At 60.6% G+C, this 57,157-nt stretch carries 54 protein-coding genes (2 of these 54 cut by a window edge); 27 read left to right on the top strand and 27 right to left on the bottom strand.

What is annotated here, in order from left to right; all coding sequences use genetic code 11:
- The 3 genes from B5V00_RS05020 to B5V00_RS05010 all read right to left on the bottom strand — a co-directional run.
- Positions 1 to 1,229, bottom strand: partial view of a molybdopterin-dependent oxidoreductase gene (locus tag B5V00_RS05020; RefSeq protein WP_085009668.1) — the start only. The gene continues 1,318 nt to the left of window position 1, outside the view; 1,229 of the gene's 2,547 nt are visible here — the first part of the coding sequence; it begins with the start codon at positions 1,227 to 1,229; its stop codon lies beyond the left edge, outside the window.
- 68 nt (positions 1,230 to 1,297) lie between these two features.
- Positions 1,298 to 3,253: an FAD-dependent oxidoreductase gene (locus tag B5V00_RS05015; RefSeq protein WP_085009667.1), complete on the bottom strand. Its 1,956-nt coding sequence runs from the start codon at positions 3,251 to 3,253 to the stop codon at positions 1,298 to 1,300.
- A gap of 185 nt (positions 3,254 to 3,438) precedes the next feature.
- Positions 3,439 to 3,861: a hypothetical protein gene (locus B5V00_RS05010; protein ID WP_085009666.1), complete on the bottom strand. Its 423-nt coding sequence runs from the start codon at positions 3,859 to 3,861 to the stop codon at positions 3,439 to 3,441.
- A 145-nt stretch (positions 3,862 to 4,006) separates the two neighbouring features.
- Between B5V00_RS05010 and grxC the strand changes: the two genes are divergently transcribed.
- Positions 4,007 to 4,273, top strand: a complete 267-nt coding sequence (grxC, locus tag B5V00_RS05005; RefSeq protein WP_085009770.1) for a glutaredoxin 3 — start codon at positions 4,007 to 4,009, stop codon at positions 4,271 to 4,273.
- A gap of 94 nt (positions 4,274 to 4,367) precedes the next feature.
- Here grxC and rpe read toward each other — a convergent pair whose 3' ends face one another.
- The 11 genes from rpe to folK all read right to left on the bottom strand — a co-directional run bounded on the left by rpe (position 4,368) and on the right by folK (position 14,232).
- Entirely contained in the window at positions 4,368 to 5,030 is a 663-nt protein-coding gene (gene rpe / locus B5V00_RS05000) for a ribulose-phosphate 3-epimerase (RefSeq protein ID WP_085009769.1), read from the bottom strand.
- 208 nt (positions 5,031 to 5,238) lie between these two features.
- On the bottom strand, positions 5,239 to 6,603 hold the full coding sequence (rsmB, locus tag B5V00_RS04995; RefSeq protein WP_085009665.1) for a 16S rRNA (cytosine(967)-C(5))-methyltransferase RsmB: 1,365 nt from the start codon (positions 6,601 to 6,603) through the stop codon (positions 5,239 to 5,241).
- An 84-nt stretch (positions 6,604 to 6,687) separates the two neighbouring features.
- Entirely contained in the window at positions 6,688 to 7,521 is an 834-nt protein-coding gene (htpX, locus tag B5V00_RS04990) for a zinc metalloprotease HtpX (protein WP_085009664.1), read from the bottom strand.
- Positions 7,522 to 7,611: 90 nt separating this feature from the next.
- The gene (locus tag B5V00_RS04985; RefSeq protein ID WP_085009663.1) at positions 7,612 to 8,379 is read right to left on the bottom strand and encodes a DUF116 domain-containing protein; all 768 of its coding nucleotides are present in this window, start codon (positions 8,377 to 8,379) and stop codon (positions 7,612 to 7,614) included.
- A gap of 17 nt (positions 8,380 to 8,396) precedes the next feature.
- Positions 8,397 to 9,335, bottom strand: coding sequence for a methionyl-tRNA formyltransferase (gene fmt, locus B5V00_RS04980; RefSeq protein WP_085009662.1), 939 nt, complete (start codon positions 9,333 to 9,335; stop codon positions 8,397 to 8,399).
- Positions 9,335 to 9,850 carry a peptide deformylase gene (gene def, locus B5V00_RS04975; RefSeq protein ID WP_085009661.1) on the bottom strand — a complete coding sequence of 172 codons (516 nt, stop codon included), beginning with the start codon at positions 9,848 to 9,850 and terminating at the stop codon, positions 9,335 to 9,337. The genes fmt and def overlap by 1 nt, the downstream gene beginning before the upstream one ends.
- Before the next feature lie 301 nt (positions 9,851 to 10,151).
- Positions 10,152 to 11,027: a succinate--CoA ligase subunit alpha gene (sucD, locus tag B5V00_RS04970; protein WP_085009660.1), complete on the bottom strand. Its 876-nt coding sequence runs from the start codon at positions 11,025 to 11,027 to the stop codon at positions 10,152 to 10,154.
- A 12-nt stretch (positions 11,028 to 11,039) separates the two neighbouring features.
- The gene (gene sucC / locus B5V00_RS04965) at positions 11,040 to 12,206 is read right to left on the bottom strand and encodes an ADP-forming succinate--CoA ligase subunit beta (RefSeq protein ID WP_085009659.1); all 1,167 of its coding nucleotides are present in this window, start codon (positions 12,204 to 12,206) and stop codon (positions 11,040 to 11,042) included.
- A gap of 598 nt (positions 12,207 to 12,804) precedes the next feature.
- Positions 12,805 to 13,449, bottom strand: a complete 645-nt coding sequence (gene fsa / locus B5V00_RS04960; RefSeq protein ID WP_085009658.1) for a fructose-6-phosphate aldolase — start codon at positions 13,447 to 13,449, stop codon at positions 12,805 to 12,807.
- A 24-nt stretch (positions 13,450 to 13,473) separates the two neighbouring features.
- A complete protein-coding gene (locus B5V00_RS04955; RefSeq protein ID WP_085009657.1) occupies positions 13,474 to 13,737 on the bottom strand; it encodes an eL24 family ribosomal protein in 264 nt (87 codons plus the stop codon).
- Positions 13,738 to 14,232, bottom strand: coding sequence for a 2-amino-4-hydroxy-6-hydroxymethyldihydropteridine diphosphokinase (gene folK, locus B5V00_RS04950; RefSeq protein WP_085009656.1), 495 nt, complete (start codon positions 14,230 to 14,232; stop codon positions 13,738 to 13,740). It abuts the gene before it with no gap.
- Between the two features lie 269 nt (positions 14,233 to 14,501).
- Here folK and B5V00_RS04945 point away from each other — a divergent pair, with 269 nt between their 5' ends.
- The 3 genes from B5V00_RS04945 (at position 14,502) to B5V00_RS04935 (ending at position 16,120) form a co-directional block, all read left to right on the top strand.
- Positions 14,502 to 14,885 (top strand): VOC family protein, encoded by a 384-nt coding sequence (locus tag B5V00_RS04945; RefSeq protein ID WP_085009655.1) that lies wholly within the window; start codon positions 14,502 to 14,504, stop codon positions 14,883 to 14,885.
- 39 nt (positions 14,886 to 14,924) lie between these two features.
- Complete coding sequence (locus B5V00_RS04940; protein WP_085009654.1) at positions 14,925 to 15,665, top strand: methylenetetrahydrofolate reductase; 741 nt, start codon at positions 14,925 to 14,927, stop codon at positions 15,663 to 15,665.
- A 296-nt stretch (positions 15,666 to 15,961) separates the two neighbouring features.
- Positions 15,962 to 16,120, top strand: a complete 159-nt coding sequence (locus B5V00_RS04935) for a rubredoxin (RefSeq protein WP_085009653.1) — start codon at positions 15,962 to 15,964, stop codon at positions 16,118 to 16,120.
- A 12-nt stretch (positions 16,121 to 16,132) separates the two neighbouring features.
- Here the strand turns inward: B5V00_RS04935 and B5V00_RS17280 are convergent, their stop codons facing one another.
- The 3 genes from B5V00_RS17280 to B5V00_RS04920 form a co-directional block, all read right to left on the bottom strand.
- Complete coding sequence (locus B5V00_RS17280; protein ID WP_085009652.1) at positions 16,133 to 16,576, bottom strand: hypothetical protein; 444 nt, start codon at positions 16,574 to 16,576, stop codon at positions 16,133 to 16,135.
- Between the two features lie 587 nt (positions 16,577 to 17,163).
- Positions 17,164 to 19,611, bottom strand: coding sequence for a methionine synthase (locus B5V00_RS04925; RefSeq protein WP_085009651.1), 2,448 nt, complete (start codon positions 19,609 to 19,611; stop codon positions 17,164 to 17,166).
- A complete protein-coding gene (locus B5V00_RS04920) occupies positions 19,611 to 20,531 on the bottom strand; it encodes a homocysteine S-methyltransferase family protein (RefSeq protein ID WP_085009650.1) in 921 nt (306 codons plus the stop codon). The genes B5V00_RS04925 and B5V00_RS04920 overlap by 1 nt, the downstream gene beginning before the upstream one ends.
- Positions 20,532 to 21,106: 575 nt before the next feature.
- Between B5V00_RS04920 and B5V00_RS04915 the strand changes: the two genes are divergently transcribed.
- Entirely contained in the window at positions 21,107 to 21,916 is an 810-nt protein-coding gene (locus B5V00_RS04915; RefSeq protein ID WP_085009649.1) for a DUF547 domain-containing protein, read from the top strand.
- Positions 21,917 to 21,950: 34 nt separating this feature from the next.
- Here the strand turns inward: B5V00_RS04915 and pcnB are convergent, their stop codons facing one another.
- Entirely contained in the window at positions 21,951 to 23,219 is a 1,269-nt protein-coding gene (gene pcnB / locus B5V00_RS04910; protein ID WP_085009648.1) for a polynucleotide adenylyltransferase PcnB, read from the bottom strand.
- A 95-nt stretch (positions 23,220 to 23,314) separates the two neighbouring features.
- Here pcnB and miaA point away from each other — a divergent pair, with 95 nt between their 5' ends.
- From miaA to B5V00_RS04865, 8 genes are all read left to right on the top strand, one after another.
- Complete coding sequence (miaA, locus tag B5V00_RS04905) at positions 23,315 to 24,274, top strand: tRNA (adenosine(37)-N6)-dimethylallyltransferase MiaA (protein WP_085009647.1); 960 nt, start codon at positions 23,315 to 23,317, stop codon at positions 24,272 to 24,274.
- Complete coding sequence (locus tag B5V00_RS04900; protein ID WP_085009646.1) at positions 24,271 to 25,581, top strand: glycosyltransferase family protein; 1,311 nt, start codon at positions 24,271 to 24,273, stop codon at positions 25,579 to 25,581. The genes miaA and B5V00_RS04900 overlap by 4 nt, the downstream gene beginning before the upstream one ends.
- Complete coding sequence (locus tag B5V00_RS04895) at positions 25,578 to 25,949, top strand: PilZ domain-containing protein (RefSeq protein ID WP_085009645.1); 372 nt, start codon at positions 25,578 to 25,580, stop codon at positions 25,947 to 25,949. The genes B5V00_RS04900 and B5V00_RS04895 overlap by 4 nt, the downstream gene beginning before the upstream one ends.
- Positions 25,950 to 26,397: 448 nt before the next feature.
- The gene (locus tag B5V00_RS04885; protein WP_245803909.1) at positions 26,398 to 27,708 is read left to right on the top strand and encodes a M23 family metallopeptidase; all 1,311 of its coding nucleotides are present in this window, start codon (positions 26,398 to 26,400) and stop codon (positions 27,706 to 27,708) included.
- 75 nt (positions 27,709 to 27,783) lie between these two features.
- Positions 27,784 to 28,251: a hypothetical protein gene (locus B5V00_RS04880; RefSeq protein WP_085009643.1), complete on the top strand. Its 468-nt coding sequence runs from the start codon at positions 27,784 to 27,786 to the stop codon at positions 28,249 to 28,251.
- Positions 28,252 to 28,409: 158 nt separating this feature from the next.
- Complete coding sequence (locus B5V00_RS04875; protein WP_085009642.1) at positions 28,410 to 28,901, top strand: hypothetical protein; 492 nt, start codon at positions 28,410 to 28,412, stop codon at positions 28,899 to 28,901.
- A 304-nt stretch (positions 28,902 to 29,205) separates the two neighbouring features.
- Complete coding sequence (gene radC, locus B5V00_RS04870) at positions 29,206 to 29,886, top strand: RadC family protein (protein WP_085009641.1); 681 nt, start codon at positions 29,206 to 29,208, stop codon at positions 29,884 to 29,886.
- 261 nt (positions 29,887 to 30,147) lie between these two features.
- Complete coding sequence (locus tag B5V00_RS04865) at positions 30,148 to 32,535, top strand: U32 family peptidase (RefSeq protein WP_085009640.1); 2,388 nt, start codon at positions 30,148 to 30,150, stop codon at positions 32,533 to 32,535.
- 81 nt (positions 32,536 to 32,616) lie between these two features.
- On the opposite strand, the gene B5V00_RS04860 is transcribed toward B5V00_RS04865, so the two are convergent.
- Positions 32,617 to 33,372 (bottom strand): hypothetical protein, encoded by a 756-nt coding sequence (locus B5V00_RS04860; protein ID WP_085009639.1) that lies wholly within the window; start codon positions 33,370 to 33,372, stop codon positions 32,617 to 32,619.
- Positions 33,373 to 33,946: 574 nt separating this feature from the next.
- Between B5V00_RS04860 and B5V00_RS04855 the strand changes: the two genes are divergently transcribed.
- The 3 genes from B5V00_RS04855 to B5V00_RS04845 all read left to right on the top strand — a co-directional run bounded on the left by B5V00_RS04855 (position 33,947) and on the right by B5V00_RS04845 (position 37,500).
- Positions 33,947 to 34,189 carry a hypothetical protein gene (locus tag B5V00_RS04855; RefSeq protein WP_085009638.1) on the top strand — a complete coding sequence of 81 codons (243 nt, stop codon included), beginning with the start codon at positions 33,947 to 33,949 and terminating at the stop codon, positions 34,187 to 34,189.
- A gap of 191 nt (positions 34,190 to 34,380) precedes the next feature.
- Positions 34,381 to 35,961, top strand: a complete 1,581-nt coding sequence (locus tag B5V00_RS04850; protein ID WP_172399625.1) for a PAS domain-containing sensor histidine kinase — start codon at positions 34,381 to 34,383, stop codon at positions 35,959 to 35,961.
- A gap of 51 nt (positions 35,962 to 36,012) precedes the next feature.
- Complete coding sequence (locus B5V00_RS04845) at positions 36,013 to 37,500, top strand: SDR family oxidoreductase (RefSeq protein WP_085009636.1); 1,488 nt, start codon at positions 36,013 to 36,015, stop codon at positions 37,498 to 37,500.
- Positions 37,501 to 37,677: 177 nt separating this feature from the next.
- Here B5V00_RS04845 and B5V00_RS04840 read toward each other — a convergent pair whose 3' ends face one another.
- Positions 37,678 to 39,831: a thioredoxin domain-containing protein gene (locus B5V00_RS04840; RefSeq protein ID WP_085009635.1), complete on the bottom strand. Its 2,154-nt coding sequence runs from the start codon at positions 39,829 to 39,831 to the stop codon at positions 37,678 to 37,680.
- 133 nt (positions 39,832 to 39,964) lie between these two features.
- Entirely contained in the window at positions 39,965 to 40,780 is an 816-nt protein-coding gene (locus B5V00_RS04835) for a DUF4350 domain-containing protein (protein WP_085009634.1), read from the bottom strand.
- Between the two features lie 72 nt (positions 40,781 to 40,852).
- Here B5V00_RS04835 and B5V00_RS04830 point away from each other — a divergent pair, with 72 nt between their 5' ends.
- On the top strand, positions 40,853 to 41,260 hold the full coding sequence (locus B5V00_RS04830; protein ID WP_085009633.1) for a hypothetical protein: 408 nt from the start codon (positions 40,853 to 40,855) through the stop codon (positions 41,258 to 41,260).
- Positions 41,261 to 41,278: 18 nt separating this feature from the next.
- Here B5V00_RS04830 and B5V00_RS04825 read toward each other — a convergent pair whose 3' ends face one another.
- The 3 genes from B5V00_RS04825 to B5V00_RS04815 all read right to left on the bottom strand — a co-directional run bounded on the left by B5V00_RS04825 (position 41,279) and on the right by B5V00_RS04815 (position 45,312).
- A complete protein-coding gene (locus B5V00_RS04825) occupies positions 41,279 to 41,479 on the bottom strand; it encodes a hypothetical protein (RefSeq protein ID WP_085009632.1) in 201 nt (66 codons plus the stop codon).
- A 54-nt stretch (positions 41,480 to 41,533) separates the two neighbouring features.
- Positions 41,534 to 43,351, bottom strand: coding sequence for a zinc-ribbon domain-containing protein (locus B5V00_RS04820; protein ID WP_085009631.1), 1,818 nt, complete (start codon positions 43,349 to 43,351; stop codon positions 41,534 to 41,536).
- 176 nt (positions 43,352 to 43,527) lie between these two features.
- On the bottom strand, positions 43,528 to 45,312 hold the full coding sequence (locus tag B5V00_RS04815) for a M3 family oligoendopeptidase (RefSeq protein ID WP_085009630.1): 1,785 nt from the start codon (positions 45,310 to 45,312) through the stop codon (positions 43,528 to 43,530).
- Between the two features lie 478 nt (positions 45,313 to 45,790).
- Here B5V00_RS04815 and B5V00_RS04810 point away from each other — a divergent pair, with 478 nt between their 5' ends.
- From B5V00_RS04810 to B5V00_RS04785, 6 genes are all read left to right on the top strand, one after another.
- Positions 45,791 to 46,378 (top strand): RNA polymerase sigma factor, encoded by a 588-nt coding sequence (locus B5V00_RS04810; protein ID WP_085009629.1) that lies wholly within the window; start codon positions 45,791 to 45,793, stop codon positions 46,376 to 46,378.
- Positions 46,375 to 46,833 carry an anti-sigma factor family protein gene (locus B5V00_RS04805; protein ID WP_085009628.1) on the top strand — a complete coding sequence of 153 codons (459 nt, stop codon included), beginning with the start codon at positions 46,375 to 46,377 and terminating at the stop codon, positions 46,831 to 46,833. The genes B5V00_RS04810 and B5V00_RS04805 overlap by 4 nt, the downstream gene beginning before the upstream one ends.
- Positions 46,830 to 47,054 (top strand): hypothetical protein, encoded by a 225-nt coding sequence (locus B5V00_RS04800; protein ID WP_085009627.1) that lies wholly within the window; start codon positions 46,830 to 46,832, stop codon positions 47,052 to 47,054. Before B5V00_RS04805 ends, B5V00_RS04800 begins: the two co-directional genes overlap by 4 nt.
- Positions 47,051 to 47,572, top strand: a complete 522-nt coding sequence (locus tag B5V00_RS04795) for a DUF3106 domain-containing protein (RefSeq protein ID WP_085009626.1) — start codon at positions 47,051 to 47,053, stop codon at positions 47,570 to 47,572. Before B5V00_RS04800 ends, B5V00_RS04795 begins: the two co-directional genes overlap by 4 nt.
- 121 nt (positions 47,573 to 47,693) lie before the next feature.
- A complete protein-coding gene (locus B5V00_RS04790; protein ID WP_085009625.1) occupies positions 47,694 to 48,206 on the top strand; it encodes a GAF domain-containing protein in 513 nt (170 codons plus the stop codon).
- A gap of 297 nt (positions 48,207 to 48,503) precedes the next feature.
- On the top strand, positions 48,504 to 49,388 hold the full coding sequence (locus B5V00_RS04785; RefSeq protein WP_085009624.1) for a tetratricopeptide repeat protein: 885 nt from the start codon (positions 48,504 to 48,506) through the stop codon (positions 49,386 to 49,388).
- Position 49,389: 1 nt separating this feature from the next.
- Here the strand turns inward: B5V00_RS04785 and B5V00_RS04780 are convergent, their stop codons facing one another.
- The 3 genes from B5V00_RS04780 to B5V00_RS17135 form a co-directional block, all read right to left on the bottom strand.
- The gene (locus B5V00_RS04780) at positions 49,390 to 51,063 is read right to left on the bottom strand and encodes an FG-GAP repeat domain-containing protein (RefSeq protein WP_085009623.1); all 1,674 of its coding nucleotides are present in this window, start codon (positions 51,061 to 51,063) and stop codon (positions 49,390 to 49,392) included.
- Positions 51,064 to 51,259: 196 nt separating this feature from the next.
- Positions 51,260 to 52,726 carry a hypothetical protein gene (locus B5V00_RS04775; RefSeq protein WP_085009622.1) on the bottom strand — a complete coding sequence of 489 codons (1,467 nt, stop codon included), beginning with the start codon at positions 52,724 to 52,726 and terminating at the stop codon, positions 51,260 to 51,262.
- 95 nt (positions 52,727 to 52,821) lie between these two features.
- On the bottom strand, positions 52,822 to 52,965 hold the full coding sequence (locus B5V00_RS17135; protein WP_172399624.1) for a hypothetical protein: 144 nt from the start codon (positions 52,963 to 52,965) through the stop codon (positions 52,822 to 52,824).
- A 622-nt stretch (positions 52,966 to 53,587) separates the two neighbouring features.
- Here B5V00_RS17135 and B5V00_RS04770 point away from each other — a divergent pair.
- The 4 genes from B5V00_RS04770 to B5V00_RS04755 all read left to right on the top strand — a co-directional run.
- Entirely contained in the window at positions 53,588 to 55,006 is a 1,419-nt protein-coding gene (locus B5V00_RS04770; RefSeq protein ID WP_085009621.1) for a hypothetical protein, read from the top strand.
- Positions 55,007 to 55,161: 155 nt separating this feature from the next.
- Positions 55,162 to 56,586, top strand: a complete 1,425-nt coding sequence (locus B5V00_RS04765; RefSeq protein WP_085009620.1) for a hypothetical protein — start codon at positions 55,162 to 55,164, stop codon at positions 56,584 to 56,586.
- A gap of 59 nt (positions 56,587 to 56,645) precedes the next feature.
- Positions 56,646 to 56,915, top strand: a complete 270-nt coding sequence (locus B5V00_RS04760) for a hypothetical protein (RefSeq protein WP_085009619.1) — start codon at positions 56,646 to 56,648, stop codon at positions 56,913 to 56,915.
- A 61-nt stretch (positions 56,916 to 56,976) separates the two neighbouring features.
- A protein-coding gene (locus B5V00_RS04755) for a hypothetical protein (protein ID WP_139800656.1) crosses the window boundary here: on the top strand, positions 56,977 to 57,157 show its 5' portion. It continues 44 nt past the right edge of the window; 181 of the gene's 225 nt are visible here — the first part of the coding sequence; it begins with the start codon at positions 56,977 to 56,979; its stop codon lies off the right edge, out of view.

Below are 57,157 nucleotides of genomic sequence, written 5' to 3'. Positions count from 1 at the left end.
TTCACCCGTCGCATGTTGGCCAGCATCAGCTTGCCGTCACCCTGGCGGCAGGCACGCTCAATCTGCCAGTCAACCAGGGGGGCCTCGGCAGTCACGTCGGCACCGAAAACCAGCACCGCCGCCGCCGAGCCGATGCGATCATACCGATTGCTGGCACCGCCGAGCCCGAGCTGGTCACGCAGAGTCATCATCCCGCGCAGGAAACCGAACCGGGCCTCGCTGTCGAGATTGTTGCTGCCCAGTCCAGCCCGGAAAAGTTTCTGGAAGAGATAATTCTCCTCGTTGGTCAGGCGCGGGGAACCCAGTCCGGCACAGGCCGCCCCGCCCGCGGCGCGCCCCTTTTCCACCACCCGGGACAACGCCTCCTCCCAGGAGACCGGCTGCTGATGGATGCCGTCCTGTTTCAGCAGCGGGGCCGTCAGGCGACGGTCGGAAGCAACGTAGCCGTGGCTGAAAAACCCGCCGATGCAGAGGTTGCCGTCGTTGCTGCCGCAGCCGTCTTCGGCGACCACGCGGAAAATCTCATTGCCCTTGGTCTGCACCTCGGTTTCACACTGGCCGCTGCACAGGGTGCAGACGGTCGCGGTCTTGCGCAGTTCCCAGGGCCGGGCGCGGAATTTGAAAGTCTTGGAGATCATCGTCCCGGTCGGACAGACCTGGACGCAGTTGCCGCAGTATTCGCAGAGGTCGAGATGTTTGTCGATAAAGGCCTTGTCTCCCTTGTCGTTGGTGAACAGGGCACTGGCGCCGACCACCTCGTGACAGACCTTGACGCATTTTTCGCAGAGCACGCAACGGTTCGGCACCTGCTGGATCAGCGGCCAGCCATCAATGGTCCCAGGGCTGACATCCTCGGCCTCGAAGGACTGCCGGGTCACATTGAATTCATAGGTGATATTCTGCAGTTCACATTCGCCGCCGGCGTCACAGACCGGGCAATCGAGAGGATGATTGACCAGCAGCAGTTCAATGATCTGCTTGCGGGTGGCGTACAGCTTTTCACTCTGGGTGGTCACCACCATGCCGTCAACAGCCGGCGTGTGACAGGCCGCCATCGGCTTGGCGACTCCTTCGATCTCGACCACGCAGATCCGGCAGGCCCCGGTCGGCGAAACTTTTTTCAGGAAACAGAGGGTCGGAATGCGGATACCGGCCTTCTCGGCGGCGGCCAGAATCGTCGCCCCCTGCTCTATTTCAACTGTCTTTCCGTCGATCTTCAGATTGACCATTGGCTACTTTCACTTTCAATCGATACTGGTATGGACCCGGAAGCGGTCCGTTCAGTCGAACTGCTTTGTTACCCAACCGCCACCATGCCGACCCGGTAGCAGCGCAGGCAACGTTCCGCCTCACGCACCGCCTGGGTTTCCGGCATCGCCAGTTCGATCTCGTCCCACCCCCTGGCCCGCTCGGGACCACTGATCTTCGGCTGATGCTCGCGATGGGTGCCGCCGGCCAGACCGACCGGCTCATCCTTGTCGAACACACCAAGATTGTTCACCAGGTCTTCCATGGCATCGGCCTCGTCGAGGAAGGTCCTGCCGGTTTCGAGATAGCGGGCCATGGCGCGGGCGGCACGGCGCCCCTGGCCGACCGCAGCGACCACGGTCATCGGTCCGATTTCACAGTCACCACCGGCAAAAACGCCCTCGCAGTCGGTCATCAACACCCCGCCGCGGGTCACGATGGTGTTCCAGCGGGTGGTTTCGATGCCGAGATTATCCTCTTCGAGGAAGGAAAGATCCGGGTCCTGGCCGATGGCCGGGATGACCATGTCACAGGGGATCACGTACTCGCTGCCGGGCACCGGCTGCGGACGACGACGACCCGACTCGTCCGGCTCGCCGAGTTCCATCTTGACCACCTCAACCCCGGTGATCCTGCCGTTCTCGTGCACCAGCCGGGTCGGATTGCGCAGGAACTCGAACTGTACGCCCTCCTCCTCGGCATCATCGACCTCATAGGATTCCGCCGGCATCTCCTTGCGGGTTCGCCGATAGACCAGGATCGAGTCCTCGGCGCCCTCGCGCAGGGCGACCCGCACACAGTCGATGGCGGTATTCCCGCCGCCGACCACGATCACCCGTTTGCCGGTCTTGATCGGCTGGCCGAGTGCCACGGCACGCAGGTAGTTGATGCCGCCTTCGGAGAAGCCTTCGTAACCCTGGTCTTCCCCCTCAACCCCCATCGGCTTGGAACGGAAGGCGCCGACACCGATAAAAACGCCGTCGTACTGTTCCTTGACCTGTTTCAGGGAAATATCGCGGCCGAGCTTGGTATTGAACTTGATCTCGACGCCGAGGCCCTGCACGATTTCGTATTCGCGCCGCAGCAGATCACGAGGCATGCGATAGTCGGGAATACCGACCGCGACCGTGCCGCCGGGCTCCGGAAGCATGTCGAGGATGGTGACCTTGTAGCCCTCAAGGGCCAGGTAGTAGGCACAGGAAACGCCGGCGGGGCCGCCGCCGATCACGCAGACGGTTTTTTCCCTGCTGCCGGCAGGCGCCATCGGCGGCTGCTTGTGATGCATCCACTCATGATCGGCCGCCACCCGCTTGAGGACCATGATACTGATCGGTTCATCAACCAGCGCGCGCCGGCAGGCGCTTTCGCAGGGGTGCGGGCAGACCCGGCCGCAGACCGCCGGAATCGGCATGTTGCGGCGGATGACGTCAAGCGATTCGTCGAAACGGCGATTCTTGATCTCTTCGATGTACGACGGGATGTCAATATGCGCCGGACAGCGGTCCATGCAGGGCGCGGTCAACTTGTCGTGATAGGAAGCGGCCGGTTTCGCTTTGCGCCGACCGCGGATGTAAGCGAGGTAGTCGTCACGAAAATACTTGACGGTATCGAAAACCGGGAGCGCCGAGGTCATGCAGAGGGTACACTTGCAGTTGTCGAGCAGTGCCGACAAGCCCTCGATAATCTCCAGATCCCGCTCCTCGCCGTGACCGGAGACGATGCGGGCCAGGGTATCCTGCAGCACCCGGGTCCCTTTCTTGCCGGGAGAACACTTGGCGCAACAGTACTTCTCCTGGACCCGCTTCATATATTCAGCGGCCATGGCGACAATATCGGTTTCCCTGTCGAGTACGATAATGCCGTCCCAACCCATGAAGGCGCCGATAGCACCGTTCTCAAGGTAGCGGTCCGGCAGCTTCAGCTTCAGCGAAGCAAGATCCGTTTCACCGCCCTGGCGGTTATCGACGATCTGCCGACCCCAGCTGGAAAAAATAACCTGAGACAAAGTCTACCTCCAAAAGCAAACCGCACCCCGACCCTGCAGGGAGCGTCAAACTGCCTGAAAAAAGGGAAAGAGCGTCCGATAAAGGCCGTCAACTTCCCCTGATTTTGTATACAGTATGCAGTTAATTACCACAGCAGAGGGGCCTAAATCAAGCCCTTTTTGGCTCCCGGAATGGGGCTGAAAGACTAGGGAATCGGGGGAATATCACTGGTGATCTGCCAACCGACAGGGGTCGGCTGATCGGCATTGAAAAAGGTCCAATGCAGTTCATAGCGCCGGGTCCGCACCCGAGTCGACGGCAGACGGTAGTATTCGATCACGATCGTGCTGTCAACCTCTTCACCATCCTCGGAAAATTCAACCGAATCAAGCCGTACATCGGTGATCTTGAGGTCATCCTGGCCAACAAACAGATCCCGAAACGCCTTGCGCCGGGGCTTGGCGACATGCTGCGCGGCACCGTTGATATCCTTCCAGCGAAGGCGCTGCATAAAATCGACATTATCCGACTCGAACGTCTTGCGAGGGGTCTCGAGAGCCCCTCCGAAGCCTGCGCATCCAACCAGGACCGGGAGCAGGAAAAGGAGCCACAGCAGACGAATCGACATCACAGCCTCCACATCGGGGAATCAGATTGGATCTCCGGCTTTACAGCCCTGAATTCACGTCACCTGCAATCGGGACTTGCATGTCGGCAATGAACAGGTAAAATCGAACTTCTGCCAGATTGCCATGAAAACCGGGAGCATCACCATGAGCAGTATCGAAATCTACACCAGAAACTACTGCCCCTATTGTCGCCGCGCCAAGGAACTGCTGAAAATCAAGGGGGTCGATTTCGTCGAGTATGAGATCAGCGACGACCCCGAGAAAGAGCAGGAAATGGTCCAGCGTTCAGAACGCCGGACAGTACCGCAGATCTTTATCAACGGCAGCGGGATCGGCGGCTGTGACGAACTCTTCACCCTCGACGAGCGGGGCGAACTCGATGCCATATTGAGAGCCGAGACCCTTTCCTGACCCCCCCCTGGATTCGCGACTCCTCAACCGGCAGATCCGGGCAGGGCCCGTCGCTGCAACCTCCACGATCACAACAATCCCCGAATCGCGAACGTCAGGTCTGCGCAACAGCATTGGCCTTGAGCTGATCAATGGTCGCCGTGTAGTCATCACTGCCGAAGACCGCGCTGCCGGCCACCAGCACATCAGCACCGGCCGCGGCAATCCGACCGATGTTGTCGATCTTGACTCCGCCATCCACCTCGATTTCAGTCGCCAGGCCGCGGCTGTCGATCATCTGCCGCAACTGGCTGATCTTGCCCAGCGCGCTGTCGATAAATCCCTGTCCGCCGAACCCCGGATTGACACTCATCACCAGCACCAGGTCGAGATCTTCCAGAATCACGTCGAGACTGGAAACCGGCGTGGCCGGGTTGATCGAAACCCCGGCTTTTTTCCCCAGACTCCTGATCAGCTGCACGGTCCGGTGCAGATGGGCGACCGCCTCCTGGTGAACGGTGATGATGTCGGCACCGGCCTTGGCGAATTCGGGGATGTAAAGATCAGGGTTTTCGATCATCAGGTGGACATCGACCGGCAGCTCCGTCGCCTGACGGGCGGCAACGGTCACCAGCGGCCCGATGGTGATGTTCGGCACGAAATGCCCGTCCATGACATCGACGTGGATATAGTCGGCGCCGGCGGCGGCGACGGCCTGAATCTCTTCGGCAAGACGACCGAAGTCGGCCGAGAGAATCGAGGGGGCTATCTTGACCATGGTCTGCTCCTGGTTGGGAATGTCATCAGGCTGATGAAAAACGTCCATCTGCTGCGTTGTCCTTCCCCCGCGCCAACGACGTACCTTCCGGTGCGCCTTATTCCGCGGGTGTGCGGACGCCTTGCATCTGGACATTTTTGCTCAGCCTGAGGGGACATGCCTTTTTCAATACCCTGCTTTGTATCACGTCCGGCAGCGGAAATGAAGCTCAGATCCTGCGGCGCAGGCGGGCGGCAAAGAAGCCGTCGAGGAACGGATGGCGGGGCCAGGTCGACAGGCAGCCCTGTCTGTCACACAGCTCCGCCCACTGCGGCATGACCTCGCGGAGATCCTCCAGGACAAACTGCGGATGAGCCGCGAGAAAACCCTCCAGCACCTGGCCGGTCTCCTCCTCGGTGACGGTACAGACCGAATAGACCAGGACTCCGCCCGGCTTGAGCAGCTCCGCTGCCCGGCCCAGGATGGCGCCCTGCAGGGCTGACAACTCGCCCAGGGATTCCGGTTTTCGCCGCCAACGGGTTTCCGGGTTGTGGCGCAAGACGCCAAGGCCGCTGCAGGGGGCATCGACCAGAACCCGATCGAAACCGGCCGGAGCGGGAAAATCGGCAGACTGTGTCATGTCCCGGACACACGCCTCAATCCCCGCGCAACCGAGACGCCGCGCCCCGGCACGGATCAATTCGACCCGCTGCGGATGCAGGTCAAGGGCGGTGATCGCCAACCGGTTGTCTCCCAATGCCGCCAGATGGGTGGTTTTGCCCCCCGGGGCGGCACAGCAGTCAAGAATTGTTTCTCCCGACCGCACCCCCAGCAGGGGCGCAACCAGCATACTCGCCTCATCCTGCACCTGGAACCAGTCGGCGGGCAACACCTCCAACCCGCGGCGGTCATCAAGAACCACGCCCTCCGCGGCGAACCGGCAGGCGCGTGCCGCGATTCCCCGTCGTTCAAGGTCGGCAAGCAGTTCCTCCCGACTGACCTTGAGGGTGTTGCAGCGCAGACTCAATGGTGCCGGCTGCAGCTGAGCCACAGCCAGGCGGATGGCGGTTTCGGCACCGTAAACAGCCAGCCAGCGCTTCGCCAGCCAACGCGGCAGCGAGCAGGCATGCTGCAGATGGTCCAGCGGGTTTTTCCGCTCATCCGGCCAGACCAGTTGCGGCAGACCGCGCAACAGTCCGCGCAGGACCCCGTTGATGAACCCGGACGCGCGCTGCAGACCGACCTGCCTGGCCAGGTTGACACTGGTATTGACCGCCGCCGATGGCGGAATACGCTCCAGCTCAAGGACCTGGTAGGCGCCCAGCCGCAGGATCTGCAGAACCTTCGTTTCCAGCTTCCCCAGCGGCTGCCGACAATGTCGGGCCAGAACATAATCGAGCCGCCCGCGCTTTCTCAGCACGCCGTAAACCAGCTTGGTCAGCAGCCCCCGGTCACGTGGATCGGAAACGCCTCGACGACGCAGAACGTCGTCAAGGGCGAGGTCGGCATAGGCGCCCTGTTCGACCCGCTGCAGAATCTCAAAGGCGAGGAGTCGCGGATCTGACAGGTTGCGGGGGCGGGGAGAACGGGGCATAAAACAGGGAACCTTTTGCGGAAAAAGTCAACAGACCCGGCGAAAAACTCCCCGGAAGGAGAAGGGATGACGGAACCGCCGGTTTCAGCCGACAGTCATCGCCTCCAGTCGACGAATGCGTTCCTCCATCGGCGGATGAGTGGAGAAAAGCGCCATCATCCCGCCGCCCTTGAGCGGATTGACGATAAACATATGGGCGGTCGCCTCGTTGACCTTTGCCATCGGCTGACGCCGGTTACCGGCCTCCAGCTTGCGCAGGGCGTTGGCGAGACTGAAGGGACTGCCGCAGAATTTCGCTCCGGTTGCATCGGCCTGGTACTCGCGGGAACGGGAGATCGCCATCTGCACCAGCATCGCCGCGATCGGCGCCAGGATCATCATGCCGATCAGCGCCAACGGGTTGCTGTCCTCGTCATCACGGCCGCCACCGAAGATCAGCGCCCACTGCGCCATGTGCGCCAGCCAGGAAATCGCCCCGGCGAAGGTGGCGGCGATCGAACCGATGAGGATGTCGCGGTTCTGCACGTGCGCCAGCTCGTGGGCCATCACCCCCATCAACTCGTCACGGGAAAGGATCTGCAGAATTCCCTCGGTGGCGGCCACCACCGCGTGCTGCGGGTTGCGGCCGGTGGCAAAGGCATTGGGGGCCTGCTGCGGCAGCATGTAGACCCGCGGCATCGGCAGACCGTTGCGCCGGCAGAGTTCCGTGACCACGTCAAAGAGGGGACCGCTCTGCACTTCCCGGCCGCGGTACATCTTGACCACGATCTTGTCGGAAAACCAGTAGCTGCCGAGGTTCATCACCGCGGCCATCAACAGGGCGAAGGTGGCGCCTCCCTGTCCACCGATGGCGCCACCGGCCGCCACCAGCAGCAGGGTCAGCAGGGTCATCAGGGCTGCAGTTCGAAGAGCATTCATTGTCGAGTCCTCACAGAGTCAGAAAAGGCCACCGGCATTGGTGGCTTTTCCGGCAAGATAAGAATTGTTCCCCCCCGGGTCAAGGGGCATTCACGTAGTTTCGACCACGTGTTCACCCAGGACCTGGCGCACTTCGTCGAGAACGACATGGGTATTGAAGCAGGGGCCGTTGGGGCGATGGTTGAGAACCCCGATAACCGGCAGCGGATAGGAATCGCGAATACCCGAAGTCAGGTCCCGCTCGCAGGCCACGGCAAGGATGAAGCGTGGACGCTTGTCGACGATGATCTTGCGCGCCAGGGTACCGCCGGTGGCAACCGCGATATCGATCCCGCGTTCGACGGCGATTTCGGCCAGGCCGCTGATGTCACAGCGTCCGCAACGCACGCATTTCTGGATATCGCCGGTGATCTTGATATCGCAGTCGAACAGCTGGATGCAGTGCGGCAGCAGGATCAGGGCCTGATCGGGACGGACCCGCAGCTTCTTGGCCCGCACCAGTTGGTTGTTGAGAGCGATGAAGGATTGCTGCAGGGTATCACGGTCGACACCGAGCAACTTGCCGAGGTTGATGATGGCGGGGAAAAGATAGCGAATGACAATCCGCCGCAGCCGCTCGGAGAAGAACAGATCCCGCCCGGTCAGCAGGGTCAGGATCAGCAGGGCAAGACCGCCGACCACAACCAGCGACAGCACCCCCAGCACCAGGCCGAAAATCAACGGCAGGGCCGGATGGATGTTGCCGAGCCCGACCGAGGGCACCCACCAGAGCAGAAAAGCGACGACCAGCACCACACCGCCGGCACCACCGAGCAGGGCGATAAAAAGCCGCTTGCGCGGTTTGAAATCCTGATTCACCTTTAAATCATCCTGTCTCAGCCGAGCCTTGTCCCGGGCGGAAGATCGTGACCACGCAGAAAGTCCGCCGCCGCAAGCTGTTTTTTGCCGGGCAACTGCAGCCGACCGACAAGCAGCGCCTGCTCCCCGCAGGCGACCAGCACTCCGTCGGCGGAGGCCTGCAGCACCATACCCGGCTCTCCCGTCCCGGCAACCACCGAGGTCGCGGCAATCTTCAGGGTCAGGCCATCGAGGGTCGTGTAGGCCGACGGCCAGGGATCAAGACCGCGAACCAGGTTATGAACCTGCCGCGCCGGGCGGTTCCAGTCGATGCGGCCATCCTCCTTCTTCATCATCGAGGCATAGCTGCTTTCCGCGTCATTCTGCGGCACCCGTTCCAGGGTCCCGGCACAGAGCCGCTGCAGGGTCTCCCGCATCGCCTCGGCACCGAGCGGCGCGAGACGATCGTGCAACTCGCCGGCGGTTTCATTCGGACCGATGTCAAGACTCTTCCGGATCAGCATATCTCCGGTATCGAGCCCTTCATCCATGTACATGGTGGTCACCCCGGTGACCGTCTCACCATCGATGATCGCCTTGTTGATCGGCGCCGCGCCGCGATACTTCGGCAACAGCGAGGCATGGACGTTGATGCAGCCGAAGCGGGGCAGCTGCAGCACTTCCCGGGAGAGGATCTGCCCGTAGGCCACCACCACCACCAGATCCGGAGCGAGGCTCCGCAGCTGTTCGACCGCCTCGGGACGCCGCAGCTTCTCCGGCTGAAAAACCGGAATCTGCCGCTGCTCGGCCAGCACCTTGACCGGCGGCGGGGTCAGCTTGCGACCGCGACCGCTCGGCCGGTCGGGCTGGGTGAAAACTCCGACCAGGTTGCAACCGGCATCAATCAGGCCCGCGAGGGACGGGCAGGCGAAGTCGGGGGTCCCCATGAAAACGGTGCGGATATCAGCGGGCTGCATCAGAGCTGCTCCTCCAACTGTTCAAGAATTTTTTTGTACTTTTTGCGGAAGATGCTTTTTTTCAGCGGTGAAAGCCGGTCAACGAAGAGGATGCCGTCGAGATGGTCGATTTCGTGCTGGAAGCAGGTCGACCACAGGCCCTCGACTTCGACCAGATGTTCGACGCCCTCCAGATCCTGGTACTGCACCTGCACCCGGGCCTTGCGTTCAACCTTGGCATAGTAGCTCGGAACCGACAGGCAACCCTCCTCTTCGCAGGACTCCCCTTCGCCGAAAACGATCTTCGGATTGACGGCAACCACCAGCTGCTTTTCATCCTTGGGACTGCAGTCGAGAACAATCAACCGTTTTGAAACCCCGACCTGGGGGGCGGCCAGGCCGACTCCCGGCGCGGCATACATGGTCTCGGCCATGTCTTCGGCCAACCGCCGCAACCCGGCATCAAAATCGGTCACCGGGGCAGCCACCTTTTTCAGCACCGGGTCGGGATGACGAACTATTTTCAGCAGAGCCATCTGCCAGCTCCTCTTTCTCTTCTGCGCCCGCCTCCGCGAGACCGACGGTTCAACCTCTCATCCTACGTGTCCCGGGACACCGAAGTCAACTCCGTGCAACCGGGAACAGCATCGACCACCGTTACAAGGCATTGGATTCAGGATCAAATCAAGGCGTCCCCCGATAAGTGCGGAGACGTAGCGGCAGCGACGTCGCACAAGCGAAGCGGGATGCAACGCAGAGTTGACGACCTCACAAACGCAAAGGCGCCGGGAACCAGTCCCGGCGCCTTTACTTTGTCCAGAATCACGTCAACCCGGTTCAGGGCTTCCAGATCTTGAGCAGCGCCTCGGCCATCTCCGCAGGAGAATCGGCAACACTGATGCCGCACTCGCGCAGGAAGGCTTTCTTGCTCGCCGCGTCGCCCTTGCCGCCGGAAATGATGGCACCGGCATGGCCCATCCGCTTCCCGGGAGGGGCGGTGGCGCCGGCAATGAACGCGGCTACCGGCTTGGTCATGTGGTCACGGACGAACTCGGCAGCCTTCTCTTCGGCGTCGCCGCCGATCTCACCGATCATGATCACCGCCTCGGTGTCGGGATCCTCCTCGAACATCTGCAGCGTGTCAAGGTGGCTGGTGCCGTTGACCGGGTCTCCGCCGATACCGACACAGGTGGTCTGACCGATATCGCGGCTGGTCAGCTGCCAGACCGCTTCATAGGTCAGGGTGCCGGAGCGGGAAACCACCCCGACCGGACCGGGCTTGTGGATGTAACCGGGCATGATGCCGATCTTGCACTGCCCGGGGGTGATGACGCCGGGACAGTTGGGGCCGATCAGGCGGGTCTTCTTGCCCTCCATGTACTTCTTGACCTTGACCATGTCGAGAACCGGCACGCCTTCGGTGATACAGATCACCAGGTCGAGCCCGGCGTCGACCGCCTCCATGATGGCGTCGGCGCTGCCGATCGGCGGTACGTAGATAACCGAAACATTGGCGCCGGTCTTCTCGACCGCTTCTTCGACGGTATCGAAAATCGGAAACCCGTCGATCTCGCCGCCGCCCTTGCCGGGAGTGACCCCGCCGACCATCTGGGTGTTGCAGTAATCGCGGCAGCCCTGGGCATGAAACAGGCCGGTGGCACCGGTAATTCCCTGGGTGATGACTTTGGTGTTTTTATCGATCAGAATACTCATTGTGAACTCTCCTTAGGCGGCCTTGACGGCTTTGACGATCTTCTCGGCGGCATCCGCCATGCCGTCGGCACTGACGATATCGAGACCCGACTCAGCCAGAATCTTTTTGCCGAGATCGACATTGGTTCCCTCAAGGCGCACCACCAACGGCACCTTGACACCGACCTGCTTGGCCGCTTCGACCACTCCGGTGGCGATCACGTCGCATTTCATGATACCGCCGAAGATATTGACCAGGATTCCCTCGACCTTTTCATCGGAGAGAATGATCTTGAAGGCCTCGGTCACACGCTCAATGGTCGCTCCGCCCCCGACATCGAGGAAGTTGGCCGGTGAAGCGCCATAATACTGGATGATATCCATGGTCGCCATCGCCAGGCCGGCACCATTGACCATGCAGCCGATGTTGCCGTCGAGGGCGATGTAGGAGAGATCGTACTGGGAGGCTTCGATCTCCATCATGTCTTCTTCGTCGTAATCGCGAAGATCGCGAATGCGCAGGTGACGGAAGAGGGCATTGTCATCAAAATTGATCTTGGCATCGAGACAGAGGAGCTGCCCGTCGGCGGTCAGCACCAGTGGATTGATTTCCAGCAGCGAACAGTCCGCCTCGACGAAAGCGGTGTAGAGGTTCTTGAGCAGGGGCACCGCCTGCTTGACCTGGGCCGGGGCAAAGCCGAGCTTGAACGCGACCTTGCGGGCCTGGAAAGCGGTCATGCCGACAGTCGGATCGATCGCCTCGAAGAAGATCTTCTCCGGGGTATTGGCGGCGACTTCCTCAATATCCATGCCGCCCTCGGCCGAAGCCATCAGGGTCACCTTGGAAGTGGCACGGTCGACCAGGAAGGAAACGTAGAATTCGTCGGCGATGTTGCAGCCCGCCTCAACCAGCACCCGCTTGACCAGCTTGCCCTCGGGCCCGGTCTGGTGGGTCACCAGGGTCATGCCGATCATGTCGCGGGTAAACTGCTTCACCTCGTCGGGAGTCTTGGCGATCTTGACGCCGCCCCCCTTGCCGCGACCGCCGGCATGAATCTGCGCCTTGACCGCCCAGGGGCCGTCACCGAGACGCTTGGCCCAGTCGCGGGCCGAGTTGCTGTTGTAGACGACATGTCCTTCCGGAACCGGCACGCCGAAATTCCGCAGGATCGCCTTAGCCTGGTACTCGTGAATGTTCATGGGTTCTTCACCTCAAGCTATGGGTTGTGAAAAAGTCTATCCGGTCTTGGGGCCGGCACCTGACAACATCGAACCGGCATACCTGGAACCTGCATGCCGACCTCCGCAGCGGACAATTCTTCCTCCAGGGCCATGCAGCCCGAATCAGCCATTGATCCGGGTTCAGGCCCCGCTCCCCATACTCTCCCAAAAAAAACAGGCAAACTGGTCAGATCATATCACCGAAAAATTCGTTTCCCGGCATCACCAGGCCTGGCAGACGAAACTTAAAACATCATTATAACGGCATCTTAGACGGTATACGCCTGGCAGTTTTAGACCTTTTCGGCGTCTTCGTCAAGAGGCCTGACCAGCATACAGCAAAAAAGGCCCGGCGCCACTTCCTGCAGTCCAGGAGCCTGTTGACTATCCGGGCTGAAGCGAAAATTTGACTGATTGAGGTCAGATTTTAGCTCATTTGAGGGCAATAGCCGTAGCTATTGATCAAAAAGAAGCTGAAATATGGGCCAATCAGGCGGATTTACAGCCAGTCCATGGATAGTCAACAGACTCCTAGCAGAGAAGCGGTGCCGGGCCAGTCCGGCAGGCGGAAAGATGCTTATTTCTGCGCCTTGTTGTGGTCGGCCAGAAACTTCTCGATACCGACATCGGTCAGCGGGTGCCGCGCCAGCTGCTGCATCACCTTGAAGGGGATGGTGGCGATATCGGCACCGAGCAGGGCCGAGGTCTGCACGTGCATCGGGCTGCGCACCGAAGCGACGATGATTTCGGTGGTATAGCCGTAGTTGTCGAAAATGCTGCGAATCTGGTCAATGCCTTCCATCCCCTCGTGACCGATGTCGTCGAGACGACCGACAAAGGGAGAGACATAGCTCGCCCCCGCCTTGGCCGCCAGCAACGCCTGCACCGGGGAGAAGATCAGCGTGACATTGGTGCGGATACCTTCGGCGGCAAACACCCGGGTCGCCTTGAGACCCTCTTCGGTCATCGGCACCTTGATGACGATATTCTTGTGGATTTTGGCCAACTCCCGCCCCTCGGCCAGCATGCCGGGGGCATCGAGGGCAATCACCTCGGCGGAGATCGGTCCGTCGACGATGCCGGTGATTTCGGTGATCACCTCTTTGAAATCGCGCCCGCTCTTGGCGATCAGCGACGGATTGGTGGTGACGCCATCGACCAGGCCCAGCTCACAGGCGGCGCGGATCTCGTCAACTTCGGCGGTATCAATAAAAAATTTCATTCTTCTGCTCCTTGACCGACAGGTTTATTTCGACCGGGAACGGTAGGCGTCCCGGCAGGCTGTACTACAGAAAAATTGCGGGTGCCCGGCTATCGTCTCTTTCAGCGCGTCGCTCCGCGGCAGGTAGGTACCGCACTCCGGATCCTTGACCATCTCCTCCCCGGCGTCGCTCTTCTCGGCCGGGGACGGCGGGTTCAGACCCTGTCCACGACGAAAAATCCGCAGGATGGCCGAAACCATCGCGTAAATCAGAAAGGCGAAAATCGCCAGCAGCAGCAGACGGATCATTTACCAGTCTCCACGGCAGGCGATCCCCGTCCAGGGCTCTCCCCGCCGCCATAAATCGCCGACCGTTCCGCCGCTTCCCGGAATTGGCAGATCAGGCGCCAGATCAAGCAATGGCGCCAGCACAAAACCGCGTCCGGCAAGGCGCGGGTGAGGCAGTTCCAGCTCCGGACTGCGGCTGATCATGGCGTCAACCAGCAGCAGATCAATATCCAGAGTGCGCGGCCCCCACCGGGTTTCACGTTTTCGACCACAGGCGCGCTCCAGGTCCTGGCACCGCTCCAGCAGCTGGTACGGGTCAAGTTCAACCTGAAGCTGTAAAACCGCATTGAAAAAGGCCGGCTGGCCCTCGGGGCCGCCGACCGGTTCGGTTTCATAGAGTCGCGAACTGCCGACCAGCTGGACCTCGGTCATGGCGGCCAGGGCCGTCCGGGCATGACGCAGGTTGGCAAGCCGGTCACCGAGATTGGCACCGAGCCCGATGAAAACAAGAGACATGTCGTCGACTCTTTCGCAACTGCAGGGATCAACCTGAATCAGTGCGTTTATGCCGGATGGAGAGTGCAAGCGCCTGCCCTGAATACGGTTTTCAAATGACAGGTTCACCGGCGATTTCCGGGGATCGCGGGCAGGGCAATGGCTTGCACTATCCGCCGGTGATGAACTCACCGATTCAGGATTAAAGCACAGGCGAACGAACAGCGTCAACCGCGGTTCGGTTGCCAGCACATTCCCGGCGTGATACAAACAGCCGCAAGGAGCGTTGCATGAGCCTGACCCTGACCCTGGCGGTCGCCGACCTCGACCGGACCGAGTTTTTTTACCGTGACATTCTCGGTCTGCAACTGGAAACTTTTGAACCGGCGCCGGAATTCCCCCGGGTTCTGTTGTTGCTGTGCGGCGATACAGCAATCCTCTTCCGCCGGCAACAGGCGCTGGAAGCTTCGCATCCGGCCCTGTTTGAACATCTTGATCGCCACCCCAAGGGGGTCGGGATGACCCTGGAGTTGGAGCTTCCCGACCTGGAGGCGGCCCGGCGGGCCATTGACCGGCAGCAACTGCACCTGCTCTACGAACTGGATGACGACGAGTTCAAGCGCCGGGAAATCTGGCTTCACGACCCGGACGGCTACCTGCTTATTCTAACCTGAGTCAGACCGGCCAGGTTCAACCGAGGAGAACAACGGTAAATGGGCGATCTCGCGATCGAACTGGTGCCCCGCTCACGCGAAGTTCTGGAGCGCGACCTGCAGACCGTGCGGGAACATTTCCCCCGGGTGCGGACCATCAATATCCCCGACCTGCTGCAGTTTCCCCTGCGCGCCTGGGACGCCGCGGAGGCCATCGCTCCGCAGGTGGAACGGGTGATTCCGCATCTGCGCGCCATCGATTTCGACCTGCAGGAGGACTGGCCGTTTCTCGACACCATCCGTCGCAGCGGCTGCCCGGCGGTCCTCGCCATCTCCGGCGATCCGCCCCAGGACATGCTGCATCGCACCTTCCGCACCCCGGTCACCGAGTTCATCTCCCGGCTGAAGCAGGAACTGCCCGGCGTCAAAATCTACGCCGGCCTCGACCCCTACCGCAGCGGCGTCAAGGAAGAACTCGACTATGTCCGCGCCAAGCTGAACGCCGGCGCCGACGGACTGTTCACCCAGCCCTTTTTCGACCTGCGCTTCATGGAAATCTGGGCCGACCTGCTGATCGGCCTCGACATCTGGTGGGGCATCGCCCCGGTGCTGACCGAAAAAAGCCAGGCCTACTGGGAGAACAAGAACAACGGCTTCTTCCCGCCCGACTTCGAACCAACCCTGGAATGGAACCGGCAGTTCACCAGGCGTGCCCTGCATTTCGTCAAGACGCGCGGTGCCAGCGCCTACATCATGCCGATCCGGGCGGATATAAGGAAGTATCTGGACGGAATTATTTAGGGGAAAAGCGGCTAAGGGTGAAAGGCTAAAGGAGAAAGGCCAAGGGGCCGAGTACGACCCGCAGCAGCTACTCCGCAGCGACTGAAGACGGGAGCAACGAAGCAGACGGGTGCTTTTCGATTGCCCCCCCCACCACGGAGATGCCCTGGACCAAACCTGGGCGGCTCAAAAGTGCCAAGATACGAGGCGGACGCAGGCTGAGGAGTGAGGCGTAGCGGCAGCTACTCCGCAGCGACGAAGACAAGGACAACGAAGTAGATTGGTGCTTTTCAGCCGCCCCCCACCACGGAGACGCCATGCGCTACATCTGTTCCAACTGCGGCTATATCTACGACCCTCAGCAGGGTGACCCGATGTCCGACATCCCGGCCGGCAGCAGCTTCGACGAGCTGCCGAAAGACTGGTGCTGCCCGCTCTGCTATCTCGGCAAAGAGATCTTCGACCCCCTCGACTGACCCGCGACAGGGCTAACCCTGACCGGTCCCGTCACCGATGCTCTGCACCGGGATCCAGCGGCCATCCCCCAGCACCTGGACTTCGTCAACCCGATTCTGAGCATCATAAAGGACCCGAGCCTTGATCTCGGCCCCCTTGCCGGCCACCCCCTCCACCGGGGTGGTGACGAGTTCCGCCACGCCGAAGGTCAAAACATCGGCGGCGCCGTACAGCAGGGCCTTGCCCGCCTTGACCGCCCCATGCTGTCCCTGCATGAACTTGAAGATGTCACACTTGCGGCCATCGGCCTCGACCTCGGTCGCCACCGGCTGTCCCAGCTCCGCCAGCACCTGGTAACGGTCGGTGCCCCGCTTGAGGACCGACAGATCCTTGCACTCGGGACCAGACGTCGCCATCACCACCGAACAGGCCGCCAGCAGCGGCAGCAACATGAGGACCAAAAGATTTTTCCACATCACACAACCTCCTGATAAATGATTCAGTTCCTTCAAAAAGGTCCGGATGCTAGGAGTCTGTCGAACAATCCATGGACTGGCTGCAAATCCGTCTGATTGGCCCATATTCCAGCTCCTTTTCGATCAATAGCTACGGCTATTGCCCTCAAATGAGCTGAAATCTGACCTCAATCAGCCAAATTTTCGCTTCAGCCCGGATAGTCCGACAGACTCCTAGACACCCGAGCCCGAAGAGTGAGGCGTAGCGGCAGCTACGTCGCAGCGACTGAAGGTGAGGGAAACGACGCAGATGGGCCTTTTTCAATCGACCTCTGCCATTGCGACCCGTACCGCCTTCCAATCCCCAAGGCGGTGAGAAAGTGCCCGGATGCAAGGCTTGCGACAACTGAAACCGCAGGCGTAGCGGCAGCTACGTCGAGGATTGAGGGCGGAGCGTAACGCCGCAAGTCCATCTTTTTATCCCCCCCAAGGCGATTCAAAAAGGTCCAGATGCTAGGCGCCCGAACCTGAAGAGTGAGGCGTAGCGGCAGCTACGTCGCAGCGACTGAAGGTGAGGGGAACGACGCAGATGGGCCTTTTTCAATCGCCTACACGGCGAAATACTTGGCTTGCGGGTGATGCGCCACAAGCGCCGACGTCGTCATCTCCGGCACCATCTCGCAGTTCTCGGTCAGGCTGACGCCGATCCGTTCCGGCTGCAGCAGCTCGAAAATCGGTCGCTGCAGCTCCAGGTCGGGGCAGGCCGGGTATCCGAAACCGTAGCGGCTGCCGCGGTAACGCTGCACCACGTAGTCGCCGATGGTCTCCGGTTCGCCTTCGGCGATGCCCATCTCGAAACGCATTTTGCGGTGCCAGTATTCGGCCAGGGCATCGGTCACCTCAACCCCGAAACCATGCCAGAGCAGGTAATCCTTGTAGTTGGCAGCCGCGTAGAGGGCACGGGTTTTTTCCGCCAGTTCGGGACCGAGAGTGACCACGAACAGCCCGGCGACATCCCCCCCCTCTTCCTCATTGTGGAAGAAATCGCTGATGCAGAGGTGGGGAGCAAAACCCTGGCGTGGGAAGCCGAAGTGGAAGTCCCTCCCCTCATGTTCCAGGACCAGTTCATCCCCCTCGCCGCGGCAACGGAAATAGCCCCAGGCAACCCGCGGCTGCAGCAGGCCGCTCTCCAGTACCTCCTGCCTGAAGCGTTCATAGGTCGGCAGCACCTCGGTCGCCACCAGTTCAGCGTAGTCCTCGGCACTCAGCTTGCCGCGCCGGTAGCCCCAGCGGCCACGGAACAGGGCCTGCTCATTGACAAAAGGAAAAACCTCGGCCGGATCGACCTCGCTGCAGGTGCGACTGCCGAAAAAAGGCACCTCGGGAACCGCGATCTCACGATCAATCTCCACCGCACGCGGCCCCGGACGGCTGCCGGCAGCGGCTTCGCGAACTTCCACTTTCGTCGCAACCAGGGTCCCGGCCTCGAACTCGCGCATCGCCTTCAACCCGGCGAAGGCATCGGCGCAGTAGACCACCGGGGCATCATAACAGGGGACGCAGTCATCGGCCACGTAGCGGGCGGTCAGGGCCGCGCCGCCGAGCAGGACCGGCTGCTTCAGCCCGGCCTGCCGGAACTGGGCCAGATTCTCCTTCATCAGCAGCGCCGACTTGACCAGCAGCCCGGAGAGACCGATGACATCCGGCTGCAGCTCCTGCGCCCTGGCGATGATCTCCTCGGCCGGCACCTTGATACCGATGTTATGCACCTGGTAACCGTTGTTGGAAAGGATGATATCGACCAGGTTCTTGCCGATGTCGTGGACGTCACCGGCGACAGTGGCCAGCAGCAGGCTGGTCCGGCTTTCCCCTTCGATCCGTTCCATGTAGGGTTCAAGCAGCGCCACCGACCGTTTCATCACCTCGGCCGACTGCAGCACAAAGGGCAACAGCAGTTCGCCGCGACCGAACAGTTCACCGACTTCGCGCATCGCCGGCACCAGCAGGTTGTTGATGATATCAAGCGGCCGCCAGCGGCCGCGCAGTTCCGAAAGCAGATCCTCCAGACCTTCCCTGTCCCCCTTGAGGACCCGCTGCCGCAACTGTTCCTCGTAACGCAGCGACTCCTGCGGCTCGTCCTCGTCACCGTCGGCAGCCTGCTCGAAATGCTCGATGAAGCGCATCAGCGGCGACAGCTCCCGGTCGTGGCCGCGATTGAAGAGCAGATCGTAGCAGACCTCGCGGTCCTGCTCGGAAATCGAGTTAAGGGGAATGACCTTGGCGGCGTCGACAATGGCGGTATTGAGTCCCGCCGCGACCGCCTCGTGCAGGAAAACCGAGTTGAGGACCTTGCGCGCCGCCGGCCGCAGGCCGAAGGAAATGTTGCTGACCCCGAGGGTGAAGCTGACACCGGGCAACTCCTGCTTCACCCGGCGGATGGCGTCGAGGGTCTCGACGGCGGCGTTGACCATCTTCTCATCCCCCGACCCGACGGTGAAGGTCAGCAGGTCGAAGAGGATATCCTGCGGCCGCAGGCCGTAGCTGTTGACGGCCAGATCGTAAATCCGCCTGGCCGCCGCGACCTTCTTTTCACAGGTCAGGGCCATCCCCGCCTCGGTGATGGTCAGGGCGACCACCGCCGCGCCGTACGTCTTCGCCAGCCGGCAGATTCGTTCAAGATTTCTGCCCCCGTCTTCGAGGTTGATGGAGTTGATGATCGCCCGCCCCGGATAGAGGGGCAGGGCCGCCTCCAGGGTCTCGGGGCTGGTCGAGTCGAGCATCAACGGCGCCTTGCAGCTGCCGGCGAATGTCTTCACCAGGGTCAGCATATCGCGCTTTTCATCCCGCCCGGTATAGGCAACACAGAGATCGAGGACCTGGGCGCCGCGCGCCTCCTGGTCAAGAGCGACCTTGAGACAGGCATCCCAATCCTCGGCCAGCAGCGCCTCGCGGAAGGCCTTGGAACCGTTGGGATTGCAGCGCTCGCCGATCAACAGCGGCGGGATCTCCTGCTGCAGATCAACCGCCTGGTAGAGACTGGCAACCTGGGCTTTCATCAGCACACCTCCCGTTTTTTCGGCGTCACGCCGGCGAGCTTTTCCGCCAGGGCCCTGATATGATCCGGGCTGGTGCCGCAGCAGCCGCCGACAATGCTGACCCCTTCTTCGGTCACGAAGCGGTGCATCTGCTCGGCAAAGGCGCTCGGCGAGAGAGGATAGACGGTTCGGCCGTCAACCACTTCCGGCAGCCCCTGATTGGGAATGCAGGAGATCCGCGCCGGCCAGTTGCGGCTCAGGTAGCGGACATGGCTGGCCATATCCTGCGGCCCGGTCGCGCAGTTGAGGCCGAGGGAGAACAACTCGAAGGGTTCGAGGGTTGCGACCACCGCGCCGATATCGGAACCGACCAGCATGGTGCCCTGCTGTTCAATGGTCACCGAAACGAGCACCGGGATCTCTATCTTGCCCGCGGCCAGAACCTCAAACGCGCTCACCAGCGCGGTTTTGGTCTGCAGCAGGTCCTGGCAGGTCTCGATGATCAGGCAGTCGACCCCGGCTTCCAGCAGCGCCTCGACCTGCTCGCGAATCGAGACCGCCAGCTCGGCGACCTCGATGTGGCCGAGGGAGGGCAGCTTGGTGCCCGGCCCGACCGAGCCGGCGACATAGCGGTCCGCCCGGCCGGCGATCGCCGTCCGGGCGTGCTCCACCGCCAGCCGGTTGAGCTGCTTCACCTTGTCCTGCAGGCCGTACTCGGCCAGCACCACCGAAGAGGCGCCGAAGGTGTCAGTCTCGACCACCATCGCCCCGGCGTCGAGCATCTCGCTGTGCAGCCGGACGATGAACTCGGGGCCGTGCAGGTTGAGAACCTCGTTGCAGCCCTCGCAGCCGGCCCAGGCCTCATCGGGAATCTCCATCTGCTGCAGGTTGGTGCCGCAGGCACCGTCGAAGATCAGGATCGGATGATCGGAAAAAGCCATCTGTCGCTCCTCAAATGGAAAGGGACCGAGAAGTATAAGCCAAACCACGATCAAGGTCCACAAAATGAATAGCCGATACCGTCCGGCGGCGTCCCGGACGGTATCGGCTGAGATGGCACCATCCATGAAGAACCCAACGAATCTCAGCCCCCCCGCGCCATCCTCGACAGGGACACATCCCTGCTTCAGCAAGTTTTTTTCCACGGAGACTTTTTCGGGGGAGAGAATCTGCTATAGTGAAACCAAACGCAGCAACAAACAGGGAGGTAGATGACTTATGACCATCTCTGATCCACCGGGCATTCTGGCGTAGTGAAAAAAACTCAATATAAAAAAAGAACTTGGGATAACCAAGCTCATGAACCCTGAAAAGGGAAAACTGACGGCATTAATCGTCAGTCAAATCAAAAAAGCCCCGGCATCGCGTCCGGGGCTTTTTCATGAAAAACACCTCAAGGGCCATCCAGGCCACTTTTGACCTGATCCGCAAGTGATATGATGTAACAACAGCCTGCGTTCTTCATCGAAGCGCAGGCCGACCGATCAGATATTCCCTCTTGCCGTCAGGAGCGCCCATGATTCGCTGCATCCTCAGCCTGTTGCTGATTCTGCTGCTGCCGAGTCCCTCGCCGGCCGCCGGTTTCGACTTCTCCCCCTACGCCGAAATGCTGAACAATTACCTGAGCATCAATCGCCAGATCCACAACATTCCGGTCAATACCATCGACTACGCACGCATGGACCTGGAACAATCCGCCAAGGGATCGACATGGAGAAAAATGCTCGCCGACCTGGCCCGTTTCGACCCGACATCCATCGCCGATCGCAATCAACGCATGGCCTTCTGGATCAACGTCTACAATATCGCCGCCATCAAGACCATTCTCGACCACTGGCCGGTGGATTCAATCCGTTCGTCGAAAATCCATTGGTTTGGATATCCCTGGAAACAGGAGATCATTCTGGTCGGCGGCCGGGAGTATTCCCTTTATCAGATCGAATTCGAGCAACTTGTCGAAGGTTTCAGGGATCTGCGTGTTCATCTCGGCATCAACTGCGCTTCAGCCTCCTGCGTCGACCTGCTGCCGGAACCCTTCAGCGGGGAGAAACTTGACGACCAGCTGCGGTATCAGGGGGAACGCCTGGCCATGCAGCGGAAAAAGGGGCTTGCCATCAACCGTGAAACCGGCGTGGTGAAGGTCTCGAAGGTCTTCGATTTTGACAAGGAGCATTTCGACCGCTGGGCCGGAGGAGCTGTCAACTTCCTGCTCCCCTACACCTCAACCGAGGACAGGGCCTTTCTGCAGGACGGCGAATTCGAACTGGAATACCTCGATTACGACTGGACTGTAAATGACAGCGGACAGGCAGCCCCGCGGCCATGAGGAGTGGTGTCTTCGACCCGCACCAATGGGGAGGTCAGGATTGCGAGGGGGAAGAAGCCGGCTTCCTCCGCCGCCGACGGCGTCGCGGTCGTTTACGGGGAGCCTCCTTCGGCGTCTCGGTGAGTGACTGTCGCCAGGCCGACAACAGTTCAACATCCCCCTGACCGGCCTCGCAACAGAGCTGGTAGAACGCCAGCGCGGCGGCGAAACTCGGATGCCGCACGAAACGCTGCTGCCCGCGACGGCCGGGGCCGCGTTGCAGCCGGTAACAGCCGACCAGCAGCTCGGCGGCCTGGTGCCGGATGCCGCTGGCGATATGGAAATGGAGACAATGGGGGATAAGCAGCTTGGCGGCCCGCCCCAGAACCTCACCGATGGGAAGGTCGCCGGCGGCAACCAGTCCGGCGGAAAAGATTTCGTAATAGAGAGCAGCCAGCACCAGCGACTCGGTCACCGGTTGTCCGGCGGCGGTACGACGGTCAATGGCGTCGAGCAGGGCCAGGGTTCCCGGCCCGGCCTGGTAACCGGGGATGATGTATTCGAGCAGGCCCAGCCCCTGGGCATTGGCGAAAACGTGTCCGGCGACCTTGTGCCGAAACAATTCCATCAACTCTTCACGCAGTCGCGCCGGGGCCGCCTCGGCAATCAGAGCCGACCGCAGGTAGATCGCCTCCCGGGCCGTTTCATCAAGGCTGAAGCCGAGTCGGGCGACAAATTCCAGCGCCCGCAGCATGCGCACCGGATCCTCGGCAAAACGTACCAGCGGATCACCGATCACCCGCAGCCGCTGGTCACGAAGATCCCGCAGACCGCCGACATGATCGATGATGCTGAAATCCTCGATGTCATAGAACAGGGCGTTGATGGTGAAGTCGCGGCGAAAGGCATCCTGGCGCGGGGTCCCGAACAGGTTCTCGGCATAAAAGGGGTTGAGGGAAGGATCTTCGGGACGATCCTCTTCGGTCGCCTGGCGCCTGAAGGTTGCCACCTCGATCAGGGAACCGCCGGCGAAACGGATATGTGCCAGGCGAAAGCGCCTGCCAACCAGGAAACAGTTGCGGAACAGCTTCTTCACCTGGTTGGGGGTGGCGTCGGTGCCAACGTCGAAATCCTTCGGGGTCCGACCGAGCAGCAGGTCGCGCACCCCACCGCCGACCAGGTAGGCCTTGTAACCGTGCCGGCGCAGGCGATAAAGCACCTTGAGGGAATTCTCGTCAATCTGCTTACGGGAGATGGTGTGCTCGGCGCGGGGCAGGATGACCGGTTCGGTCGGGATCTCGGCTGTCGGTTGTTCAGTGTCCATGGTTTCCTTCACTGCGCTTCTTGTACCAGATTGCGGAACCAAAGAAAACCCCCGGACAATTGAATTCAGCGGACAAACCGGCTAAAGTCGGGCGCATGTCCGAAAAACAACACTCTTCACCGCCCCCCTGCCGCTTGCTGACCCTGCTCGGCGCGACCGCCGGCGGCAAAACCCGCGTCGCCGTGCAGGTGGCCGAAACCTTAGGCGGTGAAATTATCTCCGCCGACTCGCGCCAGGTGTTTCGCGGCATGGATCTCGGCACCGGCAAGGATCTCGACGAATACGGCAAGGTTCCCCATCACCTGATCGACATCCGCGACGCCGGCGAAGAGTTCAGCGTTTTCGATTTTCAGCGCGAATTCCTGCAGGCCCATAAGCGGATCAGCGCCCGCGGCAGGCTGCCGCTGCTGGTCGGCGGCACCGGACTCTACCTTGACGCGGTTCTCAAGGGTTACCGGCTGGTCGAGGTGCCCTCCGACCCGGAACTGCGCCGCGAGCTGGCCGGTCTCGACGACGCGCAATTGCGACAGCGACTGCTTGAACTGAAACCTGAACAGCATAACCGCACCGACCTCGACGACCGGGAACGACTGCTGCGCGCCATTGAAATCGCCGCCGGTGAGGCGACAGCGGACGCACCACCGCCCTGGCCGGATCTGCAGCCGCTGGTTTTCGGTCTCCGCTGGGAACGTTCCGAGCTCCGCAGGCGCATCCGGCAACGCCTGCAGCAGCGGCTCGCAGAGGGAATGCTCGACGAAGTCCAACGCCTGCATCAGGCCGGGGTCAGCTGGGAGAGGCTCGACTATTACGGACTTGAGTACCGTTTCCTCGCCCGCCACCTGCGTGGCGAACTGAGCCGCAACGACATGGTTCAGCAGCTCGCCGGCGCCATCAGCCGCTTCGCCAAGCGCCAGGAAACCTGGTTCCGGCGGATGGAGAGACAAGGGATCGTCATCCACTGGCTGGAGGGCGCCGACAGCCCCGCCGAAGCCCTGCTCGAACAGCTGAAAAAAGACGGCTGGCGGTGCGAAGCGGGCGTCCTGGTCCGATCATGAGGCGTCGGCTGGCCAACTATCGGCGCCGGCTGCTCGACGGCCCCTGGCAACTCCAGGGCTGTACGGCAGGAGACTTTGCCGGCGCCGTTGTCATCCCCGCCTGCGGCGAACGGCAAAGCCTGCCGCTGACCCTCGCCGCCCTGGCCGCCAACCCGGTCGAGGATTTGCGGCGCTGGCTGGTGGTGGTTGTCGTCAACCAGCCGCCACAGGCAGCACCGTCCCTTCTCGCCGAGAACCTGCAGACCCTGGCCTGGCTCGAAGCGGGCGGCGCACCGTCATCGCTGCGCCTGGCGTGGGTCGATGCCGCCCGCCCCGGGCAGATGCTGCCGGAGAAGGACGCCGGTGTCGGCCTGGCACGCAAGCTGGGCTGCGACCTGGCCCTGCCGCGACTGCGGCCGGACGGTTCCGGACTGCTCGCCTGGCTCGATGCCGACACCCTGGTCGACAACAACTACCTGGCCGCCCTGGAAACCCATTTTGCCACTCACGCACAGGGAGGGACAACCCTTCCCTTCGCCCATCAACCGGCCGACTCGCCGGCAACCCGGCAGGCCATCGACCGCTACGAACTCTACCTGCGGCACTATGTCTACGGTCTGCATCTGGCCGGTTCACCCTACGCCTATCACAGTATCGGCAGCACCATCGCCTGTCGGGCCGCCGCCTACCTGGCCATCGGCGGCATGAACCGACGCCGGGCGGGTGAGGACTTCTATTTTCTGCAGCAACTGGCCAAAACCTGCGGTGTCCACCCCCTCGCCGGAACCCTGGTCAGGCCGTCGGCCCGCCGTTCGCAACGGGTCCCCTTCGGTACCGGTGAGAAGGTTGCCCGGCTGGCTGCGGGGGAAGCCGCCGTAAGCTTTTACCCGGCGGAGAATTTCCGTATTCTGAAAACCTGGCTGCAGATCGTCAGTCGACATTCCGCGGCCGACGCCTCCGAGCTGCTTGACCGGATCGCAATCCGCTCCGACTCCGCCGCCGAATTTCTGCGCGATGCCGGTTTCCCTGATCTCTGGCCGAAACTGGTCGCCCGCAACCGTTCCCCGGAAAGACTGCTGCGCGCCTTTCACGGCTGGTTCGACGCCCTGAAAACCCTGCGCCTGATCCGCCATCTCGGCAGTTTTTCTGCAGATGATGAAACAAGCGGCCTGGTCGCCGAACTGATCACCTGGGGGAATGGATCGGCCCCGCGGGAGATCGAACGCCAGCTGGCACTGTTGCAGCGGCTGCAGGGTGTTGTTTCGGGGGGGACGAGGGAGCAATCATGTGCTATGCTTTGCTCAGTTGCGAACAGGGAGAGAATATGACCGAGCGGAAAGCCGATGCGCCGCCGGTGCAGGCTGATTTGCGCCGCACCCTGCGGGCGCCGTTGCTGGTACGCAAAGTAAGGCTGGAAGACGCGCGTGAGGTCTTTTTCGGTTACAGCAAAAACCTCAGCCGCGGCGGCATGTTCATCGCCACGGTCAATCCCCTGGAGCCCGGCAGTCGCGTGATCGTCGATATTCCCCTGCCGCCGCCGCATAAAGACTCGGTACGCTGTGAATGCGAGGTGGTCTGGAAGCGTCCCTACCGTCCAGACAACCGCTATGACCCCGGCATGGGGCTGAAATTCATCGATATTTCCGAAGCTGCCGCCGACATCATCAACAACTGGGTCCGGGAAGCGGAGAGTTAGTACCCTGTAACTCATAGGATTTCGTAATATTGCGTCGGGATTTTCCGTGTCGACAAGGCGCGCTTTCCGCTACATAGCCGTAGCTATGAAGCGGTGAAGCGCAACGCAGCTGACGCGGAAAATAACCAGCAAGATGCGAAAGATTATGGGTTACATGGTACTAGGAAGCTGTCGGACGATCCGGGCTGAAGCGAAAATTCGAGCGTTTGAGCACAGATTTCGGCTCAATTGCCGCCTCATAGCAGTGGCTATGGGGCAAAATGGAGCTGGGATATGGGCCGAACGCGCGGATTTGCAGCCAGACCATGGATAGTCCGACAGCCTCCGAGGATCCATCAGCTGCGAATTCGCACAGTGGCAAAACCATTCCCCGGCGCTATACTGGCTGCCGTTACCGTCCTGACACCCGTTCTCGGGTGACATCCTATGCCTGTAAGGAGATTTTCTGTTGCGCACCCCTAGTGTTGTTCTGCTGTTCGTCCTGCTTATCGCCCTGGTTGCCGGCGGCGTCTACTATTTTCGCGACACCGATGGTCCGGAAATTTCCCTGACTCCGGCATCCGGTCCGGTTTCAAGCCGTAAACCCCTGCAGTTGACGCTGACCGACCAGGCTTCGGGACTGAAACAGGTCGACGTGCTGCTGGTTCAGGGTAGCAAGCAGATTGCCCTCTACAGCCAGGAATTGCCGCCGGGGAGTTATCAGCACCGGCAACAGCTGTCTCTGGCGGGGATCAAGCTGAACAACGGTCCGCTGGAAATCCGCGTCACCGCCGGAGACCGCTCGATTTACCATTTCGGCCAGGGCAACACCGGCAACCGCAGCTTCATCCTCGAATTCGACAGCAAACCACCGCGGATCTCGGTCCTCAGCCGCAGCCATAATCTCAATCAGGGCGGCAGCGGCCTGATCATCTACAAGGTCAACGAAACGGTCACCCGCACCGGAGTCCAGCTCGACGATCGCTTTTTCCCGGCGTACCAGCAGGAAGACGGCAGCTATGCCTGCCTGTTCGCCGCTCCCTACGACCTGAGTCCGAAAAAACTGGTGCCGCGCCTGATCGCCGAAGACCTGGCCGGCAACCGGCGACGCAGCGGTTTCTACCACCACATTAATGCCCGCGCATTGCACAAGGCAAAAATCAATATCAGCAACCGTTTTCTCGAAGCCAAAATGCCCGATTTCCAGCAGTACTTCCCGGAAACCACTGATCTGCTGCAGATCTTCATTCGCGTCAACCGTGAACTGCGGCAGCAGAACCGGGCCCGTCTGCAGGAATTCGTCGCCCAGACAGAACCGAAGCCGCTCTGGGAAGGGGCCTTCCTGCGTCCCAAAGGGACCAATCGCGAACCCTTTGCCACGGCCCGCACCTACTACCACAACGGTAAGAAAATCGACCGCCAGGTCCATCTCGGAGTCGACATCGCCTCGGTCGCCCGGGGGCCGGTAGTCGCCGCCAACAGCGGTCGGGTGGTGCTGGCCGAGGAGTTCGGCATTTACGGCCAATGCATTATCATCGACCACGGTCTCGGGCTGATGAGCCTCTACGGCCACCTCAGCAATATCGAAGTTGCCGCCGGCGACCTGGTGAAAAAAGGCCAGGAGATCGCCCGCACCGGCGCCACCGGCCTGGCCGGCGGCGATCATCTCCATTTCGGCCTGATCCTCAACGGCCTGCCGGTCAACCCGGTGGAATGGTGGGACCGCAACTGGGTGCGCAACAACATCGACAGCAAATTAAAACTCATCGCGGAACCCTGACCTGAGCCAAAACACCCCGCCTGATGGTCATGGCCCGCGAAACAGATCGTTCACTTTCGTCAGGGAGTCACCGACATGCGTTTTCTGTTCATGATCCTGTTTCTGACAGCCGCCCCGGCTTTCGCCGCCCAGCAGTCGCAGCACCTTGGCGCCCTGAGTACGGACCGGGGCATGGTTGAGTTTCAGAAAGTCATCGAACGCAAATGCACCGTCTGCCATTCTCGCGAGCGGATCGACAACGCCCTGATCCGGCGCGCTGATCTTGCTGGCATCCTGGAACGCATGACCCGACAGGGAGCGACCCTTTCGGCGGCCGAAAAAGAGATTCTGACCGCCTACTGGGGCGATGACCAGTTTGCCGAAGTCAACCGGATCATCAATACCCGCTGCACCGGCTGTCACAGCCGGCAACGCATCGACCAGGCGCTGGCCGCCGGCCGGGACCTGAACGAGATCCAGCAGAAGATGATCCGCTTCGGAGCCAGGCTTTCTCCCAAGGAACAGAGTGTTCTCGGTATTTTTCGCGGCAGCGGGATGAAATAGAGCCGACAGAGAAACTCACCGCAATCCGTCAGGAGGGATCGGTCAAAAACCGATCCCTTTTTCTTATGAATCCTTTATAATTCCACCATTCCTTGCCCTCCTCCCTCCTTCAGGCATACTTGAAGTAACCCACCCACAGCCAGGAAAGGAGGTTGCCCATGCCCCAGGAGATGAAAATCCAGGAAGCCCTTCGTCTGATTATCAGGACCAAGAAGACTCTTTACGATTTCTACCTGCTGGCCGCCGAACGGGTCACCAACCCCCTTGGCCGCAAGGTCTTTCAGCGCCTGGCTGAAGAGGTCCACGGCAATCTCGGCCGTTTCTTCCACCTCTACAACGGTCATGACCTGGGAGATTTCGATCAGTTCATGGCGTTGCCGCCCTCTCCGGACGCGGCCCTGATCAAGGAGTTGACGGCCCATCCCGATATCCATGAACGCCGCGCCCAGGAGCTGGCATTGAGCGAAGAAGAGGATATCGAACGGATGCTGCGAATGACGGCCGCCCGCGTTATCGACCCGGCGGCCCGCCAGACGCTTGAACGCGCCGCGCATGAAACCCGCCAGCACTGCGCCCTGATCGAATCGGAATATGCCCACACCATGGGCATGGTGCACGAAACCGATATCGACATCTATGTCCGGGAATAGGCAACACCCAGATCCACCGGCAATTTCGGGATTCGGCTGTCGTTACGGGTGAATCTGCTTTGTTGCCGTCACCGTTTCGGTACTCGACGTAGCGCGGCTACGTCTGCGCCCGAAACGGCGCGGCGCCGCGCATCTCCACCCGTTCCGCCACCCTCGGTCCACAAAACAGCCGGTGGATCTGGGAACGGGATACTCCTTGACGCCAAGTCGCAAGGTGCTAGAATCGGCGCCGACAGTGGATCTGACAGGGAGTTGAAAAAGATACGTTCTGCAGGATTTCATCAGCCTGCCGAGGAGGGCATGGATGCGCTCTATCAAGGACTGGCCCGAGGATGAGCGGCCGCGAGAGAAACTGCTGCAACAGGGCGCGGAACGACTGAGCGACGCCGAACTGCTGGCATTGGTGCTTCGCACCGGTGACGCCGCCAGCGGCACCAGCGCGCTGGACCAGGCCCGCAGCCTGCTGTCACGTTTCGGCAGCCTGCGGGAGCTGGCCGCGGCCGGCAGCCGGGAGTTGCAGCAGCAGAAAGGCATCGGGCCGGCCAAGACCGCCGAACTGCTTGGCGTTTTTGAGCTGGCCCGACGTTTTGCCGCCGCGCCGCTGAGGCCCGGGGAACGTTACAGCTGCTCCCGGGATGTCTACCGGCATTACCACGAGCGGTTGCGCGACCGGAAGAAAGAGGTTTTTCTGACCCTGTTGCTCGACGCCAAGAACCGGGTGATCCGCGAAGTGCAGATTTCCGAAGGCAGCCTGACCGCCAGCATTGTCCATCCACGTGAAGTCTTTGCCCCGGTGGTGCGGGAATCGGCGGCAGCTGTCCTGTTTATCCACAACCACCCGTCCGGTGACCCAACTCCGAGCCGCGAGGATATCGACCTCACCACCCGCCTGCGGCAGGCCGGGGAATTGATGGGGGTGCGGGTGCTGGATCACATCATCATCGGCAATGGCGACTATATCAGCTTCGCCGACCGCGGTCTGTAGGCGCTTGCCCCGGCCGGACCTGGCGTGCTACCTTGACTCAAACGAAACCGGGCGGGAACGTCCGGTTTTTTCGTCACTAAAAGCTTGCCGCCAAGAAAAACTTTTTTAACGGAGAGTCGCTGAGAGGGAGAGGATGCAGAGAAAATCAAAGGCAATTTATCGGTTTTAAAACCCTAAAGACTTTCTCTCCGTCCCTGCTCCTCTCCGCCTCTCCGTTAAATTTGCCTGTGAACTTCTTGGCGGCCCAGAATCAGGCCTTCCATGACCCATCGAAAGTCACCCTCTCCGACCAAACCCGAACTGCTCGCCCCGGCCGGCAGCCTCGAAGCCTTTTTCGCCGCCGCCGAAGCCGGTGCCGATGCCGTCTACTGCGGGCTCAAGGCCTTTTCAGCACGCGCCAAGGCAAAGAACTTCAGCGTCGCCGATCTGGAAAAGATGTCCGCTGCCCAGCACGCGGCCGGCCGCAGACTTTACGTCACCCTCAACACCCTGGTCAAGGAGCGGGAACTGCCTGAACTGGTCGACACCCTGGCCACTCTCGACCAGATCGGGGTCGACGGACTGATCCTGCAGGATCTCGCGGTCTGGAAGCTGGCCCGCGAACACTTTCCCCAGCTGGAACTGCACGCTTCGACACAGATGACCGTCCATAACGCCGCCGGGGTGAAAATGCTCGAACGGATGGGCTTCACCCGCGGGGTGCTGGCACGGGAACTGACCCTCGACGAAATCACCGCGATCCGCCGGCAAACCCATCTTGAGCTGGAGCACTTCATTCACGGCGCGCTTTGCTTCTCCTTCTCCGGCCAGTGCTATTTTTCATCCTTTCTCGGCGGCCAGAGCGGCAACCGCGGCCGCTGCACCCAACCCTGCCGACGCCGCTACCGCCAACGCGGCAAGGACGGCTATTTCTTCTCACCCAACGATCTCTCGGCCATCGACCTGCTGCCGGAGCTGATCGCCGCCGGCATCTGCTCGCTGAAAATCGAGGGGCGGATGAAGAGCGCCGAGTACGTTCACAACGTGGTCAGCGCCTACCGCATGGTTCTCGACGCCGACCGCAAACACCGTCAGGACGTTCTCAAGGAAGCCAAGCAGCTGCTCAAGGATGCCTTCGGCCGACCGCCGACCAGAGGTTTTCTCGCCGGGCCGACTCCGGTTGACATCGTCTCGCCCAACCTGCGCGGCGCCACCGGCCGCTGGCTGGGGAACATTTCCCAGGTCCGTGGTCGCCAGATCGGCTTCAAAACCCGCGACCTGCTGCAAGCCGGAGACCGGTTGCGCATCCAACCGGCCAGCGACCGCCCCGGAACCGCGTTCACCGTCCGCACCCTGCAGCTCGGCAGACGACCGGTCAAACAGGCGGCAGCCGGCAGCCAGGTCACTGTCCCGACCCCCTTTGCCGACCGTTTTCAGGTCGGCGACGCGGTTTTCAAGGTCTCCTCCCGCCAGGCCTTCACCCTCAGTGAGACCGCCTGCCGCAAACGACTGGAGCGGATTTCCACCGAGCCGACAGCGCTCAACCTGCGGATCCTGATGCCGGACAACCACAGCCTGCAGCTGACCGCCGAGCTGGCCGGAATCGAACATACCGCGCGTTTCGCGGTCGAGACCTTCCCGGCGAAGGACAACCCCCTCAACCGGGAAACTCTGCGGGCCGCTTTTTCCCAGGCCGGCAACAACGGGTTTCGGCTTGAACAGTTGACCTGCCGCAAGCTGCCGCCGGTGGTGATCCCGCCCAGCCGGTTGAAACAGATCCGCCGGGAATTCTATGCCCAGCTGGCGCAACAGCTTTCCTGTCGGCGGCAGAACCACGACAGTTCCGCCCGGCAGCGGGCCCGCCGGTCCCTGCTCGCCTGCGGGGAACCGGCAGGACAGGAACGGCGGACAACCCTCGGCCTCGGCAACGCCCGGGATCTGCAGATTCTGGCCCGTGACGGCATCGACCGGGTGCTGCTGCCTCTCTCCGCCGGCAACATTCAGGGCGTGCAGCAGGCCGGCCGCTGGGGGCGCCAGACGGAACGTATCGTCTGGGATCTCCCCTTCATCCTTCCTGACGACCAGTGGCAACAGACCGGGGAGCTGATCAGAACCCTGTACGAACAGGGGTTCCGCCGCTTCCGCCTCGGCAACCTCGGACACTTTCCACTCTTCGACGATTATCCTGAAGCCGAACTCGAAGGCAGCTACCGACTCTTCATTCTCAACAGCCAGGCAGCCCTGGCCTGGCGGGACCTCGGCCTGAGCGGGGGCATGGCCTACATCGAGGACGACCGCGACAACCTGGCCGACCTCTTCACCCGCCCGACCGGTCTGCCCCTCGACCTGACCGTCTACGCCAGCGTCCCCCTGCTGACCAGTCGCATCCCGCTCAAGAACCTGCAGAAAGAGGGCGGCATCTCCTCCGACCGCGGCGACCGCTTCCGCGTCCAGCAGCGCTCCGGAGTCAGCATTCTCAGCAGTGAAACGGACTTTTCCCTGCTCGACCGCCAGCAGGACCTGGCGGCTCTCGGGGTCCGGCGTCTGACCGTTGATCTGAGTCACCTCGGCGCCTTCTCCCCCCGCGGCAAGCAGGTTCTGAATGCCCTGCAGAAGGAAAGCCCGCTGCCGAATACTTCGGTTTTCAATTTTGATTTCGGAATGGAATGAACCGGGACACGGCCGTCCCGAAGATTGTGAACTCTTCAATGCGAAGCTACGGGCGGGAGCCCCCCTTCCGCCCGCGGCGGCTCAGTTTTCCTCGTCCCTCTTTCGCCCGGGCAAAGCCGGCAGAACAGCCAGGTCATCACCGCGCCTTGACGGACGCGTGCCGGCTCCGGCGGGATATTCCACCACCCGTCCCTCGCGGTCGATGACCGTCTCATCCTCCAGCAGCACCATGCCGGTCTGTTCCAGCATCTCCATGCGGTACTTGTGCAGCAGGTCGAGACGCCGGCAGCGCAGCCGGTAGCTGAGGACCATCCATACCAGGCTTACCAGGGCCGCCACCCCGAGAACCACGGCCAGCAGGATAAAGAGATAGTTTGCCGCCTGCGCCCCGGCGTCGGCAACATAGCCGACAATCGCATCCAGCTTGTAGATAATGCCGCCGGCCAGCACCAGCAGCAGCAACGCCACCAGGAAGGGAACCTGGCGCAGGCTGCGCATCACCTCGTCAAAACGATTCGGCTGTCGTTCCGCGTCGGACACCGTTCCCGCCGCGGGAAAGGTCTCGTCCCGGGCGAACAGGTAGCGGTTGAAGCCGTAGACAATCACCCCCAGCAGAAAGGTGATGGCAACCGGGGTGATGAACGAGGCAAGGATGTAGGCCTTCCAGGGGAAAACCATCTGCCCGCGACTCAGGTAACTGATCCAGCAGACAAAGAAGATGAAGCCCTCGACCACCGCCATCAGCAGCAGGTAACCGGACAGAATTTTTTTCAGCTCATTGCGACTGTAGAGTCCGGCAACACCGTGAACTGATCGTTTGATTGCTTGCTTTTCCATGCGCTATCCTTCCCCCGGCCACGGGTCCCCCCCCCTGCATGGCCTTGACCTAAGTTACCCGCTCCTGCCCGGTCACGCAAGAGGCTGACAAAATGACGCTGTTTCAGAAAGAAACCTGAAGAAAAAATAATTTTTATTATTTGCCGAACGGAACCTCAAACCACAGGTCTGTCTGCCAACATTTTGATTTAAAACGTTTTTATAGCTTAAGGAGGGGGTTGACGGCATCGCGGGCAGGCCTTACCTTGGCGCCACATAGACATGATTCAAAGAAGGATGTCATGCTTTACCTGAAACGCATCGCCCGAAAAATTTTCCAACGCAGCAGAGCCAACCTGCCGGAAAACTGCCCGATCAGTTTCTCAGCGCGGTCACGCAAAAAGCTGCACAGGATAAGATTCCTCAGCCACCACGGCTTTTAGCAACACCTCTCCTCCCTTGCAACACAAAAAGGCCCGCCCGATTCGGCGGGCCTTTTTGTGTTGTCGGCAGAAAAAACCGGCGATCGATTGGCAGATCGTTATCATACCGTATACACTGTAAGAAAAGGGGGGCCAACCCGAGGAGGTCGGTTATGGGACAACGCATCGTTGATGACCCGATCACCCTGATCATTTCCTACTGTCACGCCAATCGCTTCGCTGCCGAACACCTCTATGCCCTGCTGGCCGAGCAGCGCCACCACCATCTTGAACTTCCCGAGGCGACCCTGGAGTTGAGCGACCATGACCTGCGCGAGTTCATGTTCAGGTACCGGACGGAAATCGAACCGGAGATCGACCGCTCCAGCCGCCGGAGAACTGACCCGCCGAACTGAAGTCAAGTCGGCCGGCCCCTCATTTCTGACAGGTTGACCAGCTTGACTTCGCCTGGCCGGAGGCTAGACTTTATTAATCTATATTCGGGCCTGAAACGGTGCAGATTCATATCGATTGAAGAGCCCCTTTCCTGCTGATTCCCTGACACCGAACACGCCGGGTCAGCATGACTGTTCCTTCAGGGGAAATAATGGAGCGAAGAACAAAGGAGGAACTCCGCGCCGAAATCGAACGGCTTCGTACCCAGCTGACCGTGTATGAAGCCGCTATGAAGAAAGCCGCCACGAACATTCATCCCCCGGCTGATCTACACCGGTGGCCACATCCCTGCCGCAAACAGCTCTCCCTTGAACGCGACCGATTCTATAAGGTTCTCGACCAGCTTCCGGCTCTGGTCTACCTGCAGGCCCCGGACTACTCGATCCCCTTCGCCAACCGGACATTCATCGACAACTTCGGCTCCTACCGGAACGCCCCCTGCTACCGGATCATCCACAACCGTGACACGCCCTGTGACGACTGTTCCACCTTCAAGGTCTTTGACAGCGGCCGGGCGCGCAAATGGGACCTGCACGACAAAGACAAGGATGCCTTCTTCGAAATCCACGAAATCCCCTTTGCCGACAGCGATGGCTCTCCACTGGTGATGGTCCTCGGCATTGATGTGACCCGGCGCAGAAAAACCCGCCTCGCCCTGCAGCAGAGTGAAGAGGAAAAACGCCTGCTGCTGGCTCAACTGGAAGCGGTCCCTGACGGCCTGGTGCTGTTCGACCTGGACGGCAAAATTCTCTGGAGCAACCGTCACGTGATGTCACTGATGAAGCTCGACAAGCCGCTGCAGCCGGGCCAGGTCTGTCACGGCACCATCTGCCGACATGCGGTCTGTACCGACTGCCCGGTACAACCCTGCATTGAAGAGGGGGTTTTCCAGGAACGGGAGCTTCTCGGCCAGGATGGACGCCAGCTCCATTTCCGCTGTTATCCCATCCGTAATGACAAGGGACGGGTTGAACGGGTCATCCTCAACATCAGCGACACCAGTCGAAATTTCAACCGGCGCATCAATCACCTGCGGGCTGGACAACTGGCCGCGATCGGAGAACTGTCCGCCGGCATCGCCCATGAAATCAACAATCCTCTGAACGGCATCATCAATTTCGCCCAGATCCTCAAGGACAACCCCGAGGTCCTTCGGCAACACCCGGAAATCCCCGAGCGGATGTTGTCGGAAGGAGAGCGGATCGCCCGTATTGTTTCCGGTCTGCTGGGCTTCAGCCGCGAACCGGACGATCAACTGCAGCTGATCGATCCCCGGAACCTGGTCCGGGATGTCCTGCTGCTGATCGAAACCCAGATGCGTAACGAGGGCATCCGCGTCGAGGTCGAGGTCGAACCGGAAACCCCGCTGATCCTGGCTCAGCCGCAAAAACTGGAACACGTTCTCTTCAACCTGCTCAGCAACGCCCGCCACGCCCTCAATGCCCGTTTCCCACTGCCGGATAAAGACAAACAAATCCGCATCCTTATCCGCCGACAGGGGAATCTGTTGCAGTTCAGGGTTGAAGATGCCGGCGTCGGCATTGACGCAGAACACCTGCCGCATCTCTGCTCACCCTTCTTCACCACCAAGCCCGAAGGCGAGGGAACCGGTCTCGGCCTGAGCATCTGCTGGCAACTGGTCAAGGAACATGGCGGGCAGTTGCATTTCAACAGTGCCCCCGGCCACGGAACCCGCGCCATTGTCGATCTCCCCCTGCAGCCGCCCCGGTAGCTCATTCAGGCCCGCGCTTGCCCCCGTCTCCCGGCATGGGATAATGGGAACATGAACGACCGACAACCCATCCTGGTGCTCGGCGCGGGCGGTTATGTCGGCGGTCGCCTGGTACCGCGGCTGCTGGAAGCCGATTGTCCGGTCAGGGCCCTGGCGCGTAATCCGGCAAAAATCGCCAACCGGGCCTGGGGCACCCATCCGCTGCTGCAGATCGAGCGCGGCGATCTGCTCGACGGTGAGTCCCTGCGCACCGCCGCCATGGGTTGTCGAGCCTGTTACTACCTTGTTCCAGCGATGACTCCATCAACAAAGAACGCCGCCGCTGAACGCAGGGCGGCGTGGAATTTCATCGCCGCCGCCGAAGCAGGAGGCCTCAAGCGGATCATCTACCTGGCCGGACTCGGAGAAGAAGAGGCCGATCTCGACTCCCGGCTCGCCGCCCGCGCCGAGGTCATCCGTATCCTGCGGGCCGGCCGGGTGCCGACTACGGTCCTGCGAACCTCGATGATCATCGGTTCAGGCAGCGTCTCGTTTGAAATCCTCCGCTACCTGGTCGAGCGGCTGCCGGTTATGGCCACGCCGAACTGGGTCGACAGCCCCTGTCAACCGATCGGCATCCGCAATGTTCTCGGCTACCTGGTCGGTTGTCTCGACCATCCCGAAACCATCGGCCAAAGCTATGATATCGGCGGCACCGAGGTTCTCAACTACCGGCGCCTGATGCGTATTTACGCCGAGGAGGCCGGCCTTGTACGCCGCCTGATCCTGCCGCTGCCGATCTGTTCCCCCCGCTGCTCCGCCTGCTGGATACAGCTGATCACGCCCGTTCCCGCTGTCCTCGCCCGCCCCCTGGTGGAAAGCCTGTCAACACCTTCCGTCTGCCGCGATCAGCGATTGCAGGATCTGGTTCCGCAACCGCTGTTCGATGCCCGGACCGCTATCCGCCTGGCTCTGGAGCGCCTACGCGGCAGCCAGGTGGAAAGTTGCTGGACGGATGCCGGTCCCATCCCGCCGGCCGAATGGGGCGACCCCGGCGACCCGGCCTGGACCGGCGGCACGTTGTTCAGTGACCGCCGTGAACTGATCGTCAAGGCGGATATCGACCGCGTCTGGCAGGCCATCATCCGCCTGGGCGGCGCAACCGGCTGGTATGCCTGCAATCCTCTCTGGCGGCTGCGCGGGCTGCTGGACAAACTGGTCGGCGGCCCCGGCCTGCGCCGCGGGCGGCGCGATCCCGACACCCTGCTCATCGGTGACGCCCTCGACTTCTGGCGGGTTGCCGACCTGCAATATCCCCGACGACTGCTGCTGGTCGCTGAAATGAAGCTGCCCGGAGAAGCCACGCTCGAATTCCTGCTGCAACCGGACGAAAACGGCACCCGGGTGGTGCAGAACGCCCGGTTTCGGCCGCGCGGTCTTTCCGGTCTTGCCTACTGGTGGGCGGTCTATCCCTTTCACCATTTCGTTTTCAACGGACTGTTGCGCGGTATCGGCACGGCCTGCGGCGGGAAAAACCTCTCCGGCCCCCGACGGCTGTAAAACGAGCGCGTTTCCCCCAAATCCACCGGCTGTTTTGCGGACCGGGGGTGGCGGAACGGGTGGAGATGCGAGACACCGTGCCGATTCTGGCGAAAACGTAGTTGAGAACCGAATCGGTGAAGACAACGAAGCGGGGTAACGGCAGGCGAATCCCGAAATTGCCGGTGGATTTGGTTTTCAGGGACGACTGGCAACGGGAGGCTTTGCCAACCGCGCCGCAACTTCCGCCGGATCGGTCAGCGGTTTCTGACAACTGAAATCACGGCAGATGTAAACCGTCGGTCGGCCGCCGAGCATCCGCATCCCGGCACTGTGCGGCGCAAGATCCGCAAGCAGGGCCGACTGCCCGGGAGGCAGCAGTAACAGGCTGGTTTCGGGAAGGTAACGGTGCTGGAGAATGTCAAGCAACTGTCCGGTGGTATCCGCTTCGGGCGGGCCGACCAGCACCACCTGACGGGTCGGCTGCAGCAGCAGCATCGCCCCCTGCAGCAGCTGGGCATAACGGGTCGGAGAGTCGGACACTTCCGCGGAGAAACGTGCGAGCAATTTTCGCGCCGGCCGTTCCCAATGGTCGTCTCCGGTCAGCAGGTAGAGACGGGCAAGTACCTCAAGGGCGACACTGTTGGCCGACGGCAGGGCGCCGTCGAACAGTGACTGCGGCCGGGAAACCAGCTGTTCGGCATCATCCGCGGTATCATAAAAGCCGCCCCCGGCGGCACTGAAGCGGTCCAGCAGCTGCTGGGCCAGGGCCGTTGCCTGCCGCAGCCGACGCGGATCAAAATCAGCCCGGTAGAGATCGAGCAGGCCGCGGGCGAGAAAAGCGTAATCCTCGGCGAAAGCCGGGATCGCGGCGTCCCCTTCCCGCCAGCGTCGCAGCAGGCGCCCCTGCCGGTCACGCATCCGCTGGTGGATGAAATCGGCAGTCCGCTGCGCCGTGCGCAGGTAGACCGGGGCATCGAGAACCCGGCCGGCACGGGCAAAGGCGGAGATCACCAATCCGTTCCAGGCGCTGAGCACCTTGTCATCCCGCTGCGGCCGAACCCGCCGGTCGCGCGCGGCCAACATTTCGGCCCGGTCGGCGGCCAGCCGTGCCCGCAGCTGTGCTTCCGTCATCTTGTACTCGACGGCCAGGGAAGGCAGGGACCGGACCAGGTGAAGAATATTCATCCCCGGCTGCTCCCCACGGATATCGGCGGCAAAATTGCCCTCCGGCGCAACCCCGTAGGCAGCGGCGAAGAGAACAGCGTCCTCTGCGCCCAGCACCTTCTTCACCTCCGCCAGGCGCCAGAGATAGAACTTGCCCTCGACCCCCTCGCTGTCAGCATCCTCGGCAGCGTAGAATCCACCTTCCGAGTCACGCATGTCACGCCGCAGGTAGTCGAGAATCTCGCGCACTGTATCGGCATAACGCTGCCGACCGGTCACCTGCCAGGCCTCAAGATAGGCCAGGGCCAGCCCGGCCTGGTCGTAGAGCATTTTTTCAAAGTGCGGCACCAGCCATTCGCGATCGGTACTGTAGCGATGAAAACCTCCGCCGAGCTGGTCATAGATACCGCCGCGGCGCATGGCGTCCAGGGTGGTCGTCACGATATCGAGCAGCCGTTCATCACCGGACTGCCGGTAACGGCGCAGCAGGTAGGTCAATCCATGGGGGCGGGGAAACTTCGGTGCCTGACCGAAACCACCGTAGCGGGCATCAAAACTGCTCTTGAAACGGGTATCGGCCCGTTCGAACAGCTCCGCGCCGAGATCCGTGGCAGCCGTTCCCCGCGGCCGGTTGAGTCGCTCCAGCAACTGCCGACCACTGTCGCGGATATGTTCCGGATACTGCTGCCAGCGCGCCGCGATCTGCGGCAGCAGTTCGAGCAGACCGAGACGGCCGTAACGGGATTCCTTGGGGAAATAGGTTCCGGCGTAGACCGGTACCTTTTCCGGCGTGAGGATGACGGTCAGCGGCCAGCCGCCGCTGCCGGTCAGGGCCACGGCGACCTGCATGTAGACCTGGTCAATATCGGGACGCTCTTCACGGTCCACCTTGATGGCGACAAAATCGGCATTGAGCAGGGCCGCCACCTGCTGATCCTCGAAACTCTCGTGGGCCATGACATGGCACCAGTGACAGGTCGAATAACCGATGGAGAGAAAAATCAGCTTGTTCTCCCGCCGGGCGCGTTCAAAGGCTTCTTCTCCCCAGGGATACCAGTCAACCGGGTTATGGGCGTGCTGCTGCAGGTAGGGGCTCTTCTGCCCGATCAGGTGATTTCCGGTCGCCGCCGACAGCGGTCCCGGAAGCAGCAGGCCGCAGAGCAGACAAAGCAGAAAGCGACGCATCAGGGTTTACCTTTCACCTGAAGCAGTGAGTTCCTGTTGGATGGAGAGTGCACGTGCTTGACCTGAAGGGGATTTCCAAAAATCTGAAGCGCACCCCCAGGTTCGCTGGTGATTTTTGGGAAACTCAGGCAGATCAATGACTTGTGCTGTCCGCCAACAAGGGACCCACGGATTCAGGGTTCAAAGCCAACTGCGGCAGCGGACGCCTTAGCAGCCAGCGGACAAGGTTGTCGGCCAGCTGCCGGTTTTCAGGCAGAAACCGATTCTGGAAAATCGCGTCATCGGCAAAAACAACAAACGCCCCCTTTCCCGATTCTCCGACCACCACCACGCCGAAGCTCTGCACCGCGTCATTGCCGTTGAGGCGCTGGTCGCGGTTCAGATCGACCCAGGCCTCCGGCCCGGTCCGGGCAATAACCCGCGCCCGCTGATCCGTGTTGATCAGGGCCCAGCCGCCGTAGAGGTTGAAGCCCTGCAACCCGCGGGTCAGGGGATGGTCGGCGAAATCAGTAACCCGGAAGTTGAGCGGATCACCGTTCAGCACCTGCTCCCGCTCGCGAATCACCCCGTTGGAAAAATCGACTCCCAGCCGGTAGAGCAGGTCGCCGAAGGGAGGAGCAATATGCAGCATCACCGCCAACCGGCCGCCGCCACGCAGGAACCTTTCGACAGCATCAATTTCCTGACTGCGGTAGGGTTTAAACGCCCCGGAAAGAACCAGCACGTCCACCTGTTCGAGCATACCGCTGTCCAGGGCTTGCCGGCCGGTTTCAACCCGGCCTCCCTGCTCGGCCAGCAACCGGGCGAACCCGGTCAGCTGCAGCGGCCCCGGCCGGTCGACAGCGAATCGTTGCCCATGTCCCTGATCGAACCAGATTCGCGGTGGACCGGCGGCGAAGAGCAGGGAGGGGAAAAGGCAGATGACAAAAATTGTTATCAATCTGGACAAGGGGGCTTCTCCTCATGGTCGATCCGGCAGCGAACCGGACATCCGGGCTATAATGGGTTACGAGGTGAAACGATGAAACATTTATTTCTCTTGCTCGGCCTGCTGTCGGCGCTGGCGGGAAGCGCCTGGGCGGGAAGCGGCAGCACCGGCGAAAGGCAGCACATCCCGGATCCGGAAAACAACATCCTGCAACTGGCCGATTCACGCCAGGGCGGCCATGGCGGCTACTTCGGTCATTCCCGCAGCGGGGGAAAGCACCTTTACACTCCGCGCCACCAGCGCCGGGATGATCATTATAACCGCCATCAGCGCCGCTACGACAGCTATCGTTACAACGACCGCCACGATGGGCGGGGCTACGGTTATTATAACCGTTATTACGGTTACCCGGGATCCTCTTACGGCGGAACGATCTGCTGGTCCGAACACGCCGTAAGTATCTGCTTCAACAACTTCGGTTATGGCGGCAGATACTGGTAAAAACCGGGGAACAGGAGCTCAAAACGGTTCGGGATTGCAGAGGCCGGCGGCGATGCCGGCATAGGCCCCGCAGTTACGACAGGTGAAGTTCGCCTCTTCGGTCAAGTGGTCGACATCCGCCATCCGGCCCAGTTCCATCAACCGGCAGAGATGGAGCTGGTGCGCCTCCCCCCCGGGACAGCCCGGCTTGGGCCCTTTCTTTTTCATATCCGACATCATCGAAGACTCCTTCTCGAGGGAGAATCAACCACTGGCGAAGCAGGGGCCGCTGTTTCAGGATTCCGGCAACGTCAACCTGAACGGATAATCCTTCTTCACCAGGGTTCGGGCGACGTAGAGGCGCACACTGAAAACATCGCCCTGGAACAACCAGGTGCGGGTAACACGGCCATCCTGCTCACTGGAATGGCTGCCGCCGGGGGCCAGAGGCTTGCCCGCGGCATTGTAACCGACCACCTGCAACAGATTGTCGCTATCGGCCAGTGCGAGAGTTACGGCCGGGCCTTCAAGCTTTTTGTAGCTGATATCGTGCCCGGCGACGGTGTAGTCCCGGCCCATCATCGACGGCGTCAGGTCAACCACCTCGATCCCGACCGGCAGCTTCAGGTGAAGCACGCCACTGATACCGCGCAGGTCCTCCTCATCGGTCCCCCTGCGCAAATAGACATCCCGCGTTCCTTCCAGGTAGCCGGCATCGGCAGAAGAAGCCTGCAGGGTCACCCGCCGAAAGAACTCCTTCTCAAACATGCTGGTCGCGTCATAACGGTCGGCGCCATCACCATCTGTCACCCGGTCGATACTGATGCTCACGGCCCGGTCACGAACCAGGGCCAGGTTCGGCAAATCGGCCAGCCTGACCTTGAGCCAGAGATGAGGCGTGCTGCCGCCATCCCAGAACCGATCGGCAGCCAGGGCCGCCGGGCCGACGCTGACCCCGCCCGGAGGCACTTCGATGCGCGTCCGCTTGAGCAGCCGGCGCATCTTCCGACGACTGATCCTGACCGCGGCGGGCGGCTCCTGGCCAAGTTTTTCCTCAATCACCGGCGGCGGGGTCCAATTCTGGACGGATCGGGACACCAGTCCATGTCCGATTTTCCAGGAGAGAACCCAGCCGTCCAGGGCACTCATCCCGCCGATCATCCAGAAAGCGACCGGCAGGACCAGGTAGCCGAGAGCGGCAACCGCCGGCCAGCGAAGTCTGGTACCGGTCTCCCAGAAAGAGGGAATCTTTTCCCGTGGGGCCTCGCGGAGGTCGCAATAGAGAAAATACTGGTAGACCAAGGTGAAGGGAAACAGGAACAGTGACAGCAGGTCGCCGACCAGCGGTATCCAGCCAAGCACCAGCATCAGCAGAAAAGCGCTGACCCAGAGCACCAGCAACCGCAGCAGCACCGCCCAGAAATATCCGCGCACGTATTCGCGGCTCTTCAGCAGCGAATCCATACCGCGATCCCCCTCCGCCGCCAGGATGTACTGGGCGAAGAGGAACCAGGTCGCGAACAGCAGCCCGGGAACAATCAGCAACAGTCCACCGCCGCAGACAATAAAGGCCAGCAGGCTGAACATCCAGCAGAAGGCCCAGTATTGATCCCTGGCGGCGGCGAAACTGGCCTTGAACCCCAGTTCACCATCCACCGTCGCGTAGATCATCGCGATCATGCCCCAGGGCATCAGCATCATCGCCAGCAGGATGGCAACCCCGACCAGGATCAGGCTGCCGAGACCGGGGCCGTTTCCCAACCCGGCACTGACCCCGATCACGACACCGGCACCGACCGCCGGAACCATCGTCATCAGAATCGTAACCAGGTAGATACCGAGCAGCAGCCAGATCCGCCGCCGGTAAAAGGCCCAGCTGCGGGCAAACAGATCGATCACCGGCGGCAGTTCAAATGACGCGGGATCCGGTTCCGGCGCCGCGGGCTCACCGGAGCCTGAAAGCGCGGATCCTTCCCTCACCGCCAGAACGCCGGGATCGAACAGGAAACTTCCGCCGCACTTGCGACAGCGCAACCGTACCGGCCGGTCGGGGAGTTTCTCCTCCGGCACATCCTTGCTGAACCGGCAATGGGGGCAGGTCAGGGTTGCCACGCTGTCATCCTTCCGCTGAAATCCCTGGATCAGATTCGCTGATTCAGGTCGGAATGAAAGTTTCATGCCGAAGCGTCAACCAAAGCGGAGAACGGGAGCAACAGACGATTGCAGACCTGTTTCCGGCCCGCCAAAGACAACCGCAGTGACGCTGCCGGTCACCCCCATGAACAATCTCAGTCGAGGACTGCCCGCAACTCATCCAGCAGTCCACGCACCACATCGTAGCCCTTCTGCCAGAAGCCGGGGTCGGCCAGGTCGATGGCAAAGGGATCGAGCAGCGCCTGCGGCCGGTCACTGCCGCCGCTGGCGAGCAAATCAAGATATTTCGGTACGAACGGAGAACCTTCTTCAAGGTAACGCTGGTAGAGCGACAGGGTCAGCAGTTCACCGAACACATAGGAATAACAGTAGAAACGGGCATGGATGAAATGGCTGATGTAGCTCCAGCCCCAGCGATAAGGTTCGATCATCTCCACCTTGTCGCCGAACAATTTCTTGTTTTCGTCCCACCAGAGCCGACAGAAGTCATCGGCGGAGAGCAACCCTTCACCGCGTTGCCGGTGAGCCGCCAGTTCAAAGCGGGTCAGGACATTCTGACGGAAGGTGGTGGCGATAATATCCTCGATCTTGGCGCACAGCAGGGCGATGCGGGTCTCCCGGTCCCGCTCATGCTGCAGCAGGTGACGGGTCAGCAGCATTTCAGCGAACACACTGGCGGTCTCCGCGAAGGGCAACGGCGCGTGGAAATGAAACAGGTGCTGTTTCTGCGACAGGGTGTAGTGGACGCCGTGACCCAGTTCGTGGGCCAGGGTCGAAACATCACGCAGGGTGCCGGTGAAATTGGTCAGTACATACGGCAGTCGTCCCGGCATCATCCCCATGCAGAACGCCCCACCGCTCTTGCCGGGGCGCGGCAGCAGGTCGATGCGCCGCTCGTCGAAAAAGGCCGCCGCCGCCTCGGCCAGCCGCGGAGAAAAACCGCCGAAGGAATCCAGCACCAGGCGACGGGCCTCATCCAGGGAATAGTGCTTTCCTTCCCCGCCGACCGGCGCATAGAGATCGGTATTCTTCAGCGTCTCGTATCCGAGCAGCGTTTTCTTGAGGGCGAAATAGTCCTGCGCCAGGGCATAATTCTGCTCACTGACCTCCATCATCCGCTCAACCATTTCCGGCGCCGTCTCACTGGCAAGATGGGTCGGCGTCATCAGGTCGGGATAACCGCGCAGCTCCGCCTCCCGGCCGTGATCAAGGAGGATATTATTGAAACAGGACGTCAGCACCAGTGACTGCTCGGCATGTTTCCGCAGAAAGGTGCTGAACGCTGTTTCCCGAACACTCCGGTCGGCATGGTAGAGCAGGCTGAGCAGCTCCTCACCGGTCACCTCCCGCTCATCCTCCTCTCCCGGCATACGGAAGGAAAAACGCAACCCGGCACTCAACTCGTCAAACAACTGAACAAACGCTTCGCGGCCGGAAAGATCCTTGCGCTTCAGCGCCTGCTCAACCTCTTCGCTAAGCGTATAGGGTGTATGAACACGCAGTTGTTCGAGATAGTGCCGATAATCGGCAATCTCCGGATCCTTCACCAGTCGACTGAAATGCTCCTCGTCGATACGCAGAATTTCCAGTTCGAAAAAGAGGGTTTGTTCACTGATTGCGCTCCAGGCCTCGCGCACCCTGGCAATCAATGCCTTGTGCGCGTCCGGTTCACTGTCGGCGGAAAACAGCAGCTGGGCATAGAGGTAGGGAAGCAGCAGGGTCTGCTGCAACTCCCGATAGCCGCGCAGCGCAGCCGCCAGCAGATCGGCGGACAGACTGTCAGCGGCAATGCGACCACGAAAATCGCGACGAAATTGTTCGGCAACAGCGGCGGCATCCGCCAGTGCCCGCGACAGCTCCGGATCATCCGGACCTTTATAAAGCGGGGAAAGATCCCATTGCTGATCTGCTTCACTCATCTGTTCAACTCCTGCACCAAGGGACAAGAGGGACTGTCCCTGCGGGGGACAGTCCCTTTTCTGATTCCGGGACACCAAAACCATCCAAAGTGTACGGGCTGATTTTAATCTGTCAATTGTAAACCTTCTCTGAAGATCTGCGTCCAAAGAAGTAAGACGTACCTGAATCAGTAAGCCTGTCACCGGCACAAACCCACGGATTCAGGCAACAAGGAGGTCCCATGAAACGCTGCCCCATCTGCCATGCGCCGCAACAACGAGAAGGCCGCGTCTGTCCCGGCTGTGGTCACCGTCCGCAGCGACCCGACCCCCGGTCACAACCAACCCGAACCATGACCCGGCCGTTACGGAACGGATAGAACCAACGACGATGAGTACTCTCCAGATCTCTCAAAAGCTCTTGCACACCGGATACTTGCAAAAGCGTGATACAGCAGCTCCGGTTGACAGTCCGCCGTCGGACCGCTACTCTCGATCGATGGTCGAACGCAGCGAACAGATCCTGCTGGAACAGGCCCGCGCCGGCGATGAAGAGAGTTTCGCCCGCCTGGTGGATACCCACGCCGGCAGGCTGATCAACCTCGGCTGGAGGATGACCGGCAGCCGGGAGCAGGCCGAGGACCTGGCCCAGGAAGCCTTTCTGCGCCTGCACCGCTCACTCGGCAGCTTTCGCGGCGACAGCAGCCTCTCGACCTGGCTCTATCGCACGCTGTCACGTCTGGCCATCGACCACCTGCGCCGCGAAAAGCTGAAACGAAAGATCTTTTTCTTCCGCGGCGCCGACAGCGAACAGGCCGACCCGGTCGATATCGCTCCCGATCCCGGAGCCGGCCCGGGGGAAGCCCTGCTGGCGATGGAGACCGGGCAGCGGGTACGCCGCGCGCTGCAGCAGCTTTCACCCCAGCAGCGCGCCGTTTTCACCCTGCGCCACGACGAAGGACTGTCGCTGCAGGAGATCGCCGACGCCCTGCAACTCAGCCTGGGGACGGTCAAGGCGCACCTGCACCGGGCGGTCACCAGCCTGCGTGAAGAACTTCATGATTTACGGGAAAGGATCGGATCATGAAACGAACCGACTGCCAACCGGAACTTCTCACTCTGTACCATTATCACGAGCTGGAAGAAACCGAGCGCCAACGGGTTGCGGATCACCTGGCCGACTGCTCCGCCTGCCGGAAGGAACTCGAAGAGCTTAACCGGGTGCTGCGACTTGCCGATACCGGACGCCTTGAGATTTCAAACCTCGAACGCCAGCAGTTCACGCAACGGGTGTCTGCCGCCGGCCGCGGGCGAAAACGTTCACGTATCCCGGCCTGGGGCCTGGCATTGAGCAGCGCAACCGCTCTGGGTCTGACCCTGATTCTGCTGCGTCCCGGCATCACGCCGCAACCTCAGCCCCCGCAGCAGCAGAGCAGCCCGATTTTCGCTGATATCGATATGCTGCAGAATTTCGATATGCTCGATGACCTTGACCTGCTGGAAAATCTCGACCTGCTTCAGGAAATGGGAGACCTTGGATGAACCGACTGTCCGGACTCGCAATCCTGCTGGCGCTGCTGCTGCCGCCGGCAGCACTCGGCAGCGACTCCAATGATCAGCCGCCGGCAGCACAGGATCAGCAGCAGACCAATCCACAGCTTTCCAAAGAAGACCGGGACGTGATCGCTCAACTTGAATTACTTGAAATGCTCGACATGCTGGAAAATCTCGATACGGTCGCGGCCATGGAGGATGCTCAATGAAACAGTTTTCGATCATAGCCCTGTTTCTGACTTGTCTACTGTTGGCCGTCTCTCCGGCCGCCCGGGCCGTGCCGGTCACCGGTCAGGACTCCGCCACCGCCGTCCAGCGGAATGATCCCGCCTTCCAAAAGGCCCTGCAACGCTGGCAGCAGATGACCCCGCAACAGCGGCAGCTACTGCGTGAACGCTACCGGGCCTTCAAGCGGCTCTCTCCCGAACAGCAACAGCGGGTTCGTCAGCGGCTGCAGCGCTTCCGTCAACTGCCGCCGGAAAAACGCCGGCTGCTCCGCCAACGCTACGAACGCTTCCGCAAACTGCCGCCCGCCCAACAGCAGAAATTGCGCAAACTCTACCGGCGCATGCAGGAGCTGCCTCCCGACCAGCGCAAACAGTTGCGCCGGGACATCCGCGAGATGCGCAAACTTCCGGCCGAACAACGACACCAGCGTCGCCAGGAATTGCGTCGTCGCTATTTCGACAGCCCCAGACGGGCACCGCGTCGCGGCATGCATCGCTGAACGGTTGAGAGCCAAAGGGGACAGTCCCCTTAGAAGAGGGGGACTGTCCCCCTCCAATGCCCCCCCCTCTGCCCACCACCTTCACTTGTCACCCGTCTCGTGATACGCTAAACTGCGCACCATGAAAATCAGTGACTTCTGCAGCCGCCTCGAAGATCGTCTCGCCACCCGCGCCGCCGGTGAAGGCCGGATCGAACTCGTCGTGCAGGCTGTTCACAAGGCCTTCAACGTCAGACCGGATGAAGTTGCCCTTTTCACCCTTGACGGAGCAACCAGCGTCCTCTGCTTTCTCTGGCCGCTCAAACTGCGCAGCAGCGGCTTCGTCCCCCTCTCTTCCAGTGACTCTCTGGCCGCCCGGACCGCCCGCGACAACCGTCCCTACCTCAACAACCGCTTCGCTTCGGCCCAGCACGCCTCTATCTTTGAGTCGATCCGTCTCAGCAACAATCAGATCGGCAAACCCGAGCCCATTCAGAAAATCATCAGCGCCCCCTTGAGTATCAAGGGCGATGTCAAGGGCGTCATCCAGGTCTGCCGTAAAGGCAGCGACCCCGCTAAAGCCGGCCCCAACTTCAGCCCGGAGGAACTGGACGCCCTGGCCGAAATCGCCCGAAGCATCGCCCGCTACCTCTGAAACCTGCTTTTTCTCCCGGAGGCTCTGAACCCGTCCCCATTTCGTCTGCCCCCTGAAGAATGAACGATATCCGCTCCCGTGCCACGATCCCGGCATATTTCACCCCCGCAAACTGGAGATTATTCTCCAACCCTGATGAATAATAATCTCCAACAAGCCCCTTCGGACATCCGCAAAGAGCCGTATCAGCGGCTTTTCCCTCTTGGCCTGTTTCTGGCAGATCCCTCTATTTCGGAACAAGGCTTTGCAGGACCGGCAGAGCGACCATGAACGCGTTCTGATGGGAGGGACAAAGTTATGCTCATTTCAACCAACACCGGCGCAGCGATTTGCCTGCTGCTGTTGATGACCGCGGGAACCGTTACAACATCTTCAGCGACAGCATTGCTGTCGGAGGAAAACAACCAGACCCTGGCGAGGGTCAGCATTCCTTCACGAGATGCCGACCAGAGAAAATTCGCACCGGGGGATCTGTCGATCTCCGACAGCAACGGGGAGCGGCGGACCGGAGCGACCCCGGACAGCCTCAGGAACTCCTCAAAGGATCAACCCGCAATCGAACGTCAACGCCTGATGCGTTCTGCGATGCGTGGCGACCCGATGGCCCAATACCTGATGGGCCTCCAATACCTGAAGGACAGTGGATTCAGACACAACCATCCCGGCAAGGCTCGCTACTGGCTGAAACGGGCGGCATTGAACGGCCTGCCCGCGGCCGAGACGGAATATGGACTGATGCTTTTTCGGGGCGAAGGGGGAGCGATCGACCGCAACACGGCCATCACCTGGCTGAAGAAAGGGGCGGCGCATAACGACCCGCGGGCCGCTTATGCGCTCGGACTGATTTTCAGTCAGCCGGCGTACGGTCTACCCCGGCAGCCGGCCCGAGCGGCCCGGTACTTCACCCTGGCAGCCCGCAACGGCCTCGCCGCGGCGCAGTACTATCTTGCCAAGGCCTACCTCGATGGCAACGGCCGCCCTTACAGTCCGGCGGCGGCATTCGCTTGGCTGCGCCTGGCCGCCCGGCAGGGAGATTCGGATGCTCTCTCCCTGCTGGGCCGGACCGAAAATCAGATTGAGAAGGACCGGGACGAGGAAGCCCTGCAGGCGGTTAAATGCAGTTTTGATGAACCGGCCCTGGTGGCCGACTGTCTCTCGCCCGGAAACCGCAGGACTAACTGAGTCAGTGACGGGAAAGGACAACCAATCCGGAAACCGCCTTCTGGAAAAATCCGGGCTCGCGGTAGAGAACCGCAACCAGTAACCGGGATCCATCTCCCGACTGATCAAGCGGGTCAAAATCGACAACCATGCCGCCGAGGGGCCTGCTCCGATCAATCTCGTCCAGAGAGGCGCCGTTCCAGGCCAGCTCCACCATCGTCCCTTTTCGATAACTGGGGTTGTTGCCGAACACCCCGGGATCATCGTGCCGGGAAACCAGCAGTGTCCCCCGCACTGTCCGCAGCAGGCGGGAGCGGAAGAAATACATCTTGAAATCATCGGGATTCTGCCGCCCGGGTTGCGCAACCTGAATTCCCCGGGTCGAACCACCGAAACGATCGGAACTCTCCCAGCGAACTTCGCCATCGCCATTGCGAACCTGGATCCGCCCACTCGGCGACAAAAGGGCCAACCAGGACGCACCGTCCCCGTCCGTAAACCCGACAACACCATAGGGCTGGTCCGGGCCGGTCAGGCTGCAGGGGGTTCTCAGCAGCTGTCCGTTCGCCAGGGTGACGGTATAAAACTGCGGCTTGCGGTTCATCAACTCAGTCGAATCGAGCCCGATGACGACGGCCTTGCCCTGAGCCGGCTGGTAGATGGAAAGCAGCATGGGGGCCCCGGCGATCCGGGTCAGACGACCATCGGCGAACCGATAGACACGGGCATCGGCACGATCCTCCTCCAGCAGAGAGGCAATGACTTCCAGCCGGCCATCGCCGTCGAGGTCAAACAGAGACAGGTTGATCAGTTGCGGATCGGCGGAAAAGACCGTCCGGGAGACCTCGCGGAATTTTCCGTTTTCCAGGTGACCAACCAGCAGAGCATGGTCGAACCCGACCAGAACGTCCGACCGGCCGTCGCCGTCCAGGTCGCCGGCGCGCACGGCAGCGATCGCACCCTGTTCGTCAAGAGCGATCCGCTCCGCCTGCCAGGACGGTTGCCGACCTTCAGCGACAGCGACAGACGGGGCCGCCACAGACGGCGCGACAACCGGAGCGCTGACCGGGCGGCCGGCAACCACCGGCGCCGCCGGCGCGGGCAGAACCTGTCGCTGAACAAAAAGGATCTGCTTGTTCCGGTTGACAACCGTCAGACTGCCGTCTTCATAACGGATCTGCAGCGCGGGGCCATCCGCGGTCAGGGGAGACGACCCTACGCGATAATCCTGCCAGAGCAGGTGCGGCAGTTTTTTCCGCAACGCCTGAAAGACCGGAAACCCGTCACCGGAGGCATCCTCGAAAAAGATCGGAACATTCTCGAAACGGCGGGCGCTGCTCCCCTCTTTGACCGATCCGGTCCTGCCGACCACCCGGCAGTAGCTGAGATTCGCCTTGACCCGATCCGCCACCAGGAAACCGGCATAATCGGTCAACGTGTCAACCACCTCCCCGGTCCGGGGATTGCGGATCTCTTTTTCGGTCTTGACCAGGGCCAGGATATCACCCGGAGCCAGTCCGTCGGCAGCCCCCTTGTCGATCAGAACTCCCTTCTCAACCGGCATGATCACCTTGGCGGTCAGGGGGGCAAAAAAATCGGTCAGATTCGCGCCCGACTCGGCCCGAACGATATCCGGGCAGACCAGGCTGGCGGCAAGCAGCATAATGCTGCAGAAGAGAACGGCAAGAGACTTCATCAGCAACTCCGGGGGGATTGGGTCGGCGGCCGCTTCCGGCCGGGACGGTTGCAGGACTGAACTGCCTCGCGACAGACGTCGATCATTCTAAACCAAATCACGGTCAATAAAAAGGGGGCCGGCAAAAGCCGGCCCCCATCCTGATCTCCTGTCGAACGAACTCTCTCCTGCAAAAAGGCCCGTTCTTTCAGGTATCCTAGAAGAACAGGGTCGCCTTCAGGTAGACTTCATAGGGATCATCAATGTCAGTGGTGGCCGTATTGGCCGCGGTGCCGCCGCCATTGTTGTCATAGAAGTCGCCGAGGCTGGCGTAGGAGCCGTTGATCGACAGGTCAAGCTTCTTGGCGAACCGGTAACCGACGCGCAGATAGACTTCGGTGCCGAGCTCGGTACCGGCACGGTCGGTACGGGGATCGTTGGCGGCCAGCTTGTCTTCGAGGGACGAGAAGTAGCCGACACCGGCCTTGATGTAGGCATTCTTCATCTGCTCCGGAGTGTAGGCACCGGTCAGGATGACACTGCCGAGACCATAACCGGCCCAGGCGGCATCAACCATGGCGAAGCCGTACTGACCGACACTGTTCCAGGCGATGTCCGGGGTGAAGATCATGAAGCCGTCGGTGGCGAAGGCGAAAGATTCGGTCGCCAGCGGGTTGACGATGAAGTCGGCGTCGCCGTCGGCCAGGTTGTCGTCACCGGAGAAGTAGGTTCCGGCCAGGGCCAGCTTGAGACCACCGAAATTGGTGGCGGCCTTGAGGCGACCGGCGAAGCCCTGAACATCCAGGTCTTCGGTCAGGGTGGTGGCGGTGTTGTTGTTGATGCTGTCGGCGGTACCGGTGCTGAACTCGAGCCAGCCACTGAGGACGACATTCTCAAGACGATACTCGGCATGGCCGTTGAAGTAATGCAGATTCATGTCCTGGCGGTTGGCGGTCCAGTTACCACCGCCGCCGTTGAAGGCGAGAACGGCCGCGATGTCGGCGGTACCGAGGAAGGTGGCGTAGCCCTGGCTGCCCTCATTCTGGTAGTAGTAGTAGTCACCACCGAACTTGAAGTTGGCATTGGGCTTGAATTCAGCCTGCAGCGCCCACAGGGTGACATCGTCCAGCGGCGACGGTGCAGTACCGTAGGTGTCGCCGTCGATCAGCTTGAACCAGCCGGCGGTGAGATCGGCGCCGCCGAGCTTGGCCTTGTACTTGACGCCGGCCATGTCGGCGGCGAAGAAGGAGTAGTCGTTGTGGTCAGCAAAACCCTGCAGACCGACGCGGAAGCTGGAGGTTGAATCGGGCACCTTGACGTCGAGGTAGGCGTTCTTGGTCTCGAGGTTGGTGGTGTCAGCGCCGATGCCGCCGCCGTCGTTGCGGCCGGCATTGGAGTACTGCTCATCGCCCCACTGGAAGTCGACTTCGAGGTAGTAGGTGAAGGAGAGGTAGTCGTTGATCTTGGTGTCCAGCTTCATGCGCAGCCGCTGGTCAACCAGGTTCTGGCTGCCGATCTTGGCGGAATCGTCCAGGGTGCCGACGTAGTTGTTGGTTGCCTTGAAATTGTCACCGATGCCGCGCACGTTCAGAAAACCGCTCAGCTTGGACTCCAGGGCCAGGGCCGGTGCCGCCATCAGGGCGACCATGGCCAGGGCCAGCAGAATTTTCACAGTCTTGTTCAATGTTGCCTCCTCAATAGATTTGATACGTTGCTTATTTCAGATACAGCAGTGCAGGTCTAACTGTATCCCTCCAAACAAATAAAAATGAATCTTCCTTAACGACCGTGTGGCGGGAGTTCGAACTCGTAACCGCAAGCCGGGCACTTGACCCGAACCTTTTCACTGCTGGCTTTCTGCGCGCAGGCCGCCAGAGAAAGGGCGAGAACACCAGCCACGAGCAAAACCACAAGCTTCTTCATCCTGTTACCTCCTTTGTAAATGGGAAAAGGTCCAAACTGCCGTCGAATCTAACAAAAACCTAAAATTTTGGCAATATCAAAAATCGTTTTATTTTTTCGGGTCCGTCAATCCTTTTTCCGGGCCGGGTTTTGCCGGGACGGGCCCCCACCTCTCTTTCCGCCTCCGAGCAAACGGCGCAGCCTGACACAGGGGACCAAATATCAAGACACCTCATCCACCAGCCCTCACATAACAGATATATCTTCTTTCTTTCAACCATCTTCGGCAATAAAATATCGTTCTGCCGCATCCGAACAAAAGAGGACCGATTTCGTTTCAACAATAAATATTAGCAATATCTCAATATATCTTCCTATTTGAATTGTCCGCTTTACGGCAAGTTACATGTTTCTGTGTGTCCTTTTTGATAGCGCCAAAAAAAATAACAATGTTATCTTTTTGACGCTATCATCATTTGACCGTCTTCGTTTTGTTTGCTAGATTCTTTATTCAATTCCTCAATCTCGGCTCGACACAATGAAGAAAATTCTGAACCCGATGTTATTTTCACCGGGCCCGGAGAAGGTCTTCGCGCCCGACAACCGTCATCCTGACGGAATTTACATTCAAGGAGGCAGAGACATGAAAAGACTGGGCATTCTGGCATCATTCCTCGTGACACTCCTGCTGGCAGCATCACCGGCCCTGGCCGAAATTCAGTTCTTCGGAACCGCCAGGGTCATCCCGACTTATTACAGTAACTTTGACTTTGACGACAGCAAACCTGATGCGCCGGCGCTGAATGAGGGCGGCTGGGCTTCCGGCGAACACATTCGCGGCGAACTGCGCCTCGGCTGGAAAGCAGGCGGCGACAACTGGCGGGTCAAGATGATCACTGAAGCAGATATCATTTTCGACAAGAACAACGGTGACCGCTCCTTCTACACAGGTGCCGAAAATGCCAACGGCATACCGAATGCAGGCGGCGAGTTCGGCATCGAGCGCGCCGAAATGGGCTACACCTTCAGCAAGGCTCTTGACCTTTCCGCTGGTTGGGATATTCGCTACCTCGACCTGAAGACCGGCGGCCTGCTGTACGGCGATGACCACCCATTCATTGGCCTCAAAGGGTCTCTGGGCGAAAGCACCAAGTACCAAATTCTCTATCTGGCCATTGAAAACCTCGACAAAATCGGTTTCGCAGACACCCCGACCACTGACGACTGGCGCGCCTACAGCCTCAAAGTCGATCAGAAACTGGACTTTGGCAGCACCGGCAACCTCACCCTCAGCCCCCTGGTCGCCTACAGCGACAACCAGAAGAGGGACTCCAAGGTTCTCTACTACGGCCTTGAGTCGCTCGGCTCCCTCGGCCCCGTGAAAACTTCCTTTGAAGTCATTGTCGCTGACGGTGAATTCGGTACCGCCAATGCCAACAAGGACATCAGTTCCTGGGCGCTGTTTGCCGGCGTGGAACTGCCCGTCAACAAAGCCTTCAAGCCTTATGTCGCCTATCGCTTCACTCAAGGCGATGGAAACAAGGATGACAACGACGTCGAAGGCTTTGTGGGCATCACCGATATCGGCCGATTCACCCCGCTGATGGGGATGGACGGCAACATTCTCGGCGAACACCTCGCCTCGGGCGCCAGTCCCTATGGTGCATCGCTGTATGCCTACGCTCCTGAGCGGGCGGTCGGCGGCAACGTCTATGGGGGCATCGGCAACGGTGGTTCCGGCAACAACCCCGGCCAGAGCCTGATCGCCTTCGGCACCAAAGGGGATTTGGGTGACTATATCCCCAACCTCTCATACAAAACCCAGGCATTCCTGATCTGGTATGACGATACCGGCAACCTGACCAACCTGAAGAATCCGGGACAGAAGGTTGATGACTACGCCGGCACCACCTTCGACCTGCAGGCGAAATACACCTTCAACAAACATTTCGCCATCGACTACATCTTTTCGACCTTCATTCCCGGCGACGGCCTTGAGGACCAGGTCAATGCCGACGACACCGCCTATGTCAATATGCTTAACATGGCCTGGAAATACTAATCGACCGACCACTCCGCAACAAAGGGTACCTTCGGGTACCCTTTGTTGTTTACACTGCATTTTCTATCGAGGAAAGATGACAAAAGGTCTATGATAAGTCATGATTCATGACATGAATCGCCTCTTTACCATAATCATTGTTCCGGAGAAATATGATGAAAAAAATGCGTGCCCTTTTCGTCATCTACCTTCTGCTCCTAGTCGGTTTTGCTGTCCCGTCATGGGCCCAGACCTTCCCCAATATTGAGCCGGCCCTTCAGGCATGGCAGGGTGAAAAGGAAGTTCAGATCACGGGAGATAAAAATGACCCGTTGGCGTCTGATCTGCTGCCCCTTATCGAAGTTTTTCTCAAGCACGGCTTTGCCGTCAGAACCACATCCGGCGTCGGCATGACCAAGGGACTGAACGCAGAACTTCGTTCCACAGCCGGCGAAACCATGATCGTTCTCAAAAGAAATTCCGATCAGGCAATCATTGCCCTGGACCACATCCGCAGCAAATCGGAAAACGCTACCTCTTCCGCAGCCTCCGAAGTGCCGGCCACCACCAGGACATTATCCTCTACCGCACACAACCGCCCCACGAACGCATCCAGGCACGCATCCAAGCACGCACCCATTGCGCTTGAAACAAAACCTGTCGCCCTGGTCCAGGCCGATCCCGAGAAAAATATTTTCGCCCTGCTCTCAACTCAGGGAATTATGCTGATCCAGCTTCAGGGAACCCACCTTCGCACAATAGCCAGACAACCACCTCCGCAAGATAACTTCCGCCCCCTTACTCTAAGCAGCGGGGACCTGAATGGTGACGGCCACTTCGAACTGGCGGCCACCTGGGCCGAAGACATCCACGGCATTTACGAGGGGACTGACAGCAGAATATGGACACAATTTCTTGAAGTTCAACGGGACAAGCTTCAACTTCTTGCCCTGCAGCCCGGCTACGTACGCCTCTTTTCCTCTTCGGGAGCCGCCCAGCAGCGCGGGTCGTTCAACGCCTTCTCCGGCCCCGTCGTCAGCCTGGAGTTCAACAAGGGAAGAGTTAAGACAGGGAAGCCGGCACCCTGGGCCGGCAGAAATCTCTTTGATCTGACCCCCTTCACCAACCAGTATGCCTTTGTCTGGCTGGAACCCGGAAAATCGGGCACAGTCTCCCTTGCCGACAAGAAAGTCCACGGCAGGCTCCTCGAGGACTTCGGCACATCTCCCTTGACACAGGTCGCAGTCAAACTGGAAGATCCTGTATTTCGTTCCGGCTTTGCCAAAGAAGACCGTATCATGGAAACCTATGTCGAACTCCCGCCACGAACACTACGTCTGGGGTCGGCTATTCTCACCATTCAGCACGGTCGTAAACCAGACTCCTTTTTGCGTGGCACAGCAGAAGGAACAGACCAACTGGCACGCATCCGCATGAAGGGCGAAGAAACGCTCCTTGATCACCCCTATCCCGCTGTCGAGGCCTTCATCCTTGACTTTGCTCCTGTCCCTGACAAGAACGAAGTAATGCTTCTGCTTCTCAACGAAAAAAATGACGGCAGCGGACGCGCCTTCATGCTCTACCAGGAACAGAAACCATGACAAAGCCTCCCTCACCAGCTTCATGTAAAATGAGATAGACACGTTGAGACGGCAATATTATGCGCATTTCCATGACCCTTTTTATCAGCATCATATTGGCAGCATGCGCCGGACCTCGCGGTTCTTGGGAATGGCAACGCGCCCCGGACGCAAGTGAAGTGCGGAACGTCGACACCGATATCTGGGAGTGTGAAATTTTTGCTGACGAAAATGACGACGATGTCGTCTGGAGACCCGCCAATGGACGACCTTACGGTGAATGGGGAAATTTCAACTTTGAATGGTGCATGCAGGAGCGCGGCTGGCGCCTGGAGTTCATTACCGACTGAGGCATCCCGGCGAGTCGCCCTGGCTGTTCTTCTGCTCTGCCTGATGCTGCTGGGCGGCTGCGTGGACAGCGGCCGCTGGGTGTGGCGTCAGGTTCCGGGCGGGGAACCCGGTCGTGACCTGAGAAGCGACCTCTACGACTGTGAAGACTATGCCGATGAAGTCAGCACCAACGGCCCGCCCGACGAGGTTGTTTTCGCCCGCGAATTCGGCGGATGGGGCAATACCGATGTCGAGCGCTGCA

Origin of the sequence: Geothermobacter hydrogeniphilus, assembly GCF_002093115.1 — a bacterium.
GTDB classification, from domain to species: domain Bacteria; phylum Desulfobacterota; class Desulfuromonadia; order Desulfuromonadales; family Geothermobacteraceae; genus Geothermobacter_A; species Geothermobacter_A hydrogeniphilus.
The sequence above is the reverse complement of the archived record's forward strand: the minus strand, read 5'-3'. Positions and strand labels throughout refer to the sequence as shown.

Coding starts and splice junctions, on each gene's coding strand:
- B5V00_RS05010 (WP_085009666.1), bottom strand. CDS start 3,861: ATGTCGATTCGTCTGCTGTGGCTCCTTTTCCTGCTCCCGGTCCTGGTT.
- grxC (WP_085009770.1), top strand. CDS start 4,007: ATGAGCAGTATCGAAATCTACACCAGAAACTACTGCCCCTATTGTCGC.
- rpe (WP_085009769.1), bottom strand. CDS start 5,030: ATGGTCAAGATAGCCCCCTCGATTCTCTCGGCCGACTTCGGTCGTCTT.
- rsmB (WP_085009665.1), bottom strand. CDS start 6,603: ATGCCCCGTTCTCCCCGCCCCCGCAACCTGTCAGATCCGCGACTCCTC.
- htpX (WP_085009664.1), bottom strand. CDS start 7,521: ATGAATGCTCTTCGAACTGCAGCCCTGATGACCCTGCTGACCCTGCTG.
- fmt (WP_085009662.1), bottom strand. CDS start 9,335: ATGCAGCCCGCTGATATCCGCACCGTTTTCATGGGGACCCCCGACTTC.
- def (WP_085009661.1), bottom strand. CDS start 9,850: ATGGCTCTGCTGAAAATAGTTCGTCATCCCGACCCGGTGCTGAAAAAG.
- sucD (WP_085009660.1), bottom strand. CDS start 11,027: ATGAGTATTCTGATCGATAAAAACACCAAAGTCATCACCCAGGGAATT.
- sucC (WP_085009659.1), bottom strand. CDS start 12,206: ATGAACATTCACGAGTACCAGGCTAAGGCGATCCTGCGGAATTTCGGC.
- fsa (WP_085009658.1), bottom strand. CDS start 13,449: ATGAAATTTTTTATTGATACCGCCGAAGTTGACGAGATCCGCGCCGCC.
- B5V00_RS04955 (WP_085009657.1), bottom strand. CDS start 13,737: ATGATCCGTCTGCTGCTGCTGGCGATTTTCGCCTTTCTGATTTACGCG.
- folK (WP_085009656.1), bottom strand. CDS start 14,232: ATGTCTCTTGTTTTCATCGGGCTCGGTGCCAATCTCGGTGACCGGCTT.
- B5V00_RS04945 (WP_085009655.1), top strand. CDS start 14,502: ATGAGCCTGACCCTGACCCTGGCGGTCGCCGACCTCGACCGGACCGAG.
- B5V00_RS04940 (WP_085009654.1), top strand. CDS start 14,925: ATGGGCGATCTCGCGATCGAACTGGTGCCCCGCTCACGCGAAGTTCTG.
- B5V00_RS04935 (WP_085009653.1), top strand. CDS start 15,962: ATGCGCTACATCTGTTCCAACTGCGGCTATATCTACGACCCTCAGCAG.
- B5V00_RS17280 (WP_085009652.1), bottom strand. CDS start 16,576: ATGTGGAAAAATCTTTTGGTCCTCATGTTGCTGCCGCTGCTGGCGGCC.
- B5V00_RS04925 (WP_085009651.1), bottom strand. CDS start 19,611: ATGAAAGCCCAGGTTGCCAGTCTCTACCAGGCGGTTGATCTGCAGCAG.
- B5V00_RS04920 (WP_085009650.1), bottom strand. CDS start 20,531: ATGGCTTTTTCCGATCATCCGATCCTGATCTTCGACGGTGCCTGCGGC.
- B5V00_RS04915 (WP_085009649.1), top strand. CDS start 21,107: ATGATTCGCTGCATCCTCAGCCTGTTGCTGATTCTGCTGCTGCCGAGT.
- pcnB (WP_085009648.1), bottom strand. CDS start 23,219: ATGGACACTGAACAACCGACAGCCGAGATCCCGACCGAACCGGTCATC.
- miaA (WP_085009647.1), top strand. CDS start 23,315: ATGTCCGAAAAACAACACTCTTCACCGCCCCCCTGCCGCTTGCTGACC.
- B5V00_RS04900 (WP_085009646.1), top strand. CDS start 24,271: ATGAGGCGTCGGCTGGCCAACTATCGGCGCCGGCTGCTCGACGGCCCC.
- B5V00_RS04895 (WP_085009645.1), top strand. CDS start 25,578: ATGACCGAGCGGAAAGCCGATGCGCCGCCGGTGCAGGCTGATTTGCGC.
- B5V00_RS04880 (WP_085009643.1), top strand. CDS start 27,784: ATGCGTTTTCTGTTCATGATCCTGTTTCTGACAGCCGCCCCGGCTTTC.
- B5V00_RS04875 (WP_085009642.1), top strand. CDS start 28,410: ATGCCCCAGGAGATGAAAATCCAGGAAGCCCTTCGTCTGATTATCAGG.
- radC (WP_085009641.1), top strand. CDS start 29,206: ATGCGCTCTATCAAGGACTGGCCCGAGGATGAGCGGCCGCGAGAGAAA.
- B5V00_RS04865 (WP_085009640.1), top strand. CDS start 30,148: ATGACCCATCGAAAGTCACCCTCTCCGACCAAACCCGAACTGCTCGCC.
- B5V00_RS04860 (WP_085009639.1), bottom strand. CDS start 33,372: ATGGAAAAGCAAGCAATCAAACGATCAGTTCACGGTGTTGCCGGACTC.
- B5V00_RS04855 (WP_085009638.1), top strand. CDS start 33,947: ATGGGACAACGCATCGTTGATGACCCGATCACCCTGATCATTTCCTAC.
- B5V00_RS04850 (WP_172399625.1), top strand. CDS start 34,381: ATGGAGCGAAGAACAAAGGAGGAACTCCGCGCCGAAATCGAACGGCTT.
- B5V00_RS04845 (WP_085009636.1), top strand. CDS start 36,013: ATGAACGACCGACAACCCATCCTGGTGCTCGGCGCGGGCGGTTATGTC.
- B5V00_RS04840 (WP_085009635.1), bottom strand. CDS start 39,831: ATGCGTCGCTTTCTGCTTTGTCTGCTCTGCGGCCTGCTGCTTCCGGGA.
- B5V00_RS04830 (WP_085009633.1), top strand. CDS start 40,853: ATGAAACATTTATTTCTCTTGCTCGGCCTGCTGTCGGCGCTGGCGGGA.
- B5V00_RS04825 (WP_085009632.1), bottom strand. CDS start 41,479: ATGATGTCGGATATGAAAAAGAAAGGGCCCAAGCCGGGCTGTCCCGGG.
- B5V00_RS04815 (WP_085009630.1), bottom strand. CDS start 45,312: ATGAGTGAAGCAGATCAGCAATGGGATCTTTCCCCGCTTTATAAAGGT.
- B5V00_RS04810 (WP_085009629.1), top strand. CDS start 45,791: ATGGTCGAACGCAGCGAACAGATCCTGCTGGAACAGGCCCGCGCCGGC.
- B5V00_RS04805 (WP_085009628.1), top strand. CDS start 46,375: ATGAAACGAACCGACTGCCAACCGGAACTTCTCACTCTGTACCATTAT.
- B5V00_RS04800 (WP_085009627.1), top strand. CDS start 46,830: ATGAACCGACTGTCCGGACTCGCAATCCTGCTGGCGCTGCTGCTGCCG.
- B5V00_RS04795 (WP_085009626.1), top strand. CDS start 47,051: ATGAAACAGTTTTCGATCATAGCCCTGTTTCTGACTTGTCTACTGTTG.
- B5V00_RS04790 (WP_085009625.1), top strand. CDS start 47,694: ATGAAAATCAGTGACTTCTGCAGCCGCCTCGAAGATCGTCTCGCCACC.
- B5V00_RS04785 (WP_085009624.1), top strand. CDS start 48,504: ATGCTCATTTCAACCAACACCGGCGCAGCGATTTGCCTGCTGCTGTTG.
- B5V00_RS04780 (WP_085009623.1), bottom strand. CDS start 51,063: ATGAAGTCTCTTGCCGTTCTCTTCTGCAGCATTATGCTGCTTGCCGCC.
- B5V00_RS17135 (WP_172399624.1), bottom strand. CDS start 52,965: ATGAAGAAGCTTGTGGTTTTGCTCGTGGCTGGTGTTCTCGCCCTTTCT.
- B5V00_RS04770 (WP_085009621.1), top strand. CDS start 53,588: ATGAAAAGACTGGGCATTCTGGCATCATTCCTCGTGACACTCCTGCTG.
- B5V00_RS04765 (WP_085009620.1), top strand. CDS start 55,162: ATGAAAAAAATGCGTGCCCTTTTCGTCATCTACCTTCTGCTCCTAGTC.
- B5V00_RS04760 (WP_085009619.1), top strand. CDS start 56,646: ATGCGCATTTCCATGACCCTTTTTATCAGCATCATATTGGCAGCATGC.